The organism is Saprospiraceae bacterium (genome assembly GCA_016714025.1).
GTDB lineage: Bacteria > Bacteroidota > Bacteroidia > Chitinophagales > Saprospiraceae > Vicinibacter.
Window position 1 is genome coordinate 1,145,589 of the sequence record JADJOB010000002.1, and the last position, 57,671, is coordinate 1,203,259.

Annotated in this window: 42 protein-coding genes and 1 tRNA gene (2 of these 43 cut by a window edge); 24 read left to right on the plus strand and 19 right to left on the minus strand. The window is 37.6% G+C overall.

Annotation, left to right across the window (positions count from 1 at the left end; all coding sequences use genetic code 11):
• Nucleotides 1-910, minus strand: partial view of an acyl-CoA dehydrogenase family protein gene (locus tag IPJ80_07820; protein MBK7913395.1) — the 5' portion only. It extends 287 nt beyond the left edge of the window; only the first 910 of its 1,197 coding nucleotides appear in the window; the start codon lies at nucleotides 908-910; its stop codon lies beyond the left edge, outside the window.
• Between the two features lie 87 nt (nucleotides 911-997).
• On the opposite strand from IPJ80_07820, the gene IPJ80_07825 reads away from it, so the two are divergent.
• The 9 genes from IPJ80_07825 (at nucleotide 998) to IPJ80_07865 (ending at nucleotide 14,722) form a co-directional block, all read left to right on the plus strand.
• Nucleotides 998-1,348 carry a dihydroneopterin aldolase gene (locus IPJ80_07825; GenBank protein ID MBK7913396.1) on the plus strand — a complete coding sequence of 117 codons (351 nt, stop codon included), beginning with the start codon at nucleotides 998-1,000 and terminating at the stop codon, nucleotides 1,346-1,348.
• A gap of 186 nt (nucleotides 1,349-1,534) precedes the next feature.
• Nucleotides 1,535-7,564, plus strand: coding sequence for a hypothetical protein (locus IPJ80_07830; protein MBK7913397.1), 6,030 nt, complete (start codon nucleotides 1,535-1,537; stop codon nucleotides 7,562-7,564).
• A 113-nt stretch (nucleotides 7,565-7,677) separates the two neighbouring features.
• Nucleotides 7,678-8,697, plus strand: a complete 1,020-nt coding sequence (locus IPJ80_07835; GenBank protein ID MBK7913398.1) for a T9SS type A sorting domain-containing protein — start codon at nucleotides 7,678-7,680, stop codon at nucleotides 8,695-8,697.
• Nucleotides 8,698-8,779: 82 nt separating this feature from the next.
• Nucleotides 8,780-9,916: a cystathionine gamma-synthase gene (locus tag IPJ80_07840; protein MBK7913399.1), complete on the plus strand. Its 1,137-nt coding sequence runs from the start codon at nucleotides 8,780-8,782 to the stop codon at nucleotides 9,914-9,916.
• 160 nt (nucleotides 9,917-10,076) lie between these two features.
• Entirely contained in the window at nucleotides 10,077-10,766 is a 690-nt protein-coding gene (locus IPJ80_07845) for a succinate dehydrogenase cytochrome b subunit (GenBank protein MBK7913400.1), read from the plus strand.
• Nucleotides 10,767-10,772: 6 nt separating this feature from the next.
• Entirely contained in the window at nucleotides 10,773-12,776 is a 2,004-nt protein-coding gene (locus IPJ80_07850) for a fumarate reductase/succinate dehydrogenase flavoprotein subunit (GenBank protein MBK7913401.1), read from the plus strand.
• Between the two features lie 78 nt (nucleotides 12,777-12,854).
• Entirely contained in the window at nucleotides 12,855-13,598 is a 744-nt protein-coding gene (locus IPJ80_07855) for a succinate dehydrogenase/fumarate reductase iron-sulfur subunit (protein MBK7913402.1), read from the plus strand.
• Between the two features lie 53 nt (nucleotides 13,599-13,651).
• A tRNA-Asn gene (locus tag IPJ80_07860) sits at nucleotides 13,652-13,725 on the plus strand.
• Between the two features lie 58 nt (nucleotides 13,726-13,783).
• Nucleotides 13,784-14,722, plus strand: a complete 939-nt coding sequence (locus IPJ80_07865; protein MBK7913403.1) for a bifunctional hydroxymethylpyrimidine kinase/phosphomethylpyrimidine kinase — start codon at nucleotides 13,784-13,786, stop codon at nucleotides 14,720-14,722.
• Here the strand turns inward: IPJ80_07865 and IPJ80_07870 are convergent.
• The 3 genes from IPJ80_07870 to rlmN all read right to left on the minus strand — a co-directional run bounded on the left by IPJ80_07870 (nucleotide 14,719) and on the right by rlmN (nucleotide 16,536).
• The gene (locus tag IPJ80_07870; GenBank protein MBK7913404.1) at nucleotides 14,719-14,940 is read right to left on the minus strand and encodes a helix-turn-helix transcriptional regulator; all 222 of its coding nucleotides are present in this window, start codon (nucleotides 14,938-14,940) and stop codon (nucleotides 14,719-14,721) included. The genes IPJ80_07865 and IPJ80_07870 overlap by 4 nt on opposite strands.
• The gene (locus IPJ80_07875; GenBank protein MBK7913405.1) at nucleotides 14,937-15,404 is read right to left on the minus strand and encodes a hypothetical protein; all 468 of its coding nucleotides are present in this window, start codon (nucleotides 15,402-15,404) and stop codon (nucleotides 14,937-14,939) included. The genes IPJ80_07870 and IPJ80_07875 overlap by 4 nt, the downstream gene beginning before the upstream one ends.
• An 85-nt stretch (nucleotides 15,405-15,489) precedes the next feature.
• The gene (rlmN, locus tag IPJ80_07880; protein MBK7913406.1) at nucleotides 15,490-16,536 is read right to left on the minus strand and encodes a 23S rRNA (adenine(2503)-C(2))-methyltransferase RlmN; all 1,047 of its coding nucleotides are present in this window, start codon (nucleotides 16,534-16,536) and stop codon (nucleotides 15,490-15,492) included.
• An 85-nt stretch (nucleotides 16,537-16,621) separates the two neighbouring features.
• On the opposite strand from rlmN, the gene IPJ80_07885 reads away from it, so the two are divergent.
• Entirely contained in the window at nucleotides 16,622-17,647 is a 1,026-nt protein-coding gene (locus IPJ80_07885; GenBank protein ID MBK7913407.1) for a DUF3089 domain-containing protein, read from the plus strand.
• Between the two features lie 531 nt (nucleotides 17,648-18,178).
• Here the strand turns inward: IPJ80_07885 and IPJ80_07890 are convergent.
• The 5 genes from IPJ80_07890 to rpsA all read right to left on the minus strand — a co-directional run bounded on the left by IPJ80_07890 (nucleotide 18,179) and on the right by rpsA (nucleotide 25,199).
• The gene (locus tag IPJ80_07890) at nucleotides 18,179-19,417 is read right to left on the minus strand and encodes an ABC transporter permease (protein ID MBK7913408.1); all 1,239 of its coding nucleotides are present in this window, start codon (nucleotides 19,415-19,417) and stop codon (nucleotides 18,179-18,181) included.
• Nucleotides 19,418-19,496: 79 nt separating this feature from the next.
• Complete coding sequence (locus IPJ80_07895) at nucleotides 19,497-20,306, minus strand: inositol monophosphatase (GenBank protein ID MBK7913409.1); 810 nt, start codon at nucleotides 20,304-20,306, stop codon at nucleotides 19,497-19,499.
• Between the two features lie 100 nt (nucleotides 20,307-20,406).
• On the minus strand, nucleotides 20,407-21,252 hold the full coding sequence (locus tag IPJ80_07900; GenBank protein ID MBK7913410.1) for a phytoene/squalene synthase family protein: 846 nt from the start codon (nucleotides 21,250-21,252) through the stop codon (nucleotides 20,407-20,409).
• Complete coding sequence (crtI, locus tag IPJ80_07905) at nucleotides 21,249-22,727, minus strand: phytoene desaturase (GenBank protein ID MBK7913411.1); 1,479 nt, start codon at nucleotides 22,725-22,727, stop codon at nucleotides 21,249-21,251. Before crtI ends, IPJ80_07900 begins: the two co-directional genes overlap by 4 nt.
• Before the next feature lie 114 nt (nucleotides 22,728-22,841).
• On the minus strand, nucleotides 22,842-25,199 hold the full coding sequence (rpsA, locus tag IPJ80_07910; GenBank protein ID MBK7913412.1) for a 30S ribosomal protein S1: 2,358 nt from the start codon (nucleotides 25,197-25,199) through the stop codon (nucleotides 22,842-22,844).
• A gap of 190 nt (nucleotides 25,200-25,389) precedes the next feature.
• On the opposite strand from rpsA, the gene IPJ80_07915 reads away from it, so the two are divergent.
• The 6 genes from IPJ80_07915 (at nucleotide 25,390) to IPJ80_07940 (ending at nucleotide 33,329) form a co-directional block, all read left to right on the plus strand.
• The gene (locus IPJ80_07915; GenBank protein ID MBK7913413.1) at nucleotides 25,390-27,048 is read left to right on the plus strand and encodes an AMP-binding protein; all 1,659 of its coding nucleotides are present in this window, start codon (nucleotides 25,390-25,392) and stop codon (nucleotides 27,046-27,048) included.
• A 222-nt stretch (nucleotides 27,049-27,270) separates the two neighbouring features.
• Nucleotides 27,271-28,137, plus strand: a complete 867-nt coding sequence (locus IPJ80_07920) for a hypothetical protein (protein MBK7913414.1) — start codon at nucleotides 27,271-27,273, stop codon at nucleotides 28,135-28,137.
• 191 nt (nucleotides 28,138-28,328) lie between these two features.
• Nucleotides 28,329-29,036 carry a glycosyltransferase family 2 protein gene (locus IPJ80_07925; protein ID MBK7913415.1) on the plus strand — a complete coding sequence of 236 codons (708 nt, stop codon included), beginning with the start codon at nucleotides 28,329-28,331 and terminating at the stop codon, nucleotides 29,034-29,036.
• A 1,039-nt stretch (nucleotides 29,037-30,075) separates the two neighbouring features.
• Nucleotides 30,076-30,729, plus strand: coding sequence for a hypothetical protein (locus tag IPJ80_07930; GenBank protein ID MBK7913416.1), 654 nt, complete (start codon nucleotides 30,076-30,078; stop codon nucleotides 30,727-30,729).
• A 352-nt stretch (nucleotides 30,730-31,081) separates the two neighbouring features.
• Nucleotides 31,082-32,581, plus strand: a complete 1,500-nt coding sequence (gene dnaB / locus IPJ80_07935; GenBank protein MBK7913417.1) for a replicative DNA helicase — start codon at nucleotides 31,082-31,084, stop codon at nucleotides 32,579-32,581.
• Nucleotides 32,556-33,329 (plus strand): rRNA pseudouridine synthase, encoded by a 774-nt coding sequence (locus IPJ80_07940; protein ID MBK7913418.1) that lies wholly within the window; start codon nucleotides 32,556-32,558, stop codon nucleotides 33,327-33,329. The genes dnaB and IPJ80_07940 overlap by 26 nt, the downstream gene beginning before the upstream one ends.
• A gap of 56 nt (nucleotides 33,330-33,385) precedes the next feature.
• On the opposite strand, the gene IPJ80_07945 is transcribed toward IPJ80_07940, so the two are convergent.
• On the minus strand, nucleotides 33,386-33,775 hold the full coding sequence (locus tag IPJ80_07945) for a DUF4783 domain-containing protein (protein ID MBK7913419.1): 390 nt from the start codon (nucleotides 33,773-33,775) through the stop codon (nucleotides 33,386-33,388).
• A gap of 111 nt (nucleotides 33,776-33,886) precedes the next feature.
• Here IPJ80_07945 and IPJ80_07950 point away from each other — a divergent pair, with 111 nt between their 5' ends.
• From IPJ80_07950 to IPJ80_07975, 6 genes are all read left to right on the plus strand, one after another.
• Complete coding sequence (locus IPJ80_07950) at nucleotides 33,887-35,458, plus strand: 2,3-bisphosphoglycerate-independent phosphoglycerate mutase (protein MBK7913420.1); 1,572 nt, start codon at nucleotides 33,887-33,889, stop codon at nucleotides 35,456-35,458.
• A gap of 8 nt (nucleotides 35,459-35,466) precedes the next feature.
• Nucleotides 35,467-36,480 (plus strand): quinolinate synthase NadA, encoded by a 1,014-nt coding sequence (gene nadA / locus IPJ80_07955; GenBank protein MBK7913421.1) that lies wholly within the window; start codon nucleotides 35,467-35,469, stop codon nucleotides 36,478-36,480.
• Nucleotides 36,481-36,525: 45 nt separating this feature from the next.
• Nucleotides 36,526-37,353, plus strand: a complete 828-nt coding sequence (locus IPJ80_07960) for an outer membrane beta-barrel protein (protein ID MBK7913422.1) — start codon at nucleotides 36,526-36,528, stop codon at nucleotides 37,351-37,353.
• 336 nt (nucleotides 37,354-37,689) lie between these two features.
• Complete coding sequence (locus tag IPJ80_07965) at nucleotides 37,690-38,598, plus strand: ATP-binding cassette domain-containing protein (protein ID MBK7913423.1); 909 nt, start codon at nucleotides 37,690-37,692, stop codon at nucleotides 38,596-38,598.
• Nucleotides 38,579-39,901 carry an ABC transporter permease gene (locus tag IPJ80_07970; GenBank protein MBK7913424.1) on the plus strand — a complete coding sequence of 441 codons (1,323 nt, stop codon included), beginning with the start codon at nucleotides 38,579-38,581 and terminating at the stop codon, nucleotides 39,899-39,901. Before IPJ80_07965 ends, IPJ80_07970 begins: the two co-directional genes overlap by 20 nt.
• Before the next feature lie 34 nt (nucleotides 39,902-39,935).
• Nucleotides 39,936-40,889 carry a hypothetical protein gene (locus tag IPJ80_07975; GenBank protein ID MBK7913425.1) on the plus strand — a complete coding sequence of 318 codons (954 nt, stop codon included), beginning with the start codon at nucleotides 39,936-39,938 and terminating at the stop codon, nucleotides 40,887-40,889.
• Between the two features lie 54 nt (nucleotides 40,890-40,943).
• On the opposite strand, the gene IPJ80_07980 is transcribed toward IPJ80_07975, so the two are convergent.
• The 3 genes from IPJ80_07980 to IPJ80_07990 all read right to left on the minus strand — a co-directional run bounded on the left by IPJ80_07980 (nucleotide 40,944) and on the right by IPJ80_07990 (nucleotide 44,799).
• Nucleotides 40,944-42,023: a ferredoxin--NADP reductase gene (locus IPJ80_07980; GenBank protein MBK7913426.1), complete on the minus strand. Its 1,080-nt coding sequence runs from the start codon at nucleotides 42,021-42,023 to the stop codon at nucleotides 40,944-40,946.
• 66 nt (nucleotides 42,024-42,089) lie between these two features.
• Nucleotides 42,090-42,488 (minus strand): large conductance mechanosensitive channel protein MscL, encoded by a 399-nt coding sequence (mscL, locus tag IPJ80_07985; GenBank protein ID MBK7913427.1) that lies wholly within the window; start codon nucleotides 42,486-42,488, stop codon nucleotides 42,090-42,092.
• A 58-nt stretch (nucleotides 42,489-42,546) separates the two neighbouring features.
• Nucleotides 42,547-44,799, minus strand: a complete 2,253-nt coding sequence (locus tag IPJ80_07990; protein MBK7913428.1) for an aconitate hydratase — start codon at nucleotides 44,797-44,799, stop codon at nucleotides 42,547-42,549.
• A 188-nt stretch (nucleotides 44,800-44,987) separates the two neighbouring features.
• Here IPJ80_07990 and IPJ80_07995 point away from each other — a divergent pair, with 188 nt between their 5' ends.
• Nucleotides 44,988-45,503 (plus strand): hypothetical protein, encoded by a 516-nt coding sequence (locus IPJ80_07995; protein MBK7913429.1) that lies wholly within the window; start codon nucleotides 44,988-44,990, stop codon nucleotides 45,501-45,503.
• Between the two features lie 84 nt (nucleotides 45,504-45,587).
• Here IPJ80_07995 and IPJ80_08000 read toward each other — a convergent pair whose 3' ends face one another.
• The 3 genes from IPJ80_08000 to IPJ80_08010 form a co-directional block, all read right to left on the minus strand.
• Entirely contained in the window at nucleotides 45,588-48,386 is a 2,799-nt protein-coding gene (locus tag IPJ80_08000; GenBank protein MBK7913430.1) for an insulinase family protein, read from the minus strand.
• Nucleotides 48,387-48,453: 67 nt separating this feature from the next.
• Nucleotides 48,454-49,233, minus strand: coding sequence for a TIGR02757 family protein (locus IPJ80_08005; GenBank protein ID MBK7913431.1), 780 nt, complete (start codon nucleotides 49,231-49,233; stop codon nucleotides 48,454-48,456).
• Between the two features lie 94 nt (nucleotides 49,234-49,327).
• Nucleotides 49,328-52,750 (minus strand): T9SS type A sorting domain-containing protein, encoded by a 3,423-nt coding sequence (locus tag IPJ80_08010; GenBank protein ID MBK7913432.1) that lies wholly within the window; start codon nucleotides 52,748-52,750, stop codon nucleotides 49,328-49,330.
• A 310-nt stretch (nucleotides 52,751-53,060) separates the two neighbouring features.
• Here IPJ80_08010 and IPJ80_08015 point away from each other — a divergent pair, with 310 nt between their 5' ends.
• Nucleotides 53,061-53,258: a hypothetical protein gene (locus IPJ80_08015; protein MBK7913433.1), complete on the plus strand. Its 198-nt coding sequence runs from the start codon at nucleotides 53,061-53,063 to the stop codon at nucleotides 53,256-53,258.
• 375 nt (nucleotides 53,259-53,633) lie between these two features.
• Here IPJ80_08015 and IPJ80_08020 read toward each other — a convergent pair whose 3' ends face one another.
• The 3 genes from IPJ80_08020 to IPJ80_08030 form a co-directional block, all read right to left on the minus strand.
• Nucleotides 53,634-55,139 carry a T9SS type A sorting domain-containing protein gene (locus tag IPJ80_08020; protein MBK7913434.1) on the minus strand — a complete coding sequence of 502 codons (1,506 nt, stop codon included), beginning with the start codon at nucleotides 55,137-55,139 and terminating at the stop codon, nucleotides 53,634-53,636.
• A gap of 46 nt (nucleotides 55,140-55,185) precedes the next feature.
• Nucleotides 55,186-55,857, minus strand: coding sequence for a hypothetical protein (locus IPJ80_08025; GenBank protein MBK7913435.1), 672 nt, complete (start codon nucleotides 55,855-55,857; stop codon nucleotides 55,186-55,188).
• Nucleotides 55,858-57,017: 1,160 nt separating this feature from the next.
• Nucleotides 57,018-57,671 carry the end of an aminopeptidase P family protein gene (locus tag IPJ80_08030; GenBank protein ID MBK7913436.1) on the minus strand. 1,140 nt of this gene lie beyond the right edge of the window, so 654 of the gene's 1,794 nt are visible here — the last part of the coding sequence; its start codon lies beyond the right edge, outside the window; it ends in the stop codon at nucleotides 57,018-57,020.

Consider the following 57,671-nt stretch of genomic DNA (forward strand, 5'->3'; position numbering starts at 1 on the left):
CGGTAATCATTTCAGCCAATTTTTTCTGAGTCAACTGGAAGGCTGCAAGTGGTTTGCCAAATTGAATCCGTTCTTTGGCATAGCGAAGGGCTGTATCATAACAATCCAAAGCCGCACCCAAAGCGCCCCATGCAATTCCATAACGAGCCTTAGAAAGACAGGACAATGGACCTTTTAGGCCTTTAACCTCAGGAAATACATTTGATTTGGGTACCCGTACATCTTCAAAGACCAACTCTCCGGTTATTGAAGCCCGTAAGGACCATTTACCGTGGATTTCAGGTGCTGAATATCCTTTAGAGTCTTTTTCTACGACCATTCCGAGAATTTCTCCTGCTTCATTTTTAGCCCAAACCACTGCAAGATCCGCAACCGGGGAATTGGTAATCCACATTTTCGAACCATTAAGAATATAGCAGTCACCGTCATCTCTAACGGTACTAATCATTCCGGCAGGGTTGGAGCCAAAATCAGGTTCTGTAAGCCCAAAACAACCAATAAATTCTCCAGAACCTAGCTTGGGAAGGTATTTTTTCCGAAGGGCCTCTGAGCCAAACTTATAAATAGGAAACATGACCAGGGATCCTTGCACGGAAGCCATTGACCGTATACCTGAATCACCGCGTTCAAGTTCCTGCATGATAACCCCATAGGCAATTTCATCCATGCCACCACCGCCGTATTCACGAGGCAGACTGGGCCCAAAAGCTCCAATTTCAGCCAATCCCTTAAATAAATGCTGGGGACATTCTGATTTATTGCTGTATGCTTCAATGATCGGACTTACCTCTTGCTTTACCCATTCCCGGACCGCTTGGCGAGCCAATAAATGTTCTTCACTGAGCAATTCGTCGATCTGGTAATAATCATGACCTTCGTAACGATCCAATCCTTTGGTTTTTGATGTCATGTCTTTTCTTTTCGTCAATTTTGCACAAATTTATATAAGACTCAGCCTGCAGCAATGAAACAGCTTGTTAATATTATAAAAGGATAAATGAAAAAAATTAGCCTGGTTTTAGAAGGAATGCGTTTTTTCGGTCATTATGGATATTATACTGAAGAACGAATGCTTTTGACAGAATTAAAAATGGACCTTAGTCTGGATTTTAAAATTCCTGATAAAGAGCTCTTAAATCTGGAAGACAGCCTCAATTATGAAACAATCTATAAGCTGATTCAATCTGAAATGAAACAACCTGAAGCCTTATTGGAAAATATTGCAAAGCGGGTCATTCAGACGATCAAAGGTTTTGATTCACGTATTGAAAATTGCCAGCTTACAATCTATAAAAAAGTACAATTGGGTGGAGCAATTCAAAACGTCGCATTGAAATTTGGAGATTAAATCTTGAAATTCTGATATATTAAATTCATCTATACATTTTTTTTCATTTTGTATAAAAGTAGTTTTTAGTAAGCTATGAATTGCAATAATAAATATTAATTATCTTTTATTAATTGCAGCTACAGCTATGGATTGGTCTAAATACTTTTGTTTTAGCGAAGATTAGAACCAATCAAAAACCGAAGCATGTTTTCACTATTCAGTCTGAGGAACAATAGTGCGTTTTTACTATTTTTATTAACCAGCGCTCAAATACACGCTGAGGCATATTATTGCTATGTTCCCCCTGTAAATTCAAAAATATCCAGAAACCATGAAGGTGATTCTGTCAAGAATCATTCTTGTGAAATCAAGTACGAGCAAGGGATCTTTCATTTAGATTTAACTGATGGAATTCATTTTAATTCTACAGGTTCATTTATGATCGGAAACGATAGTCCCTGTGAATGCACTCAACGTTGGACCGGAGGATCGCATTGGAATGCAGATGGAACAATTGATGATGGAATTATGGCTCCCAATGCACATGGTATAATTAGTTGTTCAGCAAGTGTAAGTAGCCAAACAAATATTGGTCCTGGTTCTTGTACTTATGATCCTGCTCAATTTACCATCGATTTATCTCAAATTACTTGCTTTAACCCAACAAGCGGAAATGCTGTGGCTGTTTCAACACCTGGATTGGGATGTAAAATTATTTGGTTGAATTTTGATGGACGTGCTCTAGCTGGAAGTTATGATTTTCAAGTTGAAACTTCGGATAATATTGGCTGGGCATTGTATTATGCTCTCAATCCTACACAAAGTGTAAGCGGTCCTGACAGCTTGTCTGGTAATTGTTCCAATCTTAAACTTTATGCTTGCGGAAATCAATTTAACAATTCCTGGTTGACAAAAGCAACTCCGGTATTTAGTAAAACCAGCAATTTATATCTTGCAATCTGGGATCAGAGCAATTGCAATCCAGCAAATTTTTCTGTAAATTTTAAAGCGCGATTGGGCTGTGGTAATGCAGATGCATGCCTGCTTTATGTTGATTCTACAAAAGCAATTTGCAATGCAATAAATACTTATACGGTTACAAGTTATGTGAGCGGCATCAATGGAATGTTTACAGTTACAGACAATACAGGATTAGCAAGTTCGATATCAACAAATCCTAATCCATTAAAATTTACAAACATTGCTGATCCCAATCCGGTTGTCAATGGCGTGGTTAGCCTGGTATATCCTGTAGGTACAAATTACAATTTTACAATTTCTGCTGGTGGAGCATGTACACAAACGGTAAGTGGTGTCAGTCCGGTATTGACCGTGGTGTGTCCACAATCAAGCAATGACATTTATCCGTGCAGGCCGGATGTTCCAACAGCAATTACCAATGAAGCAGGATTTATAGGATTAGGTGGCACGATCAATAGTTATTGCGGCGTTTTAAGTTTTTCCAACACCGATAGCTGGAATGTAGGCGCCGGATGCGCTTATGATACCAGCAGATTAACACGAACCTATAAAATTAAATCCGGCACCGATTCGGTAAATTGTGTTTTGAATTACAAAGTAGTCGATACCACCAGACCGATAATCAATTGTCCTGTTGATTTGACTATCAATTGTGATGCGTCCACCTCGCCAGCTAATACAGGTATTCCTACAGGTTCTGACAACTGCAATCCGATACCTGCAAGTATTTTATTCCATGAATTATATACAGACGGAAATTGCCAGAATAATAAAACGTTGACCAGAACCTGGACTGCAACTGATTTATGCGCAAACACAGCAACTTGTATTCAGACTATCAACATTCAGGATACTACCAGACCGGTTTTAACCTGTCCCATCAATTTAAATGTTAGCTGTGCATTATTAATTCCGCAAGTAAATCTGAACAGCGTAATTCCCTCGGATAATTGTGCCGGAATGTTTACAATTAGTCATGTCAAGGACAGTATTTATAATCAGTCTTGTGCTAATCGATTTACTGTAGCAAGAATTTATCAGGCAAATGATATTTGTGGAAATAGCAATTACTGCATTCAAACAATTAGTGTAAATGACCAAACTGGGCCGGATGTAAATTGTCCATCTACTTCTGTAATAAGTTGTTCTAAGGATGTGCCAAGCATACTCGATAGTAAAAATGGAGTATTGACTAATGATGCCTGTGGTGGATCGGTTACAGTGGAACACATGAATGATGTTTTGACAGGTCAAACTTGTCTCAACCGTTTTAATATTTTCAGAAGTTTTAAAACCACGGATCTTTGTGGCAATACCTCAACTTGTACACAGGCAATTATTGTAGCCGATTATGTTGCACCCATTCTCACATGTCCAACCAATATTACCGTAATGTGCTCAGGAAATGTACCTCCTGCCAATGTGAATGCACCTTTTGCATTTGATTTTTGCACCAACCCGGTACGAGTAAACCACATTTCTGATGTAATTACCAATCAAACAGGTGAAAATAAATATACGACTTTGCGAACGTACCGCGCAACAGATACCTGTGGCAATTTTGTTGAATGCACGCAGCAGATTTTTATCCTGGATGATGTTCCACCTAATATTACTTGTCCCGCCGATTTGACAATTAATTGTGCAGAATTAGTACCTCCACCGGATCCAAATCTGGTTGTGCGTTCAGATAATTGCAGTACGACGGTAACCGTATTGTTTTTAAGTGATGTTGTAAGTAATTTTATAAACGCAAATAATTATATTATTACCCGCACTTATCAGGCAACTGATGGAAGTAACAATTCAATTACTTGTAGCCAACAAATTACAGTCCGTGATTTAATTCCTCCAACTATTACTTGCCCCGGAGATGTAAATTTAAATTGTGCAGGAGATGTCCCAATGGCAGACATTGGAAATGTGATAGCAAAAGATAATTGCGTTGGTCAGGTAGATGTAAATTTTAATGGGGATGTCATTTCAAATCAAATTTGTCCTAATCGATTTACAATTTCCAGAACCTATCGGGTATCTGATTTAAATGGGAATACCCAACTATGTACTCAAACGCTTACGGTCAACGATCTTACGCTACCAAGCATCAATTGCCCGGGAAATGTAACCGTCTTATGTGCAACCGAAGTGCCTCCGGCTAATGCAATGGCAATTACTGCAACAGACGGATGCGGTGGAACAGTAGGAGTCATTCATCATAAAGATTCGATTAGTAATTTTATTTGTACAAACAGGTATCTTGTCAATCGAATTTATAAGGCAACTGATGCTTGCGGCAATGAGGCTTTTTGTACTCAATTAATCACAGTTGAAGACCTAAGTGGTCCTGCGATTACTTGTCCATCTTCACTCACAATTAATTGTGAAGCACCTTCAGATACCAGCCAAACAGGTATTCCTCTGACTTCAGATCATTGCGGTGGACAATTTGTAGTATTGCGTCATGCGGACAACCGGGTAGACGGAACTTGTATATACAATTACCAAATTCAAAGAACCTGGACCGCTACGGATTTATGTAATAATAACAATTCGTGCATTCAAACCATTACGGTTCAAGACACCAGTCGTCCGGTATTTCTTCCTCCTGCTGATGTTACAATTTCATGTACCCAAAATTATAATGACTTAAATATTACAGGAGACGCAAGCATCCTTTCTAATAATTGCGGATGGCCAAAAATAGATTACGATGATCTTATTGATCTAAGCGGATGCAATGGTTCCGGTACTATCATCAGAACCTGGTTGGTGACTGATGACTGCGGAAATACGAATTCTGCCAATCAAACAATAACGGTACGTTGTCCAAAATTTGACCTGGCTTTAAAAAAGACTTTGCCAATGTCAAACGGAACTAAATTTGGCGATACGATCACCTACAAAATCAGTGTGGTTAATCAAGGGTGCGATACAGCATATCAAATTTTAATCACTGATTACATGAGTCCTGGATACAGTTTTTTACCTGCGATAAATCCGGGATGGTTTATTACAGGAAGTTTGATGCAAACTGTTATTCCTGGTCCAATAATTCCGGAAGACAGTGCATTTGTATTAATTAAATTTAAGATAAATCCGCTTGCTGTAACTGGCGCATTGAGCTGGTTAAACATCGCAGAAATTTCAGATGCCAAAGGAGTTCACAGCAGCATGATTCAAGATGTTGACAGTCATTATGATACCATTCCCGGAAATGACAATGGAGGAATTCCATTTTCTCCATTTGATGATTTTCTTGGTGGAAATGGAGTGGATGATGCAGACGCTTCAGATATTGCCCTTCCATTAATCCAAGATGTAGCATTGAGGAAAACGATTACGAGTTCCGGGCCCTTTGTCTATGGCGATTTAATAAATTTTAAAATAGCCGTTTACAATCAGGGAAATATCCCAGTATCGAATGTGGTCGTGCGTGATTATCTTCCAAATGGATTCGAATTTGATCCCATGTTGAACAGTAATTGGACTAAACTGAATGACTCAGTGTTAAGTTCAACGATACAATTTACGATTTTACCAAATGATAGCTTTTGTATTTTCGCAAACTTAAGATATATTAATCCTGCAATTCGCAAATCAGACAGTTGGTTAAATTATGCAGAAGTTTATAGTGCAGAAGGATTTCAAGGAATGAACATTATTGATGCTGATTCAAATCTGGGTTCTAATTCAGCCAAAGAGCGATCTGTATTTCAAAATTCAGTTGACAATAATAATATTTCCGGTCATTTTAAATTGGACAATACTGATGAGGATGATCACGATGTGGAAGGATTTGATGTGGTTGCTCGAATTGGTGATTTTGTTTGGAGAGATTTAAATGATAATGGCCTGCAGGATCCATTTGAATTTGGAATGCCCAATGTAATTGTTTGTTTATATAATGTTGCCGGTAGTTTGATTGCAAAAGATACTACAGACGCAAATGGATTCTATGAATTTACAAATTTGAATCCAGGGCAGTATTTCATTTTTGTGCAATTGGGTACAGCCGCTACAAATTATTATTTTGGAAAAAGAATGATTGGGGGAAATCGTAAAATTGACAGCGATGTGGGGTCAACAGGCGTTAGTCAATCGGTGCTTATTAATTCAGGTACAAATTATGACAGTTTGGATGTTGCCATTGTTCCCTTTTTATCATTAGGCGGATTTATTTGGGAAGACAAAAATGGAAATGGAATCCAAGAACCAGGCGAACCAGGAATTAAAAGTGTTCAGGTTTTGCTTTATGATGCAGTAAGTAAAGCACAATTGAAAACTACACTGACAGATCAAAATGGCCGGTATTTGTTTTCTAAGTTAAAATCCGGTACTTATTATGTGAAGGTAAATCCACCAGCAAACTTTAAATTCACAATTCCAAATGTTGATACTGATTTAAAAGACAGTGATATTGATAACAGCAACGGATTAAACACCAGTGCTAATTTAATTTTAAGTATCAGTTCACTAAACCCCAATTTAGATGGCGGTTTGTATCAATGTGCATCTATTTCCGGAACGGTTTGGAATGACGTAAATTATAATTCAGTTTACAACTCATCAGAGCGAGGAATCAATGGCTTACTGGTGCGTTTGTACAACAATCAAAATCAAAGTTTGTATGCAGCACAATTAACCGGCCCTAAACCAGGAACGCCTTCAGTTGATGGTTATTATTCTTTTGATTGTGTTCCACCAGGTACTTATTATGTAAAGTTTGAAAATCTTTCTGGATTTTCATTTGGTTCTCCATTTTTGACAAATGATCCTTTGTACGATTCAGATGTTACCCATCTGCATGGATTAGGGACTACAAATAATTTGAATCTAATTGGTGGAACCACCATTAAAGGGATTAATGCCGCAGAAAGTAAGATTCCTACCGGAACAACACTGAACGGGAAAGCGGATCCGAATAATTCAAATCATGCATTTGAATTTGCAGACATACCGAATCAGGATGTTGAATTGCAATCGGATATCCAACATAGAAAATATCTGGACATTTACCCAGTGCCTGCGAGTAATGAACTGTTTATAGAATTCAAAGGGCTCGATGCATTTCCTGCTTATTTAAGATTTTATGATTTTCAGGGAAATTTAGTTAAGGAGCTATTGGTAAACAGTTTGGAAGAATGTCAACATTCTTTAAAAGTAGATATTCATTCATTTATTACAGGTCATTATCGCCTTATTTTAAAATCCGGAGATACGGTATTGATGAAGGATTTTGTAGTGATTCGGTAAACAGTTTTGGAAAATGCTAGATTTGGATGGATATTTTTAAGATATTTGCACATTATATATGTAAGCGTCAGTTCAAAATTCAGCTTACTTTTAAATAATTATAAAAACAGCCTATGAAGTCATTTTTTACATTTTTAGCGATGAGTTTATGCGGAATTACATTTTCTCAAATAAGCTATACCTCGGCCAACGCACCCAAACCAGGTCACAAATCTGAATATAAATATCTTGAAACTATTCAGGGAATTGACTTGAATGCATTGACCCAGGCCGGTTCAGATAAAACTTGGAATATTACAGGTCAGGACGTGGACGGAAATAGGGAAGGGTTTATTTCGATAGATGCCTATCCTTTTAAAAATTATTTTCCTACTGCAAATTTGGCTAGTGTTGATTTGGATGAACCAGATACAACATTTTCCATTTATGAAGTAAACACGGATGGAGTTTATTGGTTGGGTTCTTACGATACCAGCACTACCATCGTATGGAAAGACAAATATATTTTTGTTCCCTTTCCTTTAAATTACGGACAAAATTTTCAGAATGGAACAGAAGCGGATGTAACACAAGGAACCACTTCAGGAAAAATTGAAATTCAATCCAATGCAAATGTGGATGGTTGGGGTATGCTGACTACTAATGAGGGTACATATCCGGTACTAAAAGTAAAAACCAAACAAATTACTGAAATTACAGTATCAGGAATTCCATTCGGTAGTTCTACGTTTGAATACCATCATTGGTATGCTTCCGGAATTGTTGGCCCGGTTGCTGAATTTACCATAAGTGAAACAGAATCAATTTTTACCGGAATCGAAAATGATACGACCATTCGTTTTCTTCATAAACAAGAATTGGTTGCAGATGAAAACATAGAAACAGCAATTCCAAAATTAATCTTGACTCCAAATCCAGCAACTGATTATTTTCAAATGGAAATCAAAGGAATTGATTTTGATCAGGCAGCTTATTCATTGATTAATGCAGAAGGCAAAACAGTTGGTTCAGGAAATTTTAATAAGAATCAAAATCAACCAATTGCAATTCAAAACCTACCGGCGGGAAATTATTTTGTACAGCTGATATTAGATAAAAAAACATTGTTATTTGAAATTCTCCATAAAAAGTAATTCATACTCTAGACTTATAAACCACAAAGTTTAATATAAGCTTTGTGGTTTTTTTTATTTTAAACCATTAATAGTAAAATTAATGAAATTCAACACAAAAGTGATTCATTCAGGAGTGCATCCGGATCCTTCAACAGGGGCGATCATGACACCAATTTTTCAAACGTCTACCTACGTTCAGGATGGCCCTGGAAATCATAAAGGATTTGAATATGCACGCACTCAAAATCCTACCCGACAAGTGCTTGAAGAAAATTTAGCAGCGCTCGAAAATGGTTATGGTGGAATTTGTTTTGGCAGTGGATTGGCTGCTATGGATGCGGTAATTAAATTATTGAAAAGTGGAGATGAAGTACTCGCAACAAACGATTTGTATGGAGGCTCGTATCGCTTGCTTGTGCGAATATTTAAACAATTTGGAATTGATAGCAGATTTATACCCATGCAGGATGCTCAGTTTGTTGCATCCCAAATTAAAGACAATACCAAATTGATCTGGATTGAAACACCAACAAATCCAATGTTAAATATTGTTGATATTGCTGCCATATGTCAACTCGCGAAACAACGAAACATCTTAGTTTGTGTTGACAATACCTTCGCTTCACCCTATTTACAAACCCCTTTAGACTTAGGTGCAGATTTAGTATTGCATTCAGCAACAAAATATTTAGGTGGACATTCCGATGTAGTCCATGGTGCAATCATCAGTAAGACCAAAGAATTGTACGAAGCACTTAAATTCATCCAAAATGCCAGTGGGGCCGTTCCAGGTCCGATGGATTGTTTTTTGGTATTGCGAGGCATTAAAACCCTCCATTTAAGAGTTCAACGTTCATGCGACAATGCAAAGCAGATTGCTAATTATTTAGTAAAGCATCCCAAAATCTCTAGAGTCCTTTATCCTGGGTTTGAAGATCATCCGGGACATTTGATAGCCAAAAAACAAATGAATGATTTTGGAGCCATGATTTCATTTGATTTGAAAGATGGTCAATTTGAAACTGCAAAAGGCATCCTTTCAAAAACCAAAATTTTTGCTTGCGCAGAATCCCTTGGAGGGGTGGAATCTTTAATCGGTCATCCCGCCAGCATGACCCATGCTTCAATTCCAAAAGAGGACCGGCTCGCCAATGGGCTCACCGACAGTTTGATACGATTAAGTATAGGCGTGGAAGATGTAAATGATTTGATAGCGGATCTCGATCAAGCCATTTAAGTAAATGTCTGAAATTCCAAATTTTTATTAGGTACAATCTCTGGATTCAATTTTATTATTTGGTTTTTTAGCGAAGTTCCTGACTTCAATTATAATGCAGTTTTGCATTCCATTATTGGCATTTCCATCATAGCTTTGCCGCTGAAAACCAGTCTAATCTATGAAATGGTTCATTGATTTTTTATTTCGATCATCGATCGGCCGCAAAGTGGTCATGAGTCTGAGCGGGATCTTTTTAATGCTTTTCCTGATCGTACACTTATTGGGAAATTTGCAATTGCTCAGAGATGATCAAGGCATGCAATTTAATTTGTACACCTATTTTATGACGCATAATCCGCTGATTAAATTGATTTCGTATTCGTTGTATTTTACCATTATACTTCACAGCATTCAGGGAATCTACCTGGCTTGGGTAAATCGAAAAGCCAAAGGAAGTAAGTATGCGGTTTCAACCAATACGGGTGACAGTTTTTTTGCAAAATATATGATTCATTTGGGACTTTTAATTTTAGTCTTTCTGCTGATTCACATGTATCAGTTTTGGTTGCAAATGAAACTGGGTGCTGTTCCTGTATTAAAATATCCTGGCCACGATCATGATTACCAGGATTTATATACTCCGGTTGTTGAAGTGTATAAAAATATTGGGTATGTAATTTTTTATACAGTTTCAATGATATTCATTGCGATGCATTTAATCCATGGATTTCATTCGGCATTTCAATCATTGGGAATTAACCATAAAAAATACAACGGACTCATTCGGACTCTTGGATGGCTATATGCTATTTTAGTTCCATTGGGATTTGCAATTTTACCGATCTATATTTATTTAACGCAGGCTTAATTGAATATGAAAACCATCCAATCAAAAATACCGGAAGGAACGCTTGATAAGAAATGGACCAGTTATAAATCTAAAGTACCTTTAGTATCACCGGCCAATAAACGTAAAATAGACATCATCGTGGTGGGCACTGGATTGGCAGGAGCTGCAGCAGCAGCCAGTCTGGGTGAATTGGGTTACCAGGTCCATTGTTTTACATTTCATGACAGTCCCAGAAGAGCACACAGCATCGCTGCACAAGGCGGAATCAATGCTGCTAAAAATTATATGAATGATGGAGACAGTGTCTATCGTTTGTTTTATGATACAATCAAGGGTGGGGATTACCGCGCGCGCGAAGCCAATGTGTATCGTTTGGCCGAAGTCAGTGCAGCCATTATAGATCAAGCCGTAGCACAGGGTGTTCCTTTTGCCAGGGAATATGGGGGCTTATTGGAAAACCGCTCATTTGGTGGAGTTCAGGTGAGTCGTACCTTTTATGCAAGAGGACAAACCGGGCAACAATTATTAATTGGCGCTTATCAATCCTTGAGCCGACAAATTTCTTTGGGGAATGTAAAAATGTACAATCGCCATGAAATGTTGGAATTGGTATTAATTGATGGAAAAGCCAGAGGCATCATTGCACGTAATTTATTGAATGGTAAATTAGAACGTTTTGGTGCTCATTGTGTGGTTTTAGGAACGGGCGGTTATGGTAACGTTTTTTACTTATCTACCAACGCCATGGGTTCCAATGCAACTGCAATATGGAAAGCAGTTCGCCAGGGAGCCTATTTAGCGAATCCTTGTTTTACACAAATTCATCCAACGTGTATTCCGGTATCCGGCGATTATCAATCCAAATTGACCTTGATGTCTGAATCGCTTCGAAACGATGGACGCGTTTGGGTACCTGCCAAAAAAGAGGATGCAGAAGCCATTCGAAATGGAAAGAAATCCGCAAATGATATTTTAGAATCGGATCGTGACTATTTTTTAGAACGTCGCTATCCTGCATTTGGAAATTTAGTTCCCAGAGATGTAGCTTCCCGTGCTGCAAAAGTGGAATGTGATAAAGGTTTGGGAGTAAGTCCTACCGGACTTGCTGTTTATCTTGATTTTTCTGCAGCGATCCAGCGGTATGGAAAATCAAAAGCACATGTACTGGGTTTACATAACCCTGATGAAAATACCATAAGAAATTTAGGTGAAAAACAGGTCGAAGAAAAATACGGCAACCTGTTTGAAATGTATGAAAAGATTACCGGCGAAAATCCATATAAAACACCGATGAAAATTTATCCGGCTGTTCATTATACAATGGGTGGATTGTGGGTAGATTATAATTTGGAAACCAATATTCCGGGTTTATTTGCAACCGGAGAAGCCAATTTTTCTGATCATGGTGCCAATCGCCTGGGTGCATCGGCTTTGATGCAGGGACTGGCGGATGGTTATTTCGTGTTGCCTTATACCATTGGTAATTTTTTATCAGAAGATATCCGCACTGCAAAAATTGATACAAAAGATGCTGCATTTATAAATGCAGAAGAAAAAGTTCAGCAACGATTAAATCAACTGATAAGTATAAAAGGAAACACATCTGTAGAAACCTTTCATCGCCGTCTTGGAAAAATTATGTGGGATTATTGCGGCATGGCACGCAACGCAGAAGGATTACAAAAAGCCAGAAAATTGGTTCAGGAATTGCGAACTGATTTTTGGAAAGATGTATTCGTGCCAGGAACAACAAATGAATTTAATCCGGAATTGGAAAAAGCAGGCCGCGTTGCAGATTTTATTGAATTGGGTGAACTGATGATCGTTGATGCTTTGCATCGAAATGAATCTTGCGGTGGACATTTTCGGGAAGAATACCAAACGGGTGAAGGGGAAACCTTACGCGACGATGAAAATTTTGCCTATGTCGCAGCCTGGTTCTGGCCAAATCTCGAAAACGAACCGGAATTAATAAAAGAAAAATTGGAATTTGAAAATGTAAAAATTGCAAGCAGAAGCTATAAGTAATTAGGAATTATGAATTAAAAATTAAGAATTGAAATCTTATAATTCACCAATTCAGTTTTCTATCATTAAATCATCCTCATGAAACTTAATTTAAAAATCTGGCGTCAAAAAAATAGTGAAGCAAAAGGTGCTTTTGAAAATTACGAAGTGCTTGCTAATGAGCACATGTCTTTTTTAGAAATGCTGGATGTATTGAATGAACAATTGATTGATGCAAAAAAAGATCCGGTAGCTTTTGATCATGATTGCAGAGAAGGAATTTGTGGAGCTTGCAGTATGGTGATCAATGGAAGACCGCACGGACCAAATGGAGGGACTACAACCTGTCAATTGCATATGCGCTACTTTAAAAATGGAGACGATATTGTCATTGAACCATTTCGTGCGAGGTCGTTTCCGGTAGTCAAGGATTTGGTGGTTGACCGCTCTGCTTTTGATCGCATCATCCAGGCAGGTGGTTTTATATCGGTAAATACCGGTCAGGCACAGGATGGAAATGCGATTCCGGTTTCCAGAGAACAGTCGTCCAAAGCGTTTGATGCGGCTGCTTGTATTGGTTGTGGCGCCTGTGTTGCAGCCTGTCCGAATGGTTCGGCTATGTTGTTTACAGCTGCTAAAATCTCCCATTTGGGATTGTTACCCCAGGGTAAAATCGAACATCTGAGGCGGACGCAAGATATGGTTAAGCAAATGGATGCTGAAGGTTTTGGCTTTTGCAGCAATATTGGAGCATGTGAAGCTGAATGTCCTAAAGAGATCAGCCTTGAAAATATAGCACGGATGAATCGGGCCTTAATTCAGGCAAGTCTTAGTTCTGAGTAGATTTTTTTTCCGGAATTGCACATTGGGTTTATATTTGCAGTCCGTTTTAATAAGCCTCCTTAGCTCAGTTGGTTAGAGCGTCGGACTGTTAATCCGCAGGTCCTTGGTTCGAGCCCAAGAGGAGGCGCAAAAAAGCCCAAGAGGTAATACCTGTTGGGCTTTCATTTTTGTTTAAAATCTTGATTATGAGCATTCTCACGATTGGAAGTATGGCATTCGACAGCATCGAAACCCCTTTTGGTAATGCCCCTAAAGTCATTGGCGGAGCTTGTACTTATATCAGTTGGGCTGCTTCATACTGGTATCATGACATTAAATTGTGTTCAATTATAGGGGATGATTTTCCGGAGGAAGAAATTCAGGCACTTCAAAAAAGAGGGGTCAATATGGATGGATTGGTGCGGGTGCCTGGCAAAAAGTCTTTTTTTTGGGCTGGAAAATACCATCAGGATATGAACAGCCGGGATACCTTAACCACAGATCTCAATGTATTAGCAGATTTTGATCCGAAACTTCCGGAATCTTATAAATCCAGTGATTACATTATGCTTGGAAATCTGACCCCAGACATCCAAATGGCAGTATTGGATCAATTGACTAAAAAACCGAAACTCATCGTCCTGGATACAATGAATTTTTGGATGAATAATTCCCTGGAAACCCTTTTAAAAGTAATCGCACGGGTCGATGTCCTGACCATTAATGATGAGGAAGCCCGCCAATTGTCCGGTGAACATAGCCTGGTAAGAGCTGCAGCCAAAATTCATCAAATGGGTCCGGCATACCTTGTAATTAAAAAAGGGGAACACGGCGCTTTGTTATTTCACAACGGACAAATATTTTTTGCACCTGGTTTACCGGTCGCTGACGTGATCGATCCCACAGGAGCAGGCGACAGTTTTGCAGGCGGTATGATCGGGTATTTGGCACGGACCGATAATACCAGTTTTGTCAATATGAAAACCGCCATCATCTACGGGTCGACCATGGCTTCGTTTTGTGTGGAAGACTTTAGTCTGAATAACCTCCGTAATTTAAAACAAGAGCAAATTCACGAGAGAATTCGGCAATTTGAGCAACTCTCTACCTTTGATGTTCGTGAACTTACCCTTGCTACTAATTAAAATGACTCTTTGTTAGAAAAATCAGACGGTTCTAGGATAAAAACATTTTCTACCGCTGTTTCAAAAATTGCTGCCAGCTTTAATGCCAATATGGTGGATGGAACATATTTTGAGGATTCTATTGCATAAATCGTTTGTCTGCTGACAGACACCGCTTTGGCCAATTCATCCTGAGTCATATTTTTTATGGCCCGAAATACTTTCAGTTGATTTTTCATTCGGCACTTGAATTTGAGCGATGAATCAAATAACTAAATCGCAGTACATAAATCGTCGGAATAGAGATCATATTAAAAATCATGCAAATAAAAAATCCGGTTCCATAAAAAAACAACAAAGTGAATCCTAATAAAAAACAACTCATCAGAGTAGACCACATTAAGGCATTGTAACGCATTTGAATGGTAAACTCATCTTCGATTTGCAATTTGGAAAAACCGGTAAACAACAAGCCTAAAACATAGCATATCCCTATTAATTCCATGGTGAGATTATCTTCAATCAAACTGAAATACGAGCTATGGCCCATAAATTGATCCTGATACACAGCAAACATGGGTAATTTTAAAAAATCAACTTCAAAATCCGTGAAAATGCAATACAATCCGGCTAAAAAGGAAGGAATTAAGAGGTACCAACCCAGTTTACGGGTCCAGGGAGGGAAAAACAACAAGATTTTCATAATTGTAAATTAAACTTTACATTATATAAAGCATACTTTACAATTTTGTTGTTTTAATATTGTTTATTTGTAAAATATTAACAAATTATGCTTCCTGATTAGCCAACTGTCCGCAAGCCGCATCGATGTCTTTTCCCCGGCTTCTTCTAACGGTAATCATGATGCCGTGTTTACGTACTTCCTGTGCAAATCGATTGATTTGGTCTTCTGAAGATTTAATAAAATCCATTCCCGGCACGGTATTGTATTCAATGATATTGACTCTTACAGGAAATTGACTGCACAATCGTATCAGGTTTTTAGCATCCGAAATCTGATCATTAAAATTTTCAAAAGCAATGTATTCGTAACTGATTCGGTTACCGGTTTTTTTATAAAAGTATTTCAAGGATTCAATCAGACTGGCCAGATTATTTGTTTCATTGATGGCCATCATTTTATTTCGTTTCACATCATCTCCTGCATGTAAAGAAAGTGCTAGATTAACTTTCAAGCCATCGTCAGCCAGTTTTTTAATCATCTTAGAAATACCTGCTGTAGATAAGGTAATCCGTTTGGCAGACAACATTGGCCCATTCGAAGAAGTCAGTCTTTCAATACTCTGTATTACATTTTTATAATTGAGCAGCGGCTCACCCATACCCATGTAGACTATATTACTAAGGGGTTTCCCATAAATTTCCAAACATTTTTTATTGACTAAAACATATTGGTCAAAAATTTCTGAAGCGCTTAATTGTCGCAGCAAACCCATTTGACCCGTTGCACAAAACGCACAGGATAAACTACATCCCGCTTGTGATGAAACACAGACTGTAAATCGGTTTTCTTCTGGAACGGGGATTAAAACCGATTCAATAAATGGTCCGTCAAATAATTTAAAACGAAATTTGATGGTTCCATCCAAACTAGTTTGAATTTTACTTTCGGTAAGTGAAGGAATAAAATAATGCTCGTTGAGATAGCTTCTTTGGACTTTGGATAAATTGCTCATAGCTTCAATGTCCCGGATCGCATGTTTCCAAAGCCATTCATCCAATTGTTTTAATCGGTATTTTTCCCAACCCTGCTGAAGTAAATTTTCAAATAATTTTTCTTTAGGGCCATTTAATAAATCAATTTTATCAAGCATCGTCCACAAAAATAACACAGAGAATCTGGCAATTTTGAAAACAATATGCTAATTCAGATCGTATATACTAAGTTATCAGTAGCATATGAAAATTAAAATTGAATACCTCCTTTTCCTTGCTTTGTTTATAATTGGTTGTGGCAGTCTCCGGCCCAAGCAAGCATTTGAGCAAATACCCATTCCACCGGCTCCGGATTATTCCAAACCGGAAAACTGGGCGGCATTGCCTCAAAAAGTCGATCCGGCTGATTCAACACCTGAAGGTTTGAGGGACGACCAACTCTTCAGTCAGGCCGATGTGTTCTTTTTGCATCCTACCAGTTACCTGGACGGTAAAAAGCACAATACCTGGAATGCTGCTTTGAACGACGAAAAAATTAATAATAAAACCGATTTGGGAAGTATTTTATATCAGGCCAGTTTGTTTAACAATGTTGGAAAAATATATGCCCCTCGATACCGTCAGGCACATTTATATGCTTTTTTTTCCAAAGACACAAGCTCTTCAAAAAAAGCATTGGATTTAGCTTATAACGATATAAAACAAGCGTTTGAATATTATCTGGAACATTACAATAACGGAAGGCCGATCATACTTGCTGGACACAGCCAGGGAGCCAGACATCTGATTCATTTGATGAAAGATTATTTTGACAATAATATTCTCAGAAGAAAATTAGTTGTTTGTTATGCACTAGGATTTCCAATTCCGACCGACTTGTATAAATTTTTAAAGCCCTGCGAAGACTCGAATGAAACAGGATGTATTTGCAGTTGGAGATCGTATAAAATTGGACACGAACCCAAATTTCTTGAAACTGAAAAAGAATCCATCGTCATAACCAATCCACTGGATTGGACTACACAAAGAGGCGTTTACTCTGATAAATCAAAAAACAAAGGCTCCGTCATTGACAATATTCAAGCAGCACCAGTCCCAGGATTGTCTGGAGCAGAAATTTACAAAACGATATTATGGGTTGATAAACCAAAATTTAAAGGAAGTTTTTTGTATCCGTTTTCAAATTTTCACAGAGGAGATTTCAATATTTTTTACATGAATGTTCGTGAGAATGTACAACAACGATTAAATGCTTTTTGGAAACAATAAATTTAGCTTGTTTTCCTGTTGTTCTGTTAATTAGATCTACTATTAAATACTATTGAAATTTCGAATTTAATACCAAATTAAAGACGAATTAAGAGGAAACGCCACGAATGCACGAATTAAGGACGAATTAAGAGGAAACGCCACGAATGCACGAATTAAGGACGGATTAAGAGGAAACGCCACGAATGCACGAATTAAGGACGAATTAAGAGGAAACGCCACGAATGCACGAATTAAGGACGAATTAATAAATTTTATACTTAGCATCTCGCTTCTTCAATTCGTATTCCATTCGTGCATTCGTGGCATATCTTCCTTCCTCAATTCGTTCTCCATTCGTGCATTCGTGGCGATAAAAAATTGACATGACACCTTAATGCACCATTTTCGGTTCGTCTGGACATCTAAATTAAACTTATAGCATTTCATCAGGATGGTATTCCATCCTAAAAGCATGGTAACAAGCTAACATTAAAACTTTATGAAATTGCAACATTGCAGAATTGCAACATCGCAGAATTGTAGCATTATTTACTCGTATCTAAGCGCTTCTACCGGATCCAATCCGGCTGCTTTTAATGCAGGATAAATTCCGGATAAGATGCCAACAATCATACAAACTACTAAACCTAAAATAATCCAGGCCCAGGGGATTAAAAAGTCGCCCCCAATTATGATGGATACAATATTGCCTACCGGAATTCCAAGTAAGATTCCCAGAATACCACCCAATTGGCAAATAATGATGGCTTCGGTTAAAAACTGATAAATAATATTTTGACGGGTTGCACCCAGTGCTTTTGCAATACCAATTTCACGGGTGCGCTCTGTTACGGAAACCAACATAATGTTCATAAGTCCTATAGCAGCACCTAGTAAGGTCATCAATCCAATGGCAATGGCAGCACCGCGAAGTTTGACCGTATTGTCTTTTAAAAACTCAACGATGCCATCGCTTTTGATGATTTCAAAATTATTGTCCTGGTATGCTTTTAATTCTCGAATGACACGCAGAATTCCAATGGCCTGCGAAATGATATTATCCATATCCAACTGATTGGAAACAGCCACATCCATGTTGTAATTTGAAAAGGCATTGGCATAATTCATTTTTGCACGGAGCAATGGAATAAAAATTCTCCGGTCTGCACCTTCATTCATACTGGCACCTTTTGATTTTAGTACACCTACGATTTGAAAATGTTGTCCGTTGATCAAAATGGTTTTATTAATCGCCTTTTCTGGGACTTCTTCAAACAGGCGTTTAACCAGTTCTGCTCCTATAATTGCTTTGGGATTTCCATCTTCCAATTCATGACTGGAAAAATTTCTGCCGCTTTCAATTTCATATCCATTGACCTTAAAGAAATTTTCATCTATCCCTTTAATTCGCGTTGTTGGATTTGTTTTTTTATCGAGATATTGTGCAACAGCGTTCGAACTTCCATTAAATGAAATGGTCACCGTCGCGCGATCTGAAAACCGATCTTTAAAATCGGTGACTTGCTGATATGTAAATGGTGGAGATTCTTTGTAATTATTGTTTCGACCATGCCTGCGAAACTCAGTGGATTTTCTTGAAATATTAAAACTATTGGCACCCAGTGACGAAAAATTACTGCTCATGCTGTATATCATACTGTCGATGGAAGTAAGTATACCCACCAGAGCCATGATACCAAGTGCAATAATCACCAGGGTCAAAATAGAACGCAATAAATTGGCGCGAACATTGGACCAGGCTAGTAAAAAAATTTCGAAGTAATTCATCCGCTAATCAAAGATACAAGACATGGCCTGGACTTACCAGGATTTCGATCACCGATACATAGCGCTCGACCAAATCGCTTTATTGTCCGAGAATTGCATTTTTAGTTAAAACAGCTAATTCTTCGTGAATTTTGCCATTGCTGGCTAAAATATGGTGTGATTTTAAAATGCCTTCCGGATGGTCTTCAAAATTAGTAACCTTACCACCAGCTTCCCGAATTAATAAGATACCGGCAGCCATATCCCAGGAATTTAACCGGGTTTCGTAATACCCATCAAACCGGCCACAAGCTGTGTAAGCCAGATCAATGGCAGCAGATCCCAAACGCCGCACGCCTCTTGATTTATTTAATATGGTAATGAGAATTTGAGCGAGATTGTCCATCCATTTTCGTTGGTATGGAAAACCGGTGGCAATGACCGCTTCTTCTAATTGCTTAACATCACTTACTTGAATTTTTTTTCCATTGCAATACGCTCCGCCATTCAACCAACTGTAGAAACATGCATCTTGCATAATATCATGGACAATGCCAATTAGAATTTCGTCTCCTTTGACTAAAGCGAGGCTGATCGAAAAAATTGGAATTCCTTTTAAAAAATTGGTAGTCCCATCCAATGGATCAATGATCCATTTTAATTCTCCGGGTGGCAAGGAATCTGTTGTGTTTTCTTCCGTGATGTAATCAGCTTCTGGAAGCAGCAATCGAAGTTGTGTAACCAGCTTTTTTTCTGTTTCAATATCGACGTAGGATACTAAACTGTGTTTTTCTTTTTCATGGATTTGGTCATCTTGTACCTGGCCTAATTCCGCTTTAATAAATAAAGCAGCATCTTTGACGATACCCACAGCTTTACAACAAATTTCTTCAATACGTTTGGAATCCATCCTGTAAAAGTAATTAAGTTTGAGAACTGAAATTAATGAGATCTAAAAAGAATCCAAAATTCTTTATTCCCAACAGATGGATATCAATTTTCGGTCCCGGCTAGAAATTTAAATTCAATCGAACCTTTACAAAGGATGTACTCAACAGCATCAGTTTCTGAAAATTCGGAATTCGAAATCTTTTATTAAGTAATTGTTCCGGTTTTGCGTGTTGAATTTTTAAAAACAATCGCCAATAATAAGTGTAGGCTAAATACACACCAAGCCTGACCGGAGTAGGTAAAAGACGAATGCCTTTTAAACCTTCTTTAAATTCATCTTCAATTTCTTGTTCAATCGCCCGTTTGTCAGAATCACTAAAATTTGGTAATTTTAAATCCGGGAAATAAACGCGTCCCCGCTCTTCAAAATCCGATTTGATATCTCTTAAGAAATTTATTTTTTGAAATGCAGAACCTAAGCTGCTTGCATAGGTTTTAAGTTTTTCATAGTGTTCCGTGTTGCCATTTACAAATATGCATAAACACATCAATCCAACCACTTCCGCTGATCCATAGACATAGGTTTTTAATTCCGCTCTGGAAAAAGTTTTTTTATGCAAATCCATTTCCATGCTGTCTAAAAAAGCATCGATTAAATGCATTGGAATTTGGTACTTATTTACAATTTCCTGAAAGCTTTGTAAAATTGGATTTAAACTAATTTGATGTTGAATGGCATTTTTAGTTTCTTCCCGAAATTGTTTCAATAAAAAATCCTGATCCGTTTTAAAAAAGGTATCAACAATTTCGTCAGCCAATCTTACAAATCCATAAATAGCACATATCGGACTTCGATAGGGCTTAGCAAACATCCGGATGCCCAAAGAAAAGGAACTGCTGTATCGATGTGTTATCTCTTTACTGCAGTGACGACTAAAATCCTGATACATTTGAATTGAACTCATAATTTAAGATCTTTTAGTAATTGTAAGGCACTTATCTGACCTGAAATTAAACAGGGAGGTAAACCAGGACCCGGATGACTCAGTTGTCCGGCATAATAGAGTCCTTTAACTTTTTTCGAACGAATGCGTGGTTTTAAAACAGCGGTTTGCAACAGGGTATTGGATAATCCGTAAGCATTTCCTTTGAAACTATTGTAAGCATTATAAAAATCGGATACGGACATTCGTTCATTTACAACTATATGATCCCTGATAGATTGTCCGGTGTGTTTTTCGAGATGATCGATTGCAAATGAAAACAAGGCATCTTGTTCGGTTTTGGAATCCTGAAGCCCGGCTGCTAATGGAATTAAAATGAATAGATTTTCCATCCCGGTGGGAGCGACGCCATCATCTGTTTTACTTGGAACACAAACATAAAACAAGGGATCCTCCGGCCAGGCTGGATGATCGTAAATGTTTGCTGCGTGTTGATTAAAATCTGATTTAAAAAATAAATTATGATGTAAGAGTTGATCCAGTTTTTTTGATACACCCAAATAAAATATTAAAGCGGAAGGAGACATTTTTCTGGTTTCCCAATAGGCATCGGTATATTGGCGGTAGGCCGGATCAATCAATGCAGATTCAGTATGATGATAATCTGCAGCAGATAAAATGGCATCACAGGATATTGATTGATTTTGAATTTGAAAACCAACCGTTCTTCCTCCTTCGATATTTATTTTTTCGATGGGAGTATTAAAGTGAAACTGTACCCCTTTCTCCAAAGCTAATTGATACAAAGCTTCAAATAATTTATGCATACCCCCCATAGGATACCAGGTTCCTAATACCAAATCTGCATAATTCATTAAACTGTACAAAGCTGGTGTATCAGAAGGCTTAGCGCCTAAAAACAACACAGGAAAACACAAAAGCTGCCGTAATCGGTAATCCTTGATATTTTTAAAAATACTTTTTTCAAATGATTTAAATAATTCAATTTGAAATGCTGCTTTCAACAAGCGCAATTCAAAAAATTCGTGCCAGTGTAAGGATGGTTTTCTTACAAAATCCTTCATACCGGTTTCATATTTAATTCGGGCCTGTTCTAAGAATTTTCGTAAGAAAATGGAGCTTCCGGGTTCAATGGATTCAAACAAGGCATAGGTTTCTTCTACCTGTGCAGGAACAACGACTGTTTCGTTTTTAAATAAGATTTGATACGAAGGATCCAGGCGAACCAACTGAAAGTAATCGGCACAGCTTTTCCCAAACTCATTAAAAAAATCTTCAAACACATCGGGCATCCAATACCAGCTGGGTCCCATATCAAAAAAGAAACCCTCTTTCTGAAATGCCTGACCTCTTCCTCCAAAAGAAGCATTCTTTTCATAAACGCTTACCTGCATGCCCTTAGCGGCCAATTGAATAGCAGCTGCCATTCCGGATATACCGGCACCAATTACGGCAATTTTCTTCGTTTCAGGCATAACTATTGGTAAACCATAACTTTTGGCATTTTGTTTAAAGTTCTAATAAATAATGTTAAACAAAAAAGCCTCTGGGTTTAATCAGAGGCTTTTTATTAATATTTCGAATGAATCCTATTCTGCTTTTCCAGCTTTCAGTTGGTCCTGGAGGACTTTCAATTCATCCATTTTTCCATCTGCTGCCAGTCCGGCTTGTTGCGGCCAGCTGGTTGGATCGTGCATTTTGTAACGCGCACCTGCTTTTTCAAGGATCTCCTTAATCCGATCAACCGGAGCATCTGCCAATTCTCTGAAATTACTGATGCCATCTGCTATCAATAATTCAGCAATTTTTGGTCCAATGCCTTCAATGATCTTTAAATCATCTCCTTTAGAAGCTTTTGCAGGTTTCTTGATCTCTTCAGAAACTTCTGCAGCAGGAGCTTCTGTTTCAGCAACAGGAGCTGGTGTTTCGACCACTGCTTCCGCAGCAGTTTCAGCAACAGGCTCAGTTACAGGCTCAGCTTTTTGCTCAACATTATTTGCCAGCGGACTTGCTGCAGCTAATTTAGCTTTTGCATTTTCCTGAAACTGTTCTTTCAATGCACTAAAGCCTTCAATTTCACCAAGAGTAGTAGCTTCAATTTTTGATTGTTGCTTTTCAACCGCCTTTTTAACTTTTACGGTTTCTACGTCTTTCTCTTTCTTCACATTGTCATCGGCTTCTTTCTTAACATCTTCAAGATATTTAGCATGTGAAACCATGATTTTCTTATCGTCGCGGTTAAATTCAATCACTTTTACAGTAAGAATTTCTTCTACGTTTGCCTGTTGATTGTTTTCTTTCTTCATGTGTTTGGCTGGAGCATAAGCTTCCAAACCATAGGGTAATTGAACGGTATATCCCCGATCGTCTTTTTTAAGTACGGTAGCTTCGTGGTATGATCCAACTGGAAATACATTTTCAAACGTATCCCATGGATTTTCTTCCAATTGCTTATGGCCCAAAGACAATTTGCGATTTTCAGCATCAATTTCCATGATCATGACATCCAGATTATTTCCAACCCGGGTGTATTCTGATGGATGGTTAAAACGTTTCGTCCAGGATAAATCTGAAATATGGACCATTCCACCAATTCCTTCCGACATTTCCACGAAAACGCCATAAGGTGTCAGGTTTTTAACAACACCTGAGTGACGTGAGCCTGCTGGAAATCTTTGTTGGATAGTAGCCCATGGATCTTCAGTCAATTGTTTTAAACTCAGCGACATTTTGCGCTCTTCGCGATCTAAGGTCACAACTTTAGCTTCAAACTCCTGGCCTAAAAAGAAGAAATCTTTAGCATGAACCGGTTGGCTGTTCCAGTTTACTTCAGAAACGTGGATTAAGCCTTCAACACCTGGTTGAATTTCAAGGAATGCGCCGTAATCTTCGATATTCACGATTTTACCTTTTACAGTAGAACCTTCAACGATATCTGCAGGCATCACTTCCCATGGGTGCGGTTGCAATTGTTTCAGACCCAGAGAGATTCGTTTTTTATTCTCATCGAAGTCCAATACCACCACGTTGATTTTCTGATTTTTTTCCAGAACTTCATTTGGATGGTTGATACGACCCCAGGAAATATCGGTAATGTATAATAAGCCATCGACACCACCCAAATCCAGGAATGCTCCAAAATCGGTGATGTTTTTAACGGTTCCTTCCAATACCTGGCCTTTTTCAAGACCGGAGATGATTTGCTCGCGTTGTTCCTGAAGATCCCCTTCAATAAGGGCTTTGTGAGAAACCACGGCATTTTTAATGGTTTCATTGATTTTAACCACTTTAAACTCCATGACTTTACCGACATACGCATCGTAGTCTGTAATGGGTTTAATGTCAATTTGCGATCCGGGAAGGAAGGTTTCGAGGCCATTGCAATCAACAATCAAACCGCCTTTGGTTTTACTGATTACAGAACCTTTGATGATGGTTCCGTTTTTGTAAGAGTCCACCAGATTTTCCCAGGCGCGAAGCAATTTTGCTTTTTTACGACTGAGGACCAGGTGTCCTTTTTCGTCTTCTGTTTTTTCTACATAAATTTCAATATGATCCCCTGTTTTTGGATCCAGATCACGGAATTCGGTTTTCGCAACCAGTCCGTCTGATTTATAGTCAATATCAAGAATTACGCTGTTTCCAGTGGTTCCCGCAACACGGGCTTGGAGTACCTGTCCGTCGATAATGGTTCGGAAGGTTTTATCGTAGTCTTTAATGTATTTTTCCTGATCTTCCGGAGAGTAGTTCAGGGTATTTTTGTTACTGATAGACCAGTCGAACTCGTCGTGCGCACCGGAAAAATCATCGGTTTCAACGAGGGTTTCCAGATCAATAACTTCCTCTAACAAATTGACTACTGCTTCTTCTTTTTTAGGGGCTTGAAGGAGCTCGTCGTCCTTGATTTCGGGGTCATTGTCAGGAATTAAATTTGTTTCGTCCAACATTTTGGAATTTTTAAAAGGTTAAGAAATAATTTTTTAGCGGGGCGAAATTAATACTTTTTTGAGGAATGGCTCTATTGTTTTTTTGAAAATCAGCATGATTTAGCTGATAATTTATACTCAATTACATGATTTCAACCGGGTAAGCTAATTTTCATCAGTTTCTATTACTTTCACAAAAAATATTAATAGCATGTCCGATCTAAGGCCCTGGCTTAAAAATTATCCCGCAGGTATTCCGGCCAATGTGAAAACGGATTTATACCCCTCCTTACGTGAATTTGCCGCTGAATGCCTGAGCAAATTTGCCCCTTTAAAGGCTTTTACCATTATGGGGCAGTCTATGACCTATAAGGAACTGGATGATAAATCCAATGCGTTTGCGGCGTATTTGCATTATCGCGGACTGAAACCTGGCGACCGGATCGCATTGATGATGCCTAATTTATTTCAATACCCGATTGCCATTTTAGGGGCCATTCGAGCCGGTTTGGTCATCGTAAATACCAATCCCTTGTACACGCCCCGGGAAATGGAATTCGTATTTGTCAATTCGAAAGTAAAAGCCATTGTCATTGTTGAAAATTTTGCTTCCAATTTGGAAAAGATCTTGGCCAAAACCCAAATCGAGATCATTATCACCACGACCATCGGCGAATTGATGAAAGGACTTAAAGGGAGCATTATAGATTTTACGGTTAAATACATCAAGCGAATGGTCCCGCGTTTTAAATTGAATAATACGGTGAATTTTAGCACTGCGCTTCGACAGGGGGCCCGGCAAACCATTAAAGCATTTAGTGTAAAACCGGATGACATCGCCATTTTACAATATACAGGAGGAACTACCGGAGTAAGTAAAGGGGCTATGTTGACTCATCACAATTTATTGTCCAATATCGAGCAAATCCGGGCAGTGATATGCTATTACTTGAAAGAAGGAAAGGAAACCACCTTATCCCCACTCCCCATGTACCATATTTTTGCCTTTGCGGTCAATTTGATGGCCATGATGACCATTGGGGCTAATACCGTTTTGATCCTCAATGCCCGGGATCTCGGTTCAATCATCAAGGCGTTTAGACAACACCCAATCAGCTTAATGACCGGGGTCAATACGCTGTACAATGCTTTAATGAATCATCCGGATTTCAGCAAAATCAATTTTAGTTCGCTGAAAGTGACGGTAGCCGGTGGCATGGCACTTCAATCTTCGGTAGCTGAACGCTGGAAATCCCTAACCGGATGTGGTCTGAGTGAAGGCTACGGAATGACCGAGGCTTCCCCGGTAGTTAGCCTGAATCCAATTGATGGCAATGGCAAACCGGGTTCTATTGGATTGCCTGTTCCTTCCACAGATGTCAGGATTGTTGATGAATCCGGTCGTGTTTGCGGTTTTGGAGAAATTGGTGAAATCCAGGTCCGTGGTCCCCAGGTGATGTTGGGCTACCTGGATCGTCCGGATGAAACTGCAAAAACCATTGTGGATGGTTGGTTGTGTACCGGTGACATTGGATCCATGGATTCAGACGGTTATTTCAGGATTGTAGATCGTAAAAAAGACATGATCATTGTTTCAGGATTCAATGTATTTCCGGCTGAAATTGAAGAAGTCTTATCCCGGCATCCAAAAATTCTGGAAGTAGCGGCCATTGGAATACCGGATGATAAATCAGGAGAAGTGGTAAAAGTCTTTATCGTAAAACGTGACAAAAGCCTCGACGAAGAAGAAGTTGAACAGTATTGCCGTGAAAATTTTACAAATTATAAACTTCCAAAAGCCATTGAATTTCGAGATACATTGCCAAAGACCAATATTGGGAAGGTGTTGAGAAGGGAGCTGAGGTCCTAAATGGATTCCGGAGAATCAATCCTGAATTGAACAATTGCAATAAAAATAGTCCGCGGTTAATTAAATTTATTGCTGTTTTTTTAGAACAGGGTATTTTATTTAAATTTCAACCAAGGTTATTTTGATAAAAAAATTAATCCATACTTTTAAAAATTAGTAAAACATTTTACCGTAATTTGCGTAGAACTCAATTAAATTCATTCACAATAAAAAACCAAAATTATGAGACAATTTTCTAATAAGATATGCTTGCTTGCAGTGGCGGCTGTATTCACAATAAGTTCTTGTAAAGAGGATGATCCAATCCATGTGAATCCGGGTATTAATTTTACAAGCGGAACCGGATTGATCAGTGGGGATGTTTCAGTTCCAATCTACACACCGATAAAAATGAGCCTTTCGGCAGAGAAAGGAAGTCAGCAATTAAAATACATTCAGGTAAAGGTTGACGGCATTCAACTGGCTCCATTGGCATTTAAAGTAAATGGTGTGGATGCACCTGCAAATCCTGCTTTATTGATAGGTGCCGACAAAGATGGAATTAGCAATACCTATGAGTTTAATACATCCACAGAACCGGATACCGTTACCTATGAATTTACCATTGCAGATGATAAAGACAGTTTAACTGTTAAATCCATTTCAGTCATATTTACTGCCATTCCGGCTTCAGTAAAAGCCAGCGGATTAATTGTATATAATTTTTCCGGACCAAGACAAGGAGGTTTGGATTTGTTTAATGCCAAAGTGGTTTCAGGAAACGATCCCAATGCCCATGTCAGAGATTATGGAGTGGTTGATCCGCAATCTAATTTTTTATGGGTTAAAAAATTCACGCCTCGAAATGGATCGATTGTTAAAAATCCAGCTGCCGGATTGAGCTTTGCAGAAATTACCTATCAAGAGGATATTATTTACTTATTTGATAATGGATCAAATGATGTGGGATCCATTGATACCAAAGTCCTGGCCAAAGGAGATTTTTTTGTTGTTAAAAATGGTACAGCATATTTTGCTGTCTCAATCGACAATTTAACGTTTACTGCAAACGATAATTTGGACAATTACGAAGTTTCAATTAAACGATGATTAAAATGTAATTTAAATAAAAAACCCTTCATGCGCACGAAGGGTTTTTTATTTGGATTAAATCACTTAGAATTTTAAATAGTTACCAATTGCATGCCAATGAGTTCTTCAAAAACAGACGACACAATTTTTGATTACTGATCAGATTGCATTTCAAATAGAAAAACAATCTTTAATAAAAAAAAACCTAAGTGCAAACTTTATCTATAGTTATTCCTGTTTATAATGAAGAGCGGACGATTCATTTGATTTTGCATGCAATTGCAGAAGTCAAATTGAGCAATAACATTCAAAAAGAGATTATTTTAGTAAACGATTGTTCGACTGATCATACAGAAACGGCTCTTAAATTTTATATGGAAAGCAATCCAACGCAAAATTTAAAATACGTTGCTCATGAAATTAATAAAGGCAAAGGAGCTGCATTGCATACCGGCATTCAACAAGCAACAGGAGATTACATCATCATTCAGGATGCTGATTTGGAATATGATCCCAGGGAATACAACGACTTGCTTAAACCCATTTTGGAAGGACATGCAGATGTGGTGTATGGATCAAGATTTACAAGCGGACATCCGCACCGGATTTTATTCTTTTGGCATTCGATTGGCAATAAATTTTTAACCTTTATTTCAAATGTCTTTACCAATCTCAATTTGACCGATATGGAAACCTGCTATAAGTTATTCAAAGCAGACATTTTGAAAGGACTTGCACTCAAAGAAAAACGATTTGGTTTTGAACCAGAGGTTACCGCTAAAATAGCACGAATCAAAGGACTTCGAATCTATGAAGTTGGCATTTCATATTATGGTCGCACCTACCTTGAAGGGAAAAAAATTAACTGGAAGGACGGTTTTAGGGCCATTTATTGTATTTTGAAATATAATTTATAAGTCTATAGTCTATAGTCAAAAATTCAGCTGAAAAGCTTTTAAGCCCAACAGCCCAACAGCCCAACAGCCCAACAGCCTAACAGCCCAACAGCCCCAAAATCAGTACTCAGCAGTCAGTATTCAGCAGTCAAAAATTCTGGAATTCTGCAATTCTACAATGTTAAGAGATTAAAATCATTTAATATTTCTATCCTGTAACTAATAAGTGTGAATAATTAGATTCAGGACGTTCGAAATGCAGCGTGCGGCGAAAATTTTTCAGAGCCAAGTTAAACTAAGTATTCTATTAGTTGTAAAACTGACGCATCTGTATAATCATCAAAAGCGTGAGAAAAATTTGAGCTGAAGCTTGAGCTCAGCAAGAACGCCTTCATTTCGAACAAGCCTTTTGGTTTTCTTTTGGGCGAATGCAAAAGAACAAAGCCCCTTGATATTTACGTCATCAATTGAAGGCATCCGTATTTTACCTTCCTACGCCCAGCGAAGGTGTTTTATTGTTATTTTATTGCACGTTTCTCGTCATTTTCCGTGCTTTCTCGGCATTTGACGCTATTACATGCAAGTATCCTGGGAGTATGTACGGGATATGTACGGAGTATCTACGGAGTATCGTGCCGGAATTCAGCAGTCAGTGGTCAGCAATTAGTAGTCAGTCAACCTATTTCAGGCACAGACAAACCAACCAACCACCAACAGCCCTAAAATCAGTAGTCAGCAGTCAGTATTCAGCAGTCAAAAATTCTGGATTCAAAACCCAAACCACCCCTCAGCCCCTCAGCCCCTCAGCCCCAAAATCAGTAGTCAGCAGTCAGTATTCAGCAGTCAAAAATTCTGGATTCAAAACCCAAACCACCCCTCAGCCCCTCAGCCAACAGCCCAACAGCCTAACAGTCCAATAGCCCAACAGCCTTTCCTCCCCTCAGCCCTTCAGCCCCTCAGCCCTTCCCCTCAGCCCTTCCCCTCAGCCCTTCCTTTAAAATATCCTTCAAACTGGAATCTTATTTGCCATTTTCGTGTTTTATAATATTAAACCCGCTTTATGAAACAACTAGTATTTACTTTATTTTTCAGTTTTATTCTATACGCGTTTTCTTTTGCGCAACCTAGAGAAAATAAGCTTCAAATGAGTTTAGGCATTCAAAATGGCTTGAGTATTACCATTCCGGATGCTGATGAAGATTTAATTGATAAAGTTTGGAAAAAGTATACCAAAGAATATGGAAAGTTGGCCCGCAATAAAAAAGCCAAAGAGGAATTTATTGAAGGAGCTGTGATTCAATCCATAAATGGCTCAAACAGCATGGATGTTTATGTAGCCACAGAGGACAATAGCATTACGGCATTTTTTGATATGAAAAATGGTTTTCTAAGTTCAGAAAACTATCCCAAGGAATTTAAAGGAGCTTCTGAATTTATGCAGGAATTTTCTTATGAAGTCCAACGTGAAAAAACCCGCATGGATTTAGAGGAGGAACAAGACAAACTTAAAAAGTTGAACAAGAAAATGGGCGATCTGCTGTCCGATAATAAAAGCTACCACAAGGACATTGAAGAAGCCAATGCACGAATTAAAAAAGCAGAAGCCAACATCATAAGCAATGAAAAAAATCAGGACCTGACCAAAGCAGAAATCGCCAATCAAACCAAGGCAGTTGAAGCTGTCCAGCAAAAACTGAGTAAGATTGGAAAATAAGGTGGTCAGGCTGCCTGAATAAATTTTTACAAATTTTATTAACACAGGAATCCATCCTTTTTATGAAGCCCGGTCTTCCCGGGCTTTTTTTATTTTACCAGTTAGCTCTGGATATATTACAGCTTTAACTAATAAGTCCCTGATTCCCAAACCAGACACATCAAAATAAAATAATATTTATTAATTTTATAATATGTATATTAGAGGCAAGTTTCAACCGGACTAGTTTTCAACAGTTTTTCCACAGGATTTTAGCCTGTTTTAAACATTTTCGGTTTTCATATAAATATTTTTTATTATTTGTTGTATTTACATTTGTGCCTGTTTACAACAAGAACCAGGGCTATTGACTATGGCGGAATCCATTAAAGATACTTTATCTATCCAGCGGGGGGGCTTTAAACCCAGACAAGCAGATTTGAGCAGTCTAGCTTATGAAAAAATTCAACCTCAGGCGGTTGAATTGGAAGAGGCCATCTTAGGGGCTATCATGCTGGATAAAGATGCCATTTCAGTGGTAATGGACATTTTGAAAGTGGATAGTTTCTATAAACCAGCCCATCAAAAGATTTATAAAGCCATGATTCAGTTGTTTCAATCCAATCAACCGATTGATACGCTGACGATTCGCGAAATCCTCCATAAGTCTCAGATTTTAGAAGAAGTAGGCGGTTTGGCTTATGTACTTGAATTGGCAAATAAAGTGGCTTCATCTGCCAACCTGGAATACCATGCAAAAATTGTAGCCCAAAAATTTGTTCAACGGGAGTTGATTAAAATTTCTACCCTAACCATTCAGGACTGTTTTGAAGATACCAAAGACGTATTTGACTTACTGGATTCTGCGGAACAAAGTTTATACGACATTACAGACAATTACCTCCGACGTGGATATGAATCAGTGGGTTCACTCATTATAAAAGCACAAAAAAGACTGGAAACCATGTCGCATCATGAATCCGGTTTATCAGGCATCCCAAGCGGATTTCCTGAACTGGATGCGATTACCTCGGGTTGGCAAAAATCAAACTTAATCATCGTTGCCGCTCGTCCGGGTGTTGGTAAAACTTCCTTTACCCTGGCATTGGGTAGAAATGCTGCTATGGATTACAATACTCCGGTGGCTTTGTTTTCTTTGGAGATGAATAATCTCGAGTTGGTAAACCGTTTAATTTCTATGGAAGCAGAGATTGAAGGAACTAAAATGCGAAATGGAAAATTGGATGATGACGATTGGACCCGATTAAATCAAGTAATCAATAAACTTGGAGAATCCCAGATTTATATTGATGATACTCCTTCTCTAAACGTATTTGAATTGCGGGCAAAATGCCGCAGACTCCATCAACAATATAAAATTGGTTTAGTCATCATTGACTATTTGCAATTAATGACTGCAGGATCCAACGATAAAAAAGGAAACAGGGAACAAGAAATTGCGACAATTTCCAGAGCACTTAAAGGTCTGGCAAAAGAAATCAACATCCCGGTAATAGCATTGTCTCAATTAAACCGTGCAGCAGAAACACAAAGCAGGGAAAATCGCAGACCCCAATTATCAAACCTTCGGGAATCGGGTGCGATCGAGCAAGACGCAGATATGGTTATGTTTATTTACCGTCCGGATACCTACGAATTAGAGAATAATTATGAAATGCCAAAAGGCTATACCGAATTGATTATTGCAAAACATCGTAACGGTGCAACCGGTACGGTTGGAATGAAGTTTATAGACCACTTTGCAAAGTTTGTACCTTTGAAACAAAACTTTGATCCATTTGGCTCCACATCCGTTCCAAATGTAATTATCAAACAGTCCAAAATGAATGAAGAAGACGAAATTCCATTCTAAAAAAGAAATTAAAAAACCAGAAGCTGAACGCGAATTTCCTTTCAGACTTAATAAATATGTAGCTCATTGTGGAATTTGTTCGAGACGGGAAGCTGCTGAATTAGTCAAGTCTGGCAAAATCAAAGTTAATGATGCCGTACAAACCAATCCTGCGTACGAATTACAGGAAAAAGACAAGGTATATTATGAGGATAAACTAATCAAACTTAGTCAAACCCTTTTTTACATCTTGTTAAATAAACCCAAGAATGTCATTACCACTTTAAACGATGAACGGGGACGTAAAACAGTCTTTGATTTAATCAAACAAGACATTAAAGATCGCGTGTATCCAGTTGGAAGATTAGACCGCAATACCACAGGTTTATTGTTGCTGACCAATGATGGCGATCTTGCACAAAAATTATCCCATCCATCCCATAAGATGAAAAAAATCTACCACGCAACCTTAGATAAAAATTTAACAAAAGCGGATATGGATAGAATCTTAATGGGTGTGAAATTAGAAGATGGGATTGCAGAAGTGGATGGAATTGAATACGCCAATGATAAAAAAAATGAAATTGGTGTTGAAATTCATTCTGGTAAAAATCGCATCGTTCGACGCATATTTGAACATCTCGGTTACGAAACCATTAAATTAGACCGGGTTTATTTTGCAGGACTCACCAAAAAAAATATACCGCGAGGAAAATTTCGTCACCTGACAGATAAAGAAATTATCCAGCTCAAACACCTCAAGCATTAAGCGTTAGCAGAATAATTAAATTCGCATATTCTTGTAAGGAAAAACAGGACTTTTTCTTAATTAACTTTATCAATTCGCAATTCCTGTACGAGGGTTTTACCCTGAATGGTTTCTGCATAAATGTAAAACCGGAATTTTTTACCATTGGTAGATTCCATAATTGCAATCGCAAAATTGGAGTCATCCCCTTTTGAATTTCCTTTATGCATTGGAGTCATGGATTTTGGTGCATTTCGTTCTAAAAAGGCTTTTAGAGCTTTTAATGCGATGGTTTTATCAACAAATTCAATTTGATTGTCATAACAATATTCCATTTTATTGTCAAATAATACATTTAAGGCAACCAGGTCAACTTTGCGAATGGCTTCAAAAACACCATTAATATTTTGACCAGAGGCCAATTGACTTAAAAACAGAAATACACAGATTCTTAAGATTCTCATCATCTTTTATTTATTAGTACCATTTAGACCGTGGGTGCGTTCCTTAATTGCCTTAAAATTAAGTTAAATGAATGAAAACAGCTGTTTTTTTTATTCAGAATAGTTTTTTAAAGAATGCTGAAAAGGAAGCAACTTTGCAATCCAAAAAATTGTTGGAATATTGTGTTTAAACGAAGTTTATTAGTAATTCTCGATGGTTGGGGAATCGGGAAAGTGCCTGAATCAAATGCCATTCAACAGGCAAATACGCCCTTTTATGATCAATTGGTCCAAAACTACCCTAACGCTCAATTATTAACCCATGGGGCTAATGTAGGCTTGCCTGATGGACAAATGGGAAATTCAGAGGTAGGCCATATAAATCTAGGGGCAGGCAGAATTGTCTATCAGGATTTAGTGAAAATCAACAAAGCCATCCAGGACCGTCAACTTGAAACCAATGCCGAATTTGTCAAATTAATCGAATATTGCAATTCCAATCAAAAACCCTGTCACCTGATTGGCTTGCTGTCTGATGGAGGCGTTCATAGCCACATTAGCCACTTTTTTGGATTAATTGATTTGCTAGAACAGCATTTTGAGGTTCCGGTTTATCTGCATGTGATTACAGACGGACGGGATACCGATCCGCACAGCGCACTGCATTTTGTCTCTGAAATGCAGGAATTTCTTAAAGGCAAGCGAACTCAAATTGCAAGTTTGATTGGACGGTATTTTGCAATGGATCGGGACAAACGCTGGGAACGCATTCGAAAAGCATACGATCTGTATGTATCAGGGAAAGGAACAAAAGTGGACCATGCAATGGAGGCGATTGAACAATCCTATGCCGCGGGAATTACAGATGAATTTATTGAACCGTTTCGAATCCTGGATACTCCGGATGGATTAATAAAAAATGGCGATGCCGTATTATGTGTAAATTTCCGCACCGATCGGCTGCGGCAATTAACACAGGTATTAAGTCAAACTGATTTTGACGCGTACGAAATGAAAAAATTGCAGCTTCATTATGTTACCATGGCCCGGTACGATGAATCTTTTGAAAAGGTCTCTGTATTATTTGATAAAACAGATGTTCGAAATACCCTTGGAGAAATGCTTTCCCGTTATGGTCGTACTCAGGTACGGATTGCAGAAACTGAAAAATATCCTCATGTCAGTTTTTTCTTTTCAGGAGGCCGTGAAAAAGCGTTTAGTGGAGAAAAAAGAATTTTGGTTCCTTCCCCTAAAGTTGCAACCTATGATTTAAAACCAGAAATGAGTGCAGTCGAACTTACGGAAAAAACCATGCAAATCATTTCAGATGAATTGCCTGACTTTATTTGTTTGAATTTTGCAAATGCTGATATGGTTGGTCATACCGGTGTATTTTCCGCTGAAATAAAAGCAGCAGAAACAGTGGATGCATGTTTGGAAAAAATGATTCCACTTGCATTGAAAAAGGATTATGCAATTATTATTCTGGCAGATCACGGCAATGGAGAATACATGATAAATGATGATGGTTCACCAAATACGGCCCATACTAAAAATCCGGTGCCCTGTATTCTTGTTTCCAACAATACGGAATTAAAAATTCATGATGGGATTTTGGCAGACATAGCTCCAACCCTATTAAAAATTATGGCCTTGCCCATTCCGGTTGAAATGGATGGGAAAGTCCTTGTTGAATCTAAATCCTAATACACACCATGGAATTTAAATCTAGCCTACAAATAGAAGCTGATCTTTTAATCAAAGGATATCTTGATATTGAAGTGGACCCTGAATTGGATTTAATAACGGAGATTAATAAATTAAAGAAAGAAAAAAATGCAGTCGTATTAGCTCATTATTATCAAGATCCAGATATCCAGGATATTGCCGATTTTGTTGGAGACAGTTTGCAATTATCTCAGGAAGCAGCACGAACGCCTGCAGCCATGATCGCATTTGCAGGCGTACATTTTATGGCAGAAACGGCTAAAATATTATCTCCTCAAAAAAAAGTGGTCATCCCGGATTTAAAAGCGGGTTGTTCCTTATCGGATTCATGTCCGGCTCCATTATTTGCAAAATTTAAAGAACAATATCCGGATCATGTGGTAGTTAGTTATGTTAATTGCACTGCTGAATTAAAAACACTGACGGATATTTGTTGTACATCTTCCAATGCAGTCCATGTAGTAAATAGCATTCCTAAAGATCGTGGAATCATTTTTGCGCCAGATAAAAATTTGGCTGCATACATTGAAAAAGTGACCGGAAGACACATGGTAAAATGGGATGGAGCTTGCATGGTACATGAAATTTTTTCAAGAGAAAAAATTACCAAGCTTAAAATAAAACATCCGGAAGCAAAAATCATTGCACACCCTGAATGTGAAGAACCTGTACTTGCTATGGCGGATTACATCGGATCAACCAGTGGCTTATTAAAATTTGTTCAATCCAATGCATCCAGCTCATTTATTGTTGCAACGGAAAGTGGCATTCTTCATCAAATGCAATTGAAATGCCCACACAAAACTTTTATTCCAGCACCTCCTAACAATTTGTGCGCTTGCAATGAATGTCCACATATGAAAAGAAATTCACTGGAGAAACTCTACCTTTGTATGAAATATGAATTGCCTGAAGTTCAATTGTCAGAATACGTAATTCGGGAAGCTCGAAAAAGCATTGATCGAATGCTGGAAATCTCAGCGCAAGCTGGTCTTGGATAAAATAAGATTGAAAATAAATCGTTTGTTGGTAGATAATTCAGCCGGATGCATTTTAAATATAAAATTTTTGTGATTGTTCTTGCCCTTCCATTCATGCTAAATGCACAAAAGGGCTTTGAAGCAGGAGTTTGGGCCGGCACCGCCAACTATTTTGGAGATTTGAATAATTTATACCGTCTCAATGAGCCCGGATTGGCTGGTGGAATTATGGGGCGTTACAATTACAATACAAGGATTTGTACCAAATTGCAATTAAACTATTTACGACTGAGGGCCCATGATTCGAAATCGAACAATGCGTTTGATTTAAGAAGAAATTTAAGTTTCTTTTCAAATGTAATTGAAATTGCCCCAAGTATGGAATTCAATTTTTTTAGTTTGAAGCATGGCTCAAAAGATGATAATTTAACACCATACCTCATGGCCGGACTCAGCGTTTTTTATTTTAGTCCAAAAACGAATTTTCAGGGACAAACCTACAGCCTTAGAAATTTAGGCACGGAAGGTCAATTACCCGGACAGGAATATAATGAAATTAGTACCGCCTGGTTGGTGGGAGGTGGTGTCAAGTTTGACCTAAATGCTGCGTGGAGTATTAATGTTGAACTAGCATATAGAAAAGCAAAAACAGATTTCTTAGATGATGTCAGTGGTTTTTATCCGGATTATGTCGAACTATTAAACAACCGGGGCGATGTGGCAGTGCAATTGGCAGACCGTTCGGAAGTCACAGCGGATCATTCTAAAATTGGTTTGAGCGGCACACAACGCGGAGATTCAAAAGACAAAGATGCCTTTGTATCTTTAGGAATCAATCTGGTTTATTATTTTGGTAAACTGCGATGTCCTGATTTATCAATTCCCAAATATTAGCTATTTAGCAGTAAAGCTATTAAGCTAATAAGCCATAAAGCTGATTCATTGTTAAGCAGGGAAAAGACTGTATAAAAATTAGAAATTGGACGTAGGTTCAACTGGTGCCTAGCCAAGGTAATCAGCAGTCTGCAGTCAAAAAATGAAGAAGCTAATAAGCCAAAAAGCTGATTAGCTTGGAGTTAACAGTCAGATGAAAACATGCTAAAAATCAAGTTCATAAATTTTCAACATTGCAGTATTGTAGAATTGCAGAATTCTTTGTCCTCCTCTTCCTAAAGACTTCCTTTCTACAGACTCTTTTTTCTAACTATATTCGCATCCAAATAGGATGTGATGGCAGATTTATTAAGGCTTGAAAATGTAGTCAAAGAATACGGCAACCTTAAAGCCGTTGACCAGGTGAGTTTTAGAGTCCCAGAATCTTCAATAGTAGGCTTATTAGGTCCGAATGGAGCAGGGAAAACCTCATTGATCAGAATTATTACAGGCATTACTCAAGCAGACTCTGGAAATGTTTTGTTGCATGAGAAAGACATTTACAAAATCAAGGATCCTTCCGTTGGATATATGCCGGAGGAAAGAGGTTTGTATAAGAAAATGAAAGTTGGAGAACAACTTATTTTTTTAACCAGACTGAGAGGCCTTTCTAAAGTAGATGCTGAAAAAAACGTGGTCTATTGGATGAAGAAATTCCAAATAGAATCCTGGTGGAACAAAAAAATAAATGAATTATCAAAAGGGATGTCTCAAAAAGTTCAATTCATTGCAACTGTGAGTCATAATCCGAAATTAATTATTTTAGATGAACCTTTTTCTGGTTTAGATCCAATCAATACCAATTTAATTAAAGATGAGATCATTCGTTTGAAAGATGAAGGAGCCAGTATTTTATTCTCAACCCATCGGATGGAGCAAGTGGAAGAAATGTGTGAACACATAGTTCTAATCAATAAAGGTAAAATAGTCCTAAACGGGGAAGTAAATGAGGTTCGAAATTCCTATAAAGAAAATATTTTTGAACTCACTACATCCAACACCATTCCGGAAGAATTTTTTGAAGAATTTGAATGTACAATTAAAAAGGAACGGCATTACCTTATTAAACTAAAACAACAACAGTCAACGAATGATATTTTAAGTTGGCTATTGCATCATGAAATCAATTTAGTTTCATTTAATGAGTTGTTACCAACATTTAATGAAATATTTATTAAAACTGTAAATGAAACCAGCCATGAATAAATTAGGCTTGATCATAGCACGCGAATATCTTACCAAGGTTAAAAACAAGAATTTTATTTTTACAACCCTGCTAACACCTTTAGGGTTTTTAATCTTCTTTATAGTAATAGGTATAATTTTTAGTTATGAAGGTTCGAAAACCTATCGCATTGCGCTTTTAGATAAAAGTGAAATGAATATTAAGTTTCCGGATTCAACCAAGAAATTTAGTTTTATTAAAACGACGGAGACTCTAGAACAATTAAAGACTCAATATAAAAATGGTGAGTTGGACGGGATTTTGGTTTTGCCAAAATTTTCCGGAGTTGATGTCAAAGCCTATACGGTGTATTATCATTCCGATAAAGCAATGGATATTGAAATTGAGTCCAGCCTCGAAAAATATTTGCAGGATGGTGTAAGAAATTACAAAATCCAGTTGATGAACCTGCAAAAGGATCAATTGGAAAAATTGAAAACAGACATTGCAATTGATCCGGAACCGGTATCTGATACAGAAAAAGATCGTTCGAGTTATACGGGTAAAATTGCAACCATGTTGGGAGGCATCATGGGTTATGTGATTTTCTTTATCATCTTTTTGTATGGTGCTTCCGTAATGCGTTCTGTAGCTGATGAAAAAGTTAGTCGTATTGTTGAAGTAATCATTTCTTCAGCCAGACCGGTAGAACTCATGTTAGGCAAAGTCATAGGAGTAGGTTTGGTTGGCTTGACTCAAATTGTGATTTGGTTGGTATTAATTCCACTTATTTATTTTCTGGGAATGTCAATTGCTGGTATTGATACACAACAATTGCAGGAAGTGAGTCAGACAATGGGTCAACAGGCACCCATGGATACAGATGAACTGGCACAAATTATTCGCGAAGTAGGCGCCATGAATTGGTGGCGTATTTCTGTTTTGTTTGTATTTTATTTTGTAGGCGGTTATTTTATTTATGCCTCTATGTTTGCAGCAATCGGTGCAGCTTCAGGAGATGATATAAATGATGCGCAATCATTGACCATACTGGTTACCATTCCCATTTTATTGGCTATGTATGTTATGTTTCAGGCAATCCGACTGCCGGATAGTTCGTTAGCAATGTTTGCATCCTTATTTCCTTTTTTTAGTCCAATTGTAATGCCTGCTATGTTGGCTTTTGATCCACCTTGGTGGCAAATTGCTTTGTCTTTGGTATTGCTTTTTGCGTTTAGTTATTTTATGATTTGGGTTGCAGCACGGATTTATCGTACCGGAATTTTAATGTATGGTAAAAAAGCAAGTATCAAAGAATTGGGTAAATGGATTTGGAAGGGTTAACGCTCTTTTCAACCAAATGATCGTTATTTAATTCATGAAAATTAGTGGATTTACCTTCATGCGGAATACAAGTACTTTGTATTACCCTTTTCTGGAGTCCATCCAATCGATATTGCCCATTCTTGATGAATTTGTAATCGCAATGGGAGATAACAATCCCGATGATCAAACAGAATCTTTGGTGCGAGGATTAAATTCTGATAAAATTAAGCTCATTAAAACGTGTTGGGATTTGGATACCTATAAAAGTGGAACCATCTATGCACAACAAACGGATCTGGCAAAGGAAGCTTGTACAGGTGATTGGTTGTTTTACTTACAATCAGATGAAGTGGTTCATGAAGACTATTTGGAAACCGTTGTAACAAATTGCAAGAACTATTTAATGGATACCTCGGTAGAAGGATTTTTATTTGACTACAAACATTTTTGGGGGGATTACAATCATTACATTCAATCGCATGCTTGGTATCCGCAGGAAATTCGCATCATTCGCAATCGCAAGGATATTCATTCGTACGGGGATGCACAATCTTTTAAATCAATAGAAAATTTTGATTACGTAAACTATCGAACAAAAATAGGAACCCGAAAGTTGCAAGTTATAAAAATACCCGCCTCCATTTATCATTATGGATGGGTAAGACCCCCTGAATCCATGCAAACCAAATCAAAAGTGATGGATGGTTTTTACCATGATAAACAAAAGGTACAAGCCAGTTACAATGCCAAACCGGTGAATTTTGATTACGGTAATATGAGCAAACTCACATGTTTTAAGCAAAGCCATCCTTCAGTTATGCTTCCGTTTATTGAAAAATTTAATTGGGCAGAGCAGTTAAACTATTCAAAGGATTACAAACCTAAACGCGCCCTGTTAAAACATGAAAAAATCAAATACAGAATTCTCAGTTGGATTGAACAAAAATTATTAGGCGGCAAGCAATTATTTGGCTATTCGAATTGGGTGATTTTGAAAAACCATTAATTCAAATATCGGATTTCATATGTTTCAATTTTAAAAAACTGAACTTACTAATTCCTAGTATTTAATTTCAATTAATTCTGTTAAAGGCCTGGATTGACAAGTAAGTATGTACCCCTGTTCGATTTCTTCTGGTTCAAGTGCCAGGCTAACATCCATATGTACTTTGCCTTGAATAATTTTGGCCATGCAGGTAGAACACGCACCACTGGAACAAGAGTATGGGGCATCTAATTTAGCATCTAAAATGCTGTCTAAAATTTTTTTATTACCGGGAACCTGGAGTTCGTGTGTTTTATTATTTAGGTGAACTATTAAGCGAACAGAACTTAAGTTTGAAATTTTTGAATCACTGGATGGATGCACGGGTACTGTAAAGTATTCTGCATGCACCGCTTTAGGATCAATATTGGAAAGCAATAGATTTTCTTTAGTACCATCTATAAAATCACCGGGGCCGCACAGATAGTATTGAGAGTTTAAATTGCGCGGAGGATACTTTTCGAAGAATTTCTGAATAGAATCTTTATTGATACGTCCTTTTAATCCTTCCCAAATTTTCTTTTTACTTGCTAAAAAAGGAAGTAAATTTCCTTTTAATCTGCTTAATGTAAATTCAACATAAAACTGATCCTGATACTTCTTATTTAATTCAATCAGCTGTTTATGAAACATGATGTCTTCTTCGGTTCGATTTCCATAAAACAGATAAACATTAGATTTTGGCTCATTTTCCAACAAAGATTGGATCATTGAAAAAATAGGAGTGATGCCACTGCCAGCTGCAAAGAAGTAATAATTCTGCCTTTTTTCTGAATCTGGTTTAATAAAAAAATGACCTTCAGGACCTGATAATTCCAGGGTATCACCGGGATTTAGTTTATCATAGATAAAATTTGAAACTATGCCATCATCAACTTTCTTAATGCTGATACTGATTTCATTCTGACCGGGGGCAGAACTCATCGAATAGGATCTGCGATATTCTTTGTCTTTAATTGTTAATTTAAGAGTCAGATGCTGACCCGGATGAAATGTTTTAAATTCTTCAGGTAATTCAATTGCTTTAAAATGTAAGCTGACGGAATCTTTGGTTTCAAAGGATTTTTCTGAGACCGGAATTTTGTAAAAATGCATGACCCTCAATCGATTTAATACAAAACCGATAAATCAATGATTTGTTTAGGCTGCAACAAAAATGGTTTATTTTTTCAATAAATCTCTGATTTCAGTCAACAGATCGTCTGTTGTGGGTTTAGGCAAGCCTACAGGTTCTACAAATTTGATTCTGTTTACAAACTTAATAATCAAAAACATTACAAATGCTATAATAATGAAATTGATGAAAGCTGAAATCATACGTCCATAAAGAATGGCAGACTCTGAAGTGGACACTTTACCATCCGGACCTAAAACTTCTGGTGATAAGACCCATTTGGCTTGAGCTAAATCACCCATTTGAAAAATTTGGCCAACTAAAGGCATGACAATTCCATCAACAAAAGCTGAGGTAATTCCTCCAAATGCTGTTGCCATTACTAAACCTATAGCAATGTCAATCAAGTTTCCCTGCAGTGCAAATTTTTTAAATTCTTTAAGCATGATCTAGGTTTTAAATTAAAGAGCTACTCTTCAAAAATACAATGAAAAAACAATTTGACTATGAATTCACCAATTCCTGGCGAATTTTATTTAATGCAGAGCCTTCTTTTACCCATTGAATTTGTTGGAGGTTATAGGTATGCGCAAGATCAAAAGAATCTTCTGAACCATCAGCATGTTTCAATACCATTTGGAAGTTTTTACCTGGCGCCATTGAATCCAATCCAATTAAATCGATTAGATCATCCTGTCTTATTTTATCATAATCTGCAGGATCGATAAATGTTAAAGCCAGCATGCCTTGTTTTTTCAAATTGGTTTCGTGAATCCGGGCAAAGGATTTAACGATGACCGCTTTAACACCTAAATAGCGAGGCTCCATCGCTGCATGTTCACGCGATGAACCTTCACCATAATTTTCTTCCCCAAACACGACCGTTGATATGCCAGTTTTTTTATACAATCGCGCCGAATCAGGAACGGCCGAATATTCATTACTAACAAAATTTAATACCTTGTTACTTTCTCCATTAAAGGCATTGATCGCACCGATAAAACAATTGTTAGAAATATTTTCTAAGTGACCGCGGAATTCTAACCAGGGGCCGGCCATAGAAATATGATCGGTAGTACATTTTCCTTTTGCTTTAATCAGAATGCGCATATCCAACAATTCTGATGATTGAATCGGTTGGAAGGGTTGTAGTAGTTGAATTCGTTGACTTTCAGGATTGACCAGCACTTCAATAAATTCTGAATTGGCTGCGGGAGCTTCAAATCCTGCATCAACCACTTCAAATCCAAATACTGGAAGTTCTACGCCAAATGGTGGATCGAGTTTAACCAAATCGCCATCTTCATTTTTTAACGAATCCGTCAATGGGTTAAAGCTTAAGCTGCCGGCGATCGCGAGTGCTGTAACAATTTCAGGGGAAGCAACAAAAGCATGGGTACTGGAATTGCCATCATTACGTTTTGAAAAATTGCGATTAAATGAGGTTATAATCGAATTTTTTCGGTTGGGATCATCCATGTGTCGTTTCCACTGACCGATACACGGGCCGCACGCATTAGCCAGAATCACCCCACCCATTTTTTCAAAAGATTCAAGGATGGAATCCCGCTCCACAGTATATCGGATTTGTTCAGAACCAGGGGTCACTGTAAATTCTGATTTAACTTTTAAATTTTTTGAAACAGCTTGTTGCGCAAGGGATGCTGCACGGGATAAATCTTCATAAGATGAATTGGTGCAAGATCCAATCAATCCAACTTCCAGTTTATCTGGATAGTTGTTTTCTTTTACCGCTTTTGCAAATTGTGAAATGGGCCAGGCTAAATCAGGTGTATAAGGACCATTGATATGCGGTTCCAAACTATCTAAATCAATTTCTATGACTTGATCAAAATAAGTAGCCGGATTTTGATAACATTCCGGATCTCCGGTGAGATCAGCTTGAATTCGGTCACAAAGATCTGCCACTTCTGCGCGATGTGTAGCTCTTAAATAGCGGCCCATCGAATCATCATAACCAAATGTTGAAGTCGTTGCGCCAATTTCAGCGCCCATATTGCAAATAGTTCCTTTACCTGTGCAGGAAAGCGAACGAGCACCGTCTCCAAAATATTCTACGATGGCACCGGTACCACCTTTTACCGTTAAAATTCCGGCAACCTTAAGAATAATGTCTTTGGAAGAAGTCCAACCCGATAATTTACCTTTTAAATGAACGCCAATAATTTTAGGCATTTTTAATTCCCAGGCCATTCCGGTCATTACATCCACTGCATCCGCACCGCCAACTCCGATGGCAACCATGCCAAGTCCACCGGCATTGGGTGTATGGGAATCCGTGCCAATCATCATTCCACCAGGAAAAGCATAATTTTCTAATACAATTTGGTGGATAATCCCAGATCCAGGTTTCCAAAATCCTATTCCATATTTATTGGAGATCGATTTTAGAAAATCATAGACCTCTTTATTTTCACTATTTGCAGTACTTAAATCTTTGCTAGCCCCATTTTCTGCAAGAATTAAGTGATCGCAATGGACCGTTGAGGGCACCGCTGTTTTGCTTTTGCCGCAGGTCATAAATTGCAATAAAGCCATTTGAGCCGTTGCATCTTGCATGGCCACACGATCCGGGGCAAAAAAGACATAATCCTTTCCACGCTGGTATTCCTTTAATGGAGAATCTTCGTGCAAATGGCTGTAAAGGATCTTTTCTGTCAATGTTAAAGGTCGACCCAGGCTTTGTCTTATCAAATCAATGCGTTCACTCAGACGGGCGTAATGGCTTCTGAGCATATCTATATCAAATGGGGAAGTATTCATAAAATGGCTATTGGTTTAATTGATTTTGAATTCCATCAGGATCGATTATCCTAAAACAAACAATCAATTGATCGTTAGTTTGGAAATAGGGCGGCAAAATTAAGCTTCGGGGCTCATTTTACAAAATAGGAATAGGGTCTTCTGGCGTTGTATCTTTGATTATGCTTAAAAACGTTTTGATTTTAACAGCCTTGGTTTTGGTGTTTTCTTGCTCAAAACAAGAAGAAGGACAATTTCAATTGGAATATCGAATGAGCCTCGAACTGCCACCGGATGCAAATCCGCTTTTTACCCACGTATTTGAAAAGCCGATTGCTTCCGACTGGAACAATTTTTTAGCAGCCCACAATCTCAGTCAAACAGATATTGTAAAAATCAGGCCCAGGTCAGTGATTCTATCACCCGTTTTTAACAATGCAATCAGTTATGGTATTATTTCAGAAGCTCATGCTTCAATTTATGATTTAAATGATCCGGGTGGCTTATTACCCATAGGGGATCTTTACGATAACATCCGTTCAGATGAGGAGCTGGTTTTATTACCTGGCCTTGCGGATGTAAAAGATTTGATAAAAAATGAGGAGTTTGTATTAAAATTGGAATTCAATCTGCGTCAATTTCCAGGATCTGTATCGGAACATTTTCTTACCGTCCAGTTTGATGTTTTCATAAATTAAAAATTACGAATTACGAATTACGAATTACGAATGGCAACATAAACCAATTCGTAATCCGTAATTCTCAATTCGTAATTATCTTCTCTAGGGTTTTTTCATTTTATTCGCAAAATCACCGCCTTTAAATACACTCATTTTAGCAGGATCTACAAATTTATTCATTGCCATTCTTATTTGCTCTGGAGTCAGGTTGTTGATTTTGGATTCAAAATCTTCTGTAAATTTCATGGTTCTGCCAATATTTAACATTGAATTTAGAGTACCTGAAAGTTGAGCATCCTGGGATCTACCTACTTTTCGGGATTGCAGGTAACCGGATTTAGCATCTTTTAATTCTTGTTCGGTAAATCCTTCTTTAAGCATTTTTTCCAACTCTTCTTTATAAGCAGCTTCCAGACGATCGCGATTTTCAGGAGCATAAATTGCGTAAATCATAAATCCTCCGCTTTTATCCTGAGAGTCAGCAAATAACTGGGAGCCAACACCATAACTAATTCCTTCTTTTTGGCGGATTCTGGTTGCCAGTCGGCTGTTTAAAAATCCACCGCCAAAAATATAGTTTCCAAGTACCAATGCAGGATAATCCGGATCGTCATCACGAAGATTCAGATTCATTCCAGCCAAAAACATGGCATTTGCCTTATCAGGTGTTTCGATGTTTTCATTGGTTGGTTTAACGTCTGCATAAACATCTTCAAGACGTTTGTATGTACTTGCACTTTTCCAATTGGCTAATTGTTTTGAAATGGTTGATTTTACTTCGGCTTCTTCAAAATCACCAACAATGGCAATGGTCGCATTATTAGCGCCATAAAAATCTTTATAGAATTGTTTGCAATCCTCCAATTTTACGTCCTTAATTGCTTGAATTTCTTCTTCAATTGTTTTTGTATAGCGAACATCATCTTTTGGATAGGGATTTAAATGTCGTTGAATGGCATTGCCAACCAAAGCCTGAGGATCTGATTTTTGTTCTTCTGTTCCAGCCAATTCTTCATTGCGCAATTCTTCAAATTCTTTTTCATTGAATGCGGGTTGTTTTAATACTTCAGTTACTAAATTCATAACTGCAGGTAGATTTTCTTTGGTTGTTTGAATGTTGACACTTAAAGTACCCCCTGAACCATAAAATCCCACACGCGCTTTCAATTTATCAAATTCATCCTTGATTTCTTGTCTGGATTTTGTTGTAGTGCCTTTATCCAACATACTGGCTGTAAATGAACTGATGGTTGATTTTCCTTTTAAATTCATTTCATTGCCAAATCGAAGGGTAATGTTGGCATTAACTACATTTCCCTTTGTTGCTTTAGGAAGCAAGGCATATTTAATTGAATTGGCTTCTTGTCCCCGATGGGTGCGGCTTTCAATATTAGCAGGAGATGGATCGAATTCTTCTCCTTGTGCAACCAAAGGATCTCCTTTGTAATCTTTTACCAGGGCTTTAATATCAGGAGCTCCAGGAATTTCAGCACGATCTGGTTTTGCTTCCGGATAAAACATCCCAATGGTCCGATTGTCTGGTTTGAAATAGGTGGATGCAACGCGTTGTACATCTTCAGGTGTAATTTTCCGGATGTTGTCTCTATAAATAAAGGCCAACCTCCAATCACCCATTCCGATGTATTCACTGATAGACCTACCAACAAATTCGGTGTTTCTAAAAGATAATTCAAAATCTTTAATCTGTTTGTTTTTTGCACGATCCACTTCTTCTTTGGTAGGCGGATTTGTACGAATGTCGTCGAGTGTTTTAAGGAGAATGGTACGAGCTTCTTCCAGTGAATTTTCTTTACGCACCTGAACACCAAAATAAACAAAGCCGGGTTCCTTTAATGTAGCGCACCAACCAAATTGACTAGACGCTTTTTTAGTTTCTACCAATGCTTTGTATAATCTTCCGGAGGGTTCGTTGGTCATGATGTCAGCAAGGATGTCTGCAGCGGCTGCATCTTTGTGCGAACCGGGTGGTATGTGATATAAACAAGAAACGACTTGCACGTCACCAACACGCTTCAATACGACATTGCGTTCTCCATCTTGTGTAGGCTCATCGGTATAAGTGGGTATTAATTCACGACTTGGTTTTTTAAGCGGTGAAAAATATTTGTGAATCAACCACAAAGTTTTCTTTTCATCAATTTTACCAGCCACCATTAAAACGGCATTGTCTGGTTGGTAATATTTTTTATAAAATCCCTGTAAACGTTCGATAGGTACTTTTTCAATATCAGCACGGGCTCCGATGGTTGATTTTCCGTAATTATGCCATAAGTAGGCTGTGGATAATACACGTTCCATTAAAATACTTCCAGGATCGTTTTCACCACTTTCAAATTCATTGCGCACTACAGACATTTCTGTATCCAGATGTTTTTTCGCAATAAATGAATTAACCATACGGTCAGCTTCGAGATCCAATGCCCAATTCAGATTTTCATCCGTAGCTGCAAAGGTTTCAAAATAATTTGTGCGATCATACCAGGTAGTTCCGTTAGGTCTTGCTCCATGTTTTGACAATTCGTTTGGAATGTCCGGATGTCTGGGAGTTCCTTTAAAAACCATGTGCTCTAAGAGATGGGCCATACCCGTTTCTCCATAACCCTCATGCCTGGAACCTACTTTATAGGTAATGTTTACGGTCACTGTTTGTTTGGATTGGTCAGGATACAATAGTACCTGCAAGCCATTGGGTAAAAAGTATTCGGTAATTCCTTCAACGCTTGCACCTTTCGTAAAACCGGGGGGCATGCTTGAATAATCCATTGCAGTTGTTTTTGCTTTAGCAGGACCTGCTTTTCCTGCTTTGGATGGTTTGCCTGCTTGGCCGAAAACCAGACCAATATTTAAGGCTAAAATTAAGATTAATAAATAATTACGCATATGATTTTTATTTAATATAAATTATTTAACTACATTGTCTCCTGCAAAATTACGTCACATCTACGAATTATTTCGTAGATGATGTCTTTTTTTCTGAAATGCCCAATCCAAATAGTGCAAAATCGTATTTCACCGGATCCATTGGATCCAATGTTCTGCATGTGGCACTTAATTCTAAAACAGCCTTCCAATCCGATTGTTTGCGTGTTAACATACCCAACTTTCGGGCATTTTTCTCGACATGAACGTCTAAAGGCATTAATAATTGTGAAGGCTTTATGGTTTTCCAAATTCCAAAATCAATTCCTTGGGGATCCGATCGCACCATCCAACGTAAAAACATGAGTAACCGTTTGCATTTTGAATTGGATTCCGGAGATGCGATGTGCTTTAAACATCGTTTGGCCGGATTGCAATATTTTATAAAATTTGCTCGGAATCGAATGAGCGCTGGACCGACATGCTCTTCAGTTTGCCGGGCATCGTTTGTAAACGCTGATTCTAAACTGGTATGTTCCTTATAATAATTTTGAAAAAATTCTAAAAAGTATAACGCATCCTCTCCATTAAACGTGCGATGTACAAATTTTAAAAAGGGCTTTCGTTCTGATTCAGTATGATGGAGAATAAATTCATATGGCTTTTGGTCCATCCAATCCATTAGTTTAGTTCCGCTCTGGATGATGGTTTTGCGATTTCCCCAAGCCAATAATGCAATCCATAATCCACTGATTTCAATATCTTGCTTTAATTCAAATCGTTTGGGAATGGAAATGGGATCCAGTTCAATAAAATCGCTTTGATTAAATTGACTAACCAATCCATCCAAATAATTTTTTAAGTCGATTGTGTTTGTTTTCAGTACCCTATAGATTAAATCTAAAATAAATTAGAAGGCTCTGAATTCCCAATTAATTTCCTTTAGTTTTTGGAACATGCAATTATTTTACAAATACCTTTTTATACAATCGATTCTTAAAGTTGATTTCTAAAATATAAACTCCTGAAACTAATTCTTCTGTTTCAACATGCAATTGATTTCCTTTAGAAATTAAATTTGAATGAATGTCAACCAATCGCCAGGCAATTTGAGGATTTGGATGCTTTGGAATTTCAATTTGCAATCTGTTCTTAACTGGATTTGGATATATTACAACAGACTCATCTTGCTTCAAATCCGCATTGCCAATGAGTAGAGGTACCTTAAAATCAAGCCGTGTCTCACATCCATTTTGATCATAGACATAGACCCAATAATCACCGGGTGCCAAATTAATGATTGAATCTGTTTTTTCACCGGTACTCCAAAAATACGTGTACGGCATCGTACCTCCATTTACGATTGTTTTAGCGCGTCCATTCTGACCACTGCTGCCAGCAATGTCCAGTTGAACAAACAATAATTCAGGGGAATGGACTTCAATTTCAGCCATTGATTGACATCCGTTTGCATCCCTGGCAAAAACAGTATATTTTCCTGCTTTCAGATCAACCAATTCTTTTGTATTCGGACCATGGCTCCAGTTTATCAGAATGGGAGAGACTCCAGAAATAAAATCAATAAATAGTTTTCCATCTTCTTTACCAAAACAACTCACATCAAATACCAGGGAACTGATTTTCAAAGAATCGAGGTTTTTTAATTCGACTTCATTTTTAAATTGACAGCCGCTGGAATCTTTTACAGTCAGTTGATAAGTTCCGGAAGCCAGACCTTCAATGCGTGCATCCGTTTTTCCATTGGACCAGGTGTATTGATAATTTTGTCCGCTGCCCCCACGAACCGCTGCTTCGAGCGAACCACCAATTTCAGGACAAGCCGGTGTTGCAATAAATTCAATTGCCAAAGCAGGGTTCACTTTTAATTCAACAAATTCTGTACTGTCGCATCCATTTGCAGCCTGAAAATAAAATTCCAAACTCGTATCCCGCGTAAAAGAAACATTTCTAAAACTATCTGCATAACAAATAAATTCCTGATGATCACTTCGTTTGTTTTCCAGAATGTTTAATTGTGTTTGAACGATGCTGTCGCAAGCATTGTAAGAAAACAAACTATCCGTATACAAACCGCTTTTCGTATATACATTCTTTCCAACGGAAATGGATTCTCCATCACAAATGGTAAATTCCTGTTGGTAATGGGTATTGTAATGATATAGGTTTATGGTGTGACTTGCTTTTTGATTTCCGCGGGTCACTGTTACTGAAAGAGGACCCACTTGATTTGCAGAAATGCTTTTTGTGGTATCACCGGTTGACCAGGCGTATTTTGCATTGCGGATTTGTGTATCAAATAATTTGGATTGCCCATCACACAATGGAATATCACAACTTGCAACAGAATCTTTACTGCGCCATGAAATGACAATGCTGAATTGAACTTTTGCATCCACGCCATTATCAAATTTATTGTCATTGGTTGTAAAATACCAGGTCCCTTTTGGATTGAATTTACCCAGGATTCGTTTATAGGTTTTAACTCCTTTAAACGTTGCAGGTTCAGATGCATTGGGCGTGTATCGGCTATTGGATATGTCAATAGAGGATGGACTTTGATACGCTGCAATGATATCGCGGGTCCAGGAAGTGCCTTGCGGCTCAATTTTCATTTGCAATTCAACCAATACATCCCGTCCCCATTGCGGAACATTTTTATACAAACTATCCGGTACAAACAAACTATCGGATTGTACCCCCTGGTCGGCATTCATCGTAACACTGACCACAAAAGAATCTCGTTTGCCGGGAATAATCGGACAACCCAGATTGACTAAAAAATCTGAAATGATTATGGTATCCGGATCTGAAAATTCTGTACAGCGGTCAGACACCGCCAATTTATAAACACCGCTGTAACTTGGTTTTAATATCGAGTCTTTTGGCAAGGGCATTAAATAATCATAGTGAAACCAATCGTAGGTATACAAGGATTTTAATGGACGCGCTTTCAATAAAATGGTATCTCCTTCAAAATAAGGAGCCGATACACTTTCCACGATATCCGGAATAATCCGGTAGGACAAGCAGGATCTGTTTTCAACATTCGATCGAATCAGGTTTCCCGGTTCTGGTCCAAATCCTTTGGTAAAATTGATTCCAACTCCGGTTAAATGACAATAACTCATAATGGTCCCCCCGCCATTGGGAGTTGGCCCGGGAGCACATAAATTGCCTTCTGGTGGTTGACAATTGTCCAATGCGGTATTCCGGTTAGGGCCCCATTGACAGGCATGGGTATGAGGTGAACCGAGATTGTGACCCATTTCATGCGTCATCACTTCCACGCTCCAGGAATAAGTAGGCAAAACAGAAAAAGAATTATAAATAAATGCAAAGGAATGCGGTCCCGATTGTCCGTTATAGGGTTGACACAAGGTACTCAACCAGGCGATGCCTCCTTGTTGTTGAGGAGGATAGGTAGATACCAATTGGGCTAAATTTCCAGTAAAATTATTTTTGCGATAAGAGGTGTAATGAAAAATAATGGACTGTAAATCGGTGTGTAAAAAAGGATCAGGAGTCGTCCAAACAAAGATCTCAGAGATTTCCAGTGTAATGTACTCGTTGTAATAAAGGGTTTTAACCACATTAAACAGTCCGGAAATATAGGTGGTGACCTGGTTTTTTTGACTGCTGCGATCGGTATACATCCGGTAATCGCATTCCAGAAAAACCTTGACACTTTTGCAAGCATTGTCAAACAAACTGTCTGGAGCCAATTGATGATTTTGTAGGTTTTTGGGCGATTCAGGCAATGCATCCGAACCACATTGAAAGCCCGAGTTTACCGGCAATTCATTTTCATAATAGAGAACATGAGCGGGCTCATTTTCTGATATTGCATTTTGTGGTATCAATTTTCCAAGAACCAAATTTCCTTTTTCGGGTAAAGAAAGGACTCCCATAATTTCATTTCCGGAAATGGTTATTGCAGCAAAAGAGCCTGGAACATTTTGGATAATTCCCCGGTAAAATAAGGCTTCTTGCGGCATGGGCTCCCGTAAATCCGGCCGGTCGGAACTGATTACGGCAGCGTCTTGACTGTAGATATCTTGTCGTATCAAGAGCAATTCCAATGGATGTTGATGGCCGTCTTGAACCTGAAATTGCAAATAGTTAGGGGTTGCTTTAAAAATTTGGCGAATGGCTGAATTTTGAAGGGACAGAAACGAAGCGCCCGGCATGGATTTAACAAATTCTGGTTTAGCATAGCTTGGCAAATTGACTAAAAGTTCCATTTTATGGAATTCCGGCTTTTTTTTCAGCAATTCCTGCATTTCATCCCAAATGCGGGATGCATAGGTCGTATGAAAGTTCAGGATCAGGCACAATACAAGCGGCAGCATCTTGACAAATCGCATGGAGTATATTTTTTGTAAAGATCTGTTTTTCCTGGAAATTAGCAGCGGACAAGCTTAAGCTTTTGAAAATGAAAAGATTCTGATAAAAGAGTCCTATGAAGCAAAAAACACAGCTTGGCTATATTTTTTCAGGCAATTAACCATATTGAAAAAGCCACATGTGTAAATTATATTATTCCTTAAACCCGAAATTTGCCCAAATTGCCCTTAAAATTTGGCTAAAATCACTTATTTTGAAAAATAATTTAAAAATAATTATATATTAATAAAAAAACATATATAAATTTGTTCTGCTGTAAAACGCTCGATTATGCAAGGATGGAAAAAAATCATGTCTCTGGCCGACACGTATAAGGCCGAACTAAAAAGACTTCAGCTAGTTAAAAACGGTATTGAAGCGATGGTAACCACCAAAGCCTTGTTAAATAAGGCCAGTGCCGACCTCTATGTTAAGGAAGGGCAATACGAAATCGCAACAATCCTATTGTTTGAAAATGAGGAAGATTGAGCCAGTTTAGAAGCTCAGTTGGAAGTTTTTGTTGTAGATATAGACCAGAAGGCTTATAAATAAGAAAAGGAACAACAGGAAAAAAATAAAGCATTTTCCTTTACTGCCCTTTTTCAATTGCTGGATTTCCATGATTCGCTTTTAGTTCCGCAAAGTAAATTAATATTTATTTATTTTACAAGTAGATTTATACGATTTTCATTTTCGGTGGTCAATTTTTCTTAATCATATGATATCTTTAAATTGTAGTGTATTTATATAATTACAATATCTTTTTACTTATCGTTCAACATAAAATAAAAGTGGTGCCTTCAATTACTTAAAGACACCACCAACACGCTTTAAAATTCATTTGCATTGAAAAATGGTTGTGATTTATTTTACGATTCGTTTCATAATAATCCTTCGGTTTTCTAAAATAATTTTTATAAAATAAATTCCTGATTGAATATCATCCAGCTGGATGGTTTGTTTTTGGCTATTTGATGTAAAGCTGTACTTTTTTATCAGCTGACCGGCAGCATTTAAGAGGCTTGCAGATTTTATAAAATTATTTGGCTCATGAAATTCTATGTTGAGTTCTTTATTAACTGGATTGGGATAAAGTAAAGCGTCATAAATAAACTCATTTGGGTTTCCAATAAAACTCATGACCAGGTTGCTATCACAAACAGGTTCATAACCTAATCTGTAATTTACAAAATTAGGAATACTGGCATGATTCCAGGCTGGCAGTTGGATTCCATGTTGTTGAAAATGACAATCCAGTCCTTTTTGATTGGGATCATGGATTACATGCATGACTTTGTTGCTGGTACCAGTTCGGATGTATATTTTGCAATCCGGACCCAACATGGCAGCATCAAAACCTGCGGCCCAGATCCCGTCTTCAACATAACCATCCCAAGTATCTAAATGGATTAAAGCTGAAACTGGGTCAGGATCTTGGGTATCGTATTGATAAAGATCCCAACGATAACTCAAATACACAAAACGCGAGTCGGGAGAAAATGCGACACCAACGGTATGGTCATTGGTTTCACTTCCCGTAACAATATTTCTAAAATTACTTAGAGTGCCAGAACTTCTATCAAAATCCATTAAAAACAATCCATTACTTGGGGTCATCCGTGCATAGTGCTTTCCATCCGGAGAAAAGCAAGACTGCGAACCGCCATCATCTAAAAAATAAAAATCCAAACCTATGCTCTGTTCTTTATATGGCATGGGGCCTTGGTCTGTCATCTGAACCACAAAATATTTATTGTTGGCTCTACCAGGACTAATCACCCACCAGTCTATATTATTACTGTGTCTGGTTGCTGTTAAATCAGAATAGGAAACATACTCGTTGATTGCAACATTGTTTTTTGAAATTACATCTCCATTTCCATTATTTAAACTTATATCTACTAATGTATAAAGTAACTTAGTGGATGCTACGATAGACAAAGTATCCTGAACATATTCTTTAAATTTATGAATTACAAAAAAATGTTCATTTGAACCTGGAGTTGGAAGTATTAACGTTCCAAATGGAGTAATATAATCTCCAAATTTGCAAGATTGATCATGTCCAGTCCCCTCATTGATAATTCCATTTGGCATGGGTCGATACAAACGATCTGAAATCCAACAACCGCTTGTGTACAATAATAATTTGCCATTTTTATCGCAAATACTGGCATTGTTTTGATGTATTCTGTAATCTTTATTGGAAATGTAAATCTCTCTTTTTTGATTTGTAAAGTCAATATGAAATCTGTAAAAATTTGTATCATTTAATGTAGAATTAGAGCCTCCAAATATCCAAATATAATCTCTTTTACCCTGGCAAAGTATGACTGATAACGGCAATAGTATAAGTAGTAAAATTTTCATAATAAACAAAATTTGAGGTGGAGTAATACTCCACCTCAGCTAACAATTAAATTTTAAGTATTTTTCTATTTAGAATTATCCCATTTGTCAATTCTAATTCCAGTAACAAAATTCCAGGATTTAAATCACTGATATTTAATTCAATTAAATTTTGATTTTCTTCAAAATAAATTGTATGAATTGGTTTACCTGAAAGATCTCTAAATATTAGATTCTTTATTTTTACTTCCGGACTATTACATTGGAAAGTTATCCAATCTGAACTTGGGTTAGGTTGTATATAAATTTGAAATTCATTCAATTTTGAATTTCCACTTGATTGGTATTGCTCCATTGCTTGTGAACAAATACTATCATCATTAAATACAGCCTGGTTATATAAAGCCATTAGAGACCTGGCTCTGTAAACAGCATCTCCACCCATAATTGCACATTGCGATGCGATTTCATTAATGATTTGTTTATCAGCAGAATCCAAGACCCAATCATCATTGAGTAACATGCTAAGATAAATTTCATTTATTGATTTTTGATTTTCTTCGTAAATTGTGTCTGTGGCAATCTCCGCATTCTGTTGGATTGCCTGACTCAAAGTAGAATTTAAGGTACTATTTAATTGAACCTGAAGATAATTTTTAGCATTTGCCAGTGTATCAAAATCAGCTTGAATTGAATAAATATTGGTTTGCAATTGTAAATTAGTAATATTTAGATTCATTTATTACCATTTGTAATTTAGTATCAGTAAGATTATAAAACGGATTTTAAGTAAAATTAAGGGTTTTAATGCAAATCGAGGCCTTACAACATCCCAATAAAGGAATTTCATTGTCAATATTGATTTGAGAATATAAAATATCTGGGATTTCATAAAGCTGTCCTATTGTCTTATTGCTTAACGTGCTGAACAATAGAAATGTAAATAAAAACAGTAAATTTTTCATTGTTTTTAAATTAAAAATGAGGTCCTACCTTGTTAAGGAGTGTTCGGGTCAAATTGTTCTCCTGAGGTTTTTAATTTCGTCCATTTTCTGAAAGATTAAAAGATAGCTCCTACATTGCTTTACTAAGCATGTTTATATAATTTACGTTTGTAAATTTCAAACAAGAAATAAATAGGACTATTTCTTGAATTCCCTGATACTTCAGAAATTACAGGAACAGAAGGTGTTAAGCTGTTTTTAATTCCATACGCAAAATTTAGATAAGATCAATTTAATAAAAAATTAATTTGCGTGTTGGATACAAAGATGAGATAACTATTTGTTGTGCACATCAGGGTAAACCCTGATTTTTAAAATTCAGGGTTTACCCTGATTGACTTAAGGGTATACCCTGAATATTACAATTTTTTATAATATTATAATTAACTTGGTTTAAAACAATCTATTTTGCAATCAACTTTCAATAGTTTGTTATTATAATCCTGGGATACACAAATATCTCATGTTTTTTCAGGGGTATTGATTGATGAACTGATTACATTTCCGTTTTGATCTAAATTAATAATAAATGGATCAAGCCTTCGTTTTTTATTTTTGTTAGATTCAATACAATCTAAATAGGACCCGTTGTTATATATTAATTCATTTCTTGAAATTAAATACAACGAATATCCTTCCAATATTTCCTTTCATAAATATTTGACAATCTTGAAATGGAAGCGTTGAAGTAGTACAGATAAATATTGAATGAATATTTTATATAAAACCATAAAATTTGAGCCATGGTTACGTTATAATTTATTTAATTTTGAGAAAGAGTTAAAACTATTTGTTTCAAATCATGCAGCTCAAAAAAAGATTTATAATTGGTATCTAAATAAATTTCAGCTGGTCTAAAATGTTTTTTAAATAAAACATTACAATGTAAATTGACTTAAATCGCCTTGCATTTTTCCTTCAGCCATTTCTTTTCACTTGCATCTAAATGCGGTGCGATGCGGTTATAAACTTCTTTATGGTAATTGTTTAACCAGTTGATGCATTGTTTTGTCATCATCGGACTGTGCACCAGTTTTAAATCAATTGGAAACAAAGTCACCGTTTCAAACTTGAGATAATTGCCCTTGGCACTTTTAGTGTGCAGGGTATTGATCACCAGATTTTCAATTCGGATGCCATGGGATCCTTCTTCGTAATATCCGGGTTCGTTAGAAGTAAGCATGCCTTCCAGCATTTCACTTTGGCCGCGTTGATTCCAGCTGGTGACAAAACCCTGAGGAGGCTCGTGTACATTCATAAAATATCCGACCCCATGTCCGGTTCCATGGCTGTAATTCAAAGACATATTCCATAAATATTGACGCGCCAGGATGTCAAGTTGGATGCCTTTAGTCCCTTCCGGAAAAATGGCATCCGCCAGGGCTATATGTCCCATGAGCACTGCTGTATATTGTTTTTTTACTTCTGGTGCAGGAGCGCTCAAAGCAATGGTCCGGGTGATGTCCGTTGTTCCGTCCTGGTATTGTCCGCCGGAATCTACCAATAAGATGCCCTTAGCTTTGATGGTGGCCGATTTTTTGGCATCCGG

Bases quoted from the DNA above. Each gene is read 5' to 3' on its own strand.
- IPJ80_07885 (MBK7913407.1), top strand. From the start codon at position 16,622: ATGAAAATTAAAATTGAATACCTCCTTTTCCTTGCTTTGTTTATAATT.
- IPJ80_08010 (MBK7913432.1), bottom strand. From the start codon at position 52,750: ATGCGATTTGTCAAGATGCTGCCGCTTGTATTGTGCCTGATCCTGAAC.
- rlmN (MBK7913406.1), bottom strand. From the start codon at position 16,536: ATGCTTGATAAAATTGATTTATTAAATGGCCCTAAAGAAAAATTATTT.
- IPJ80_08020 (MBK7913434.1), bottom strand. From the start codon at position 55,139: ATGAAAATTTTACTACTTATACTATTGCCGTTATCAGTCATACTTTGC.
- IPJ80_07830 (MBK7913397.1), top strand. From the start codon at position 1,535: ATGTTTTCACTATTCAGTCTGAGGAACAATAGTGCGTTTTTACTATTT.
- crtI (MBK7913411.1), bottom strand. From the start codon at position 22,727: ATGCCTGAAACGAAGAAAATTGCCGTAATTGGTGCCGGTATATCCGGA.
- IPJ80_07960 (MBK7913422.1), top strand. From the start codon at position 36,526: ATGCATTTTAAATATAAAATTTTTGTGATTGTTCTTGCCCTTCCATTC.
- dnaB (MBK7913417.1), top strand. From the start codon at position 31,082: ATGGCGGAATCCATTAAAGATACTTTATCTATCCAGCGGGGGGGCTTT.
- IPJ80_07855 (MBK7913402.1), top strand. From the start codon at position 12,855: ATGAAACTTAATTTAAAAATCTGGCGTCAAAAAAATAGTGAAGCAAAA.
- IPJ80_08000 (MBK7913430.1), bottom strand. From the start codon at position 48,386: ATGCGTAATTATTTATTAATCTTAATTTTAGCCTTAAATATTGGTCTG.
- mscL (MBK7913427.1), bottom strand. From the start codon at position 42,488: ATGCTTAAAGAATTTAAAAAATTTGCACTGCAGGGAAACTTGATTGAC.
- IPJ80_07890 (MBK7913408.1), bottom strand. From the start codon at position 19,417: ATGAATTACTTCGAAATTTTTTTACTAGCCTGGTCCAATGTTCGCGCC.
- IPJ80_07995 (MBK7913429.1), top strand. From the start codon at position 44,988: ATGCTTAAAAACGTTTTGATTTTAACAGCCTTGGTTTTGGTGTTTTCT.
- IPJ80_07920 (MBK7913414.1), top strand. From the start codon at position 27,271: ATGAGACAATTTTCTAATAAGATATGCTTGCTTGCAGTGGCGGCTGTA.
- IPJ80_07915 (MBK7913413.1), top strand. From the start codon at position 25,390: ATGTCCGATCTAAGGCCCTGGCTTAAAAATTATCCCGCAGGTATTCCG.
- IPJ80_07865 (MBK7913403.1), top strand. From the start codon at position 13,784: ATGAGCATTCTCACGATTGGAAGTATGGCATTCGACAGCATCGAAACC.
- IPJ80_07980 (MBK7913426.1), bottom strand. From the start codon at position 42,023: ATGCATTTTTACAAAATTCCGGTCTCAGAAAAATCCTTTGAAACCAAA.
- IPJ80_07900 (MBK7913410.1), bottom strand. From the start codon at position 21,252: ATGAGTTCAATTCAAATGTATCAGGATTTTAGTCGTCACTGCAGTAAA.
- IPJ80_07965 (MBK7913423.1), top strand. From the start codon at position 37,690: ATGGCAGATTTATTAAGGCTTGAAAATGTAGTCAAAGAATACGGCAAC.
- nadA (MBK7913421.1), top strand. From the start codon at position 35,467: ATGGAATTTAAATCTAGCCTACAAATAGAAGCTGATCTTTTAATCAAA.
- IPJ80_07950 (MBK7913420.1), top strand. From the start codon at position 33,887: ATGCTGAAAAGGAAGCAACTTTGCAATCCAAAAAATTGTTGGAATATT.
- IPJ80_07940 (MBK7913418.1), top strand. From the start codon at position 32,556: ATGAAGAAGACGAAATTCCATTCTAAAAAAGAAATTAAAAAACCAGAA.
- IPJ80_07930 (MBK7913416.1), top strand. From the start codon at position 30,076: ATGAAACAACTAGTATTTACTTTATTTTTCAGTTTTATTCTATACGCG.
- IPJ80_07870 (MBK7913404.1), bottom strand. From the start codon at position 14,940: ATGAAAAATCAACTGAAAGTATTTCGGGCCATAAAAAATATGACTCAG.
- IPJ80_07970 (MBK7913424.1), top strand. From the start codon at position 38,579: ATGAAACCAGCCATGAATAAATTAGGCTTGATCATAGCACGCGAATAT.
- IPJ80_07945 (MBK7913419.1), bottom strand. From the start codon at position 33,775: ATGATGAGAATCTTAAGAATCTGTGTATTTCTGTTTTTAAGTCAATTG.
- IPJ80_08015 (MBK7913433.1), top strand. From the start codon at position 53,061: ATGCAAGGATGGAAAAAAATCATGTCTCTGGCCGACACGTATAAGGCC.
- IPJ80_07835 (MBK7913398.1), top strand. From the start codon at position 7,678: ATGAAGTCATTTTTTACATTTTTAGCGATGAGTTTATGCGGAATTACA.
- IPJ80_07825 (MBK7913396.1), top strand. From the start codon at position 998: ATGAAAAAAATTAGCCTGGTTTTAGAAGGAATGCGTTTTTTCGGTCAT.
- IPJ80_07975 (MBK7913425.1), top strand. From the start codon at position 39,936: ATGAAAATTAGTGGATTTACCTTCATGCGGAATACAAGTACTTTGTAT.
- rpsA (MBK7913412.1), bottom strand. From the start codon at position 25,199: ATGTTGGACGAAACAAATTTAATTCCTGACAATGACCCCGAAATCAAG.
- IPJ80_08025 (MBK7913435.1), bottom strand. From the start codon at position 55,857: ATGAATCTAAATATTACTAATTTACAATTGCAAACCAATATTTATTCA.
- IPJ80_07840 (MBK7913399.1), top strand. From the start codon at position 8,780: ATGAAATTCAACACAAAAGTGATTCATTCAGGAGTGCATCCGGATCCT.
- IPJ80_07875 (MBK7913405.1), bottom strand. From the start codon at position 15,404: ATGAAAATCTTGTTGTTTTTCCCTCCCTGGACCCGTAAACTGGGTTGG.
- IPJ80_07895 (MBK7913409.1), bottom strand. From the start codon at position 20,306: ATGGATTCCAAACGTATTGAAGAAATTTGTTGTAAAGCTGTGGGTATC.
- IPJ80_07990 (MBK7913428.1), bottom strand. From the start codon at position 44,799: ATGCTCAGAAGCCATTACGCCCGTCTGAGTGAACGCATTGATTTGATA.
- IPJ80_07845 (MBK7913400.1), top strand. From the start codon at position 10,077: ATGAAATGGTTCATTGATTTTTTATTTCGATCATCGATCGGCCGCAAA.
- IPJ80_07850 (MBK7913401.1), top strand. From the start codon at position 10,773: ATGAAAACCATCCAATCAAAAATACCGGAAGGAACGCTTGATAAGAAA.